The following is a 54,315-nucleotide window of genomic DNA, read 5'->3' as shown; positions in this document are numbered from 1 at the left end:
CCTTTCCCGGGCTTTCCCACCGACCTGCAGGCGCAGATGATGGCGCTGATGTGCACCGCCGAGGGCACCAGCGTGCTGGAGGAACGGATCTTTGAGAACCGGTTCATGCATGCACCGGAACTGATGCGGATGGGGGCGAAGATCGACGTGCAGGGCGGCACGGCGACGGTCACGGGCGTCGAGCGCCTCAAGGGGGCGCCGGTGATGGCCACGGATCTGCGCGCCAGCGTGTCGCTGATCCTTGCGGGGCTTGCCGCAGAGGGCGAAACGCAGGTCAACCGGGTTTACCACCTTGACCGCGGGTACGAGCGTGTTGAAGAGAAACTGTCGGGCGTGGGCGCCCGCATCGAACGGGTGCGCGAGACATGAGCGAAGACGCGCGTTTCGAAGACGGGGCCGAGCGCCCGATCAATCTGGGCGCGCTGGACCCGGAGGATCTCGACGTGATCTCGTCATTGGCGCAGGACGCGGTGTTTTCGGTCACCGATATGCAGTGGCGGCCCGGCGAACGGCGGCTGGCCTTTCTCCTCAACCGGTTCCGCTGGGAGGACGAGGGGCGCGACCGGCACGGGGCTGAGCGGGTGCGCGCCGTTCTGGTGATCGACAACGTGCTGGGCGTCGCCAGCAGCGGCATCGACCGGGACGACCGCGACCTGGTTCTGGCGCTGCTTTCGCTGGGCTTCGAGCCGGGCGAGGATGGCGAGGGCCACGTGATCCTGACGCTGGCGGGCGACGGCGCGATCCGCGCGCGGGTCGAGGCGCTTGAGGTGGCGTTGCGCGATGTGACGCGGCCCTATCGCGCGCCCGCGGGCAAGGCGCCCGATCATGGCGCCTGAGAGGCAGGGGCGCCGCGCGAAAGGACGGACCGGATGAAATTCTCGCTTTACGTCATCATTCCCGCCGGGATCGCGATCGCCTTTTTCGCGATGCAGTACCTGACCGCGACCGAAGACGGCGGCCCCGGGGGCATGACCCGGGCGGAAATCGAGAGCGAGCTGCAGGTGCAGGGCTATGCGCAGGTGCTGGACCTGATCGAGGACAGCTTTCCGGATCGCCACGAGGCCTATATGGACGACGTGGCGCAGGTCATCTCGGATCCGACTCTGCCGCAGGCGCGCAAGGGCCAGAGAGTCTTGACGATTACCCAAGACTTCACCGACGAGATGCGGCGCGAGAACGCGGTTTTCGTGGGCCGCGCCACCGAAGACGGGCTTCTGGAACTGCAGCGCGCCACGCTTGCGGTTCTGGTCGCGCTGGAGAGCACGCCCGAACTCTGTGTGCAGGCGGCGGTGGCCGGACCGAACGGCCTGGCCCGCTACGACAAGGCGCGGATCGATCCGGCGCTGACCGGGCGCGTGAGCCGGGCCGTCTTCGAGGCGATCGCCGAGGGCCGGGTGCAGCCGGCGCCGCGCGATGCGCCGAGCGAGGCGGACTGGGAGCTGTTCCTGAAGGACTGGCTGGCGACCGCCCCGGAGATGGCCGAGGTGATCCGGGTGTTCCTGGCCGGCGAGACCGAGGACAGCGCGCGTTATTGCGCCGGCGCGATCAGTTTTCTGCGCCAGCTCTTGCAGGACGGATCGCCCGAGGGGCTGCGCATCATGGCGGAATACAGCCAGACGGCCGCCGCGCGCTGAACGCGCGCGGGTCTTTGCCCGACGAGCCGGTCCAGTGCCGGGCCGTTATTCCTGGATCGACTCCAGATAATAGGCGATCGAGAGGACCTTGCCGCGCACGATCGTTTCAGCGGCCATAGGGCCGATATCGCCGGCCGAAGCCTTGAACCTGTCTCCCCAGATCGGCATCGGATAGCCATGGCCGCGCGTGCCTTGCCGACCGTCGATCGTCTGGATGACTTCAAGCATGGGGAACGTGCCGTCATTATTGGCCGAGAGCGTCGTGAGCGACGGCACCGTGACGGTCATCAGCTCGGCCAGCGGACCGTCGCCGACGCCGCTGGCGCCATGACAGCTTGCGCAGGCGTTCATGTATTCGGTCTTGCCAAGATCATCGGCCATGGCCGCGGTGGCGCAGAGCGTCATGGTGGCGAAACACGTGGTGAGCGACTTGAAAAACATACCGAATTCCTCCCTTTTGCCGGAACCCGGGTCCCATAGACGTGGCTCCGAGAGGTCAGGATGCCGGGGGCGGGCCGGCCTCGCCTTGATCCACGTCAAGTGCTTTTATGCCGCCCTTTAGGCGGGTTGAGACCGCCCGCGGGACGATTTATGGGACAGGCAAGCCAAGGAGTGTCCGAGATGCCCGTCTTTCTGAATGCCCGTGATGCCGAGTTCGAGGAGCGGTTCCGTGCCCTTCTGTCCGCCAAGCGCGAGGACAGCCCCGACGTGGACGACGCAGTGGCGGCGATCATCGCCGACGTGCGCGCGCGCGGCGACGCGGCACTTATCGAGCTGACGGCAAAATTCGACCGGCTGGAGCTTTCGCCCGAGACGCTGCGGTTCTCGACTAAGGAAATCGATGCGCTGGTGGCGCAGGTCCCCGAGCATGAGCGCGCGGCGCTGGAGCTGGCCGCCGCGCGGATCCGGGACTATCACGCGCGGCAATTGCCCGAGGATGCCAGCTGGACCGAGGACACCGGCGCCGTGTTGGGCTGGCGCTGGTCGGCGGTGAGTGCCGCGGGTCTTTACGTGCCGGGGGGGCTGGCTTCTTACCCGTCCTCTGTGTTGATGAACGCCATCCCTGCCAAGGTGGCCGGGGTAGAGCGGCTGGCGATCACGGTGCCGACGCCGGATGGGGTTGCGAACCCGCTGGTTCTGCTGGCGGCGCGCCTGTCGGGGGTCGACGAGATCTACCGCGTCGGCGGCGCGCAGGCCATCGCGGCGCTGGCCTATGGCACCGAGACCATCGCGCCTGTCGACAAGATCACCGGCCCGGGCAACGCCTTTGTGGCGGCGGCCAAGCGGCGGGTCTTTGGCCGGGTCGGGATCGACATGATCGCCGGGCCCTCGGAGATCCTGGTGATCGCGGACCGCGACAACGATCCCGAGTGGATCGCGCTCGATATGCTGAGCCAGGCCGAGCATGACGAAAGCGCGCAGGCGATCCTGATCACCGATGATCCGGCAATGGGCAAGGCGGTGCAAGTCGACATCGAGAGACATCTCACCTCGCTGGAACGGCGCGCCATCGCCGGGGCCAGCTGGCGCGACTTCGGCGCGGTGATCGAAGTGCCGGACCTCGACATGGCCGCCGAGCTTGCCAACCGGATCGCGCCCGAGCATCTGGAACTTTGCGTGGCTGAGGCCGAGGCGCTGGCCGCGAAGATCACCCATGCGGGGGCGATGTTTCTGGGGCATTGGACGCCCGAGGCCATCGGCGATTACGTGGGCGGGCCCAACCACGTGCTGCCCACCGCGCGGTCGGCGCGGTTTTCCAGCGGTCTGAACGTTCTGGATTTCATGAAGAAGACCACCATGGCGCGGATGACGCCCGAGGCCCTCAAGGCCATCGGGCCGGCAGCGGAGACGCTGGCGATTTCCGAAAGCCTTGAAGCGCATGGGCTGTCGGTGCGCGCGCGGCTCAACCGGTTGAACGAAGGCTGAGGGCAGGTCGGATGGGCCGTTTGCCCACCCGACTTTTCCGCACGCCCGCCGCGCACCGCATTGCCGGGCCTGTCGCTCTGCGCTAGGGAGGGGGACGACTTGCCGAAAGACGATCCCATGAGCCGCATTTGCCATATCGAACTTGACGACGCCAACCTGCCGCCGCCCACGCCAGAGATCGAGCAGGAGCGCAAGGTCGCGATGTTCGACCTGATCGAGGAAAATTCCTTTACCTTGCCGCCGCGCGACGACCGGGTTGCCCCCGAGGGCCCCTATCGTGTGGGGCTGTCCATCCGTGACAAGCGGCTTGTCTTCGACATCCGCACCGAGGACGATCAGCCCGCCGCCGAATTTCACCTGTCGCTGTCGCCTTTCCGGCAGGTGGTGAAGGATTACTGGGCCATCTGCGAGAGCTATTTCGACGCGGTAAAGAACCTGCCGCCGAGTCAGATCGAGACCATCGACATGGCCCGCCGGGGCATCCACAACGAGGGCGCGCGCGTGCTCGAAGAGCGGCTGGAAGGCAAGGCGTCGGTCGACAACGACACCGCGCGGCGACTTTTCACGCTGATCTGCGTGTTGCATTTCGGGAGCTGAGGCGCATGGCCGAGCCGCTGCCTCAATCGGTGCTTTTTTGCTGCGACCACAATGCCGTGCGGTCGCCCATGGCCGAGGGGATCATGAAGAAGCTCTATGGCACCGACACCTATGTGCAATCAGCGGGCGTCATGGGGGACATGGACATCGACGGCTTCTCCATCGCCGTCTGCCAGGAGATCGGCGTGGAACTGGCGCGGCACCGAACCCGCAGTTTCGATGAAATGGAGCAATGGGGCGATGACCTGTCGTCCTTCGACCTGGTGGTGGCGCTGAGCCCGGCAAGCCAGCGCCGGGCGCTGGAACTGACGCGTCTTTACCATCTCGACGTGGTCTACTGGCCGATCATGGACCCCACCGGGCTTGGCGAGACGCGCGAGGCCAAGCTCAATGCCTATCGCCAGACGCGCGATCAGATCATCACCCATCTGAAGACCAGGTGGGGCGAGCCCAAGGAGCCGACATGACCGCCACAGACACGATCCGCGCCTATTTCGACGCCTTCAACACCGGGGACATTCCCGGCATGCTGGCCTGTCTCGACGATGCCGTGGCGCATCACGTGAACGAGGGCCAGGTGCGCGAGGGCAAGGACGCGTTCCGCAGTTTCTGCGAGCACATGAGCCAGTGCTATCGCGAGGAACTGACCGACATGGTCCTGTTCGAGGCCGAAGGCGGCACGCGCGCGGCGGCGGAATATGTCGTCAACGGCACGTATCTCGAGACCGATGAGGGCCTGCCCGACGCCAAGGGGCAGACCTATCGCCTGCCCGCGGGGTCGTTCTTTTCGCTTGAGGACGGCAAGATCACCCGGGTGGTGACCTATTACAATCTCGCGGATTGGATGCGGCAGGTCTCGTGAGCGGCCCCGGTACCGGCATCGAGACGCGTGTTCTGCGCGGTGACGCGCTGGAAGCGGCGCTTGGGGACGTTGCGCGGCTGCGGATCGAGGTGTTCCGTGCCTTTCCCTATCTCTACGACGGCGATCTCGCCTATGAGCGCGAGTACCTGCAGACCTATCGGGACAGCGAGAACGCGATCCTAGTGGGCGCGTTCGACGGTGCCCGGCTGGTGGGCGCGTCGACCGGCACACCGATGGAAGAGCATGCCGAGGATTTCGGCGCGGCTTTCGCGGGGCAGGGGATTGCGCTGAACGAGATCTTCTATTGCGCTGAAAGCGTATTGTTGCCGGCCTATCGCGGGTTTGGCGTCGGCCATGCGTTCTTTGATGCGCGCGAGGCGCATGCGCGCGCGCTGGGCCGCCGGTATTGCACATTTTGCAGCGTGGTCCGGCCGGAGGACCACCCGCTTCGGCCGGGGGATTACCGCCCGCTCGACGGCTTCTGGCGCAAGCGTGGCTACGAGAAGGTGCCGGGCGCCATCGCGCAGTTTCGCTGGAAAGATCTCGATCAGGCGGAGGAAACCGACCACCCGCTGCAATTCTGGATGCGCGCGCTCTGAGGCGTGACCGTGCCGGAGGCCGCCGCAACCGGGCATCTGATCGCGCTGACCTCTCTGAAGTTCATCCGGCCACGACCTTGTCGGGGCTCTTGAGAGAGCCCGACTGCTACCTGACCTTGTTAGACGCAGCCGTGCCGCAGGATTACCGGCAGTAGGGGCCGTAGCCGTGCTCGGCGGTGTCGAAATGGAAATGGTCCTGATGGTGACGGTCGGATTCGGGGCCTAGCACCGTGCCGAAGGGCCCGCAGGCCGAGCCGTGCAACCGTTTCAGGATACGTCCGCGCGCGCCGCCGCCCCAGTGGTCCAGCACCGAGATTTCCGAGCCGTCGGCCAGCCGGAAGGCCGAGATGTCGATCGCCTTTCCCTTGGCGTGTTCCGACAGCCGCGCGCCGGGGCGGTTGTTGCGCGTGCGGCAGGCGTAATGCGCCGCGACCTCAAGCGTCGCAAGACCGCCGCCGGTCTCGCCGACCTCGGGAATGGCGGCGTATTTGACCCAGGCGTTGAGCGTGCGCGCGGTGTGGCAATCCATCTGCGCCGGGCGGCTGAGCGAGACACCGCTCACCGCGTTGACCGCCACCGCCTTCTCGATGCCGCAGGCCCCGTTGCCGGGCACGTCGCCGATGGACACACCCTGGATTTCGGGCATGCCGCAAACCGCGCCACGGGTTGCGACCGCGCGCTCTTCGCGCCCGCCGCCGATAAAGGAACAGCCCAGTAGAAACAGGGGGATCAGCCACAAAACCCGCATGCGCTCAGCCCTTTTTGACGCGCCCGAAATCCGGGGCGTCGGTATCTTGCCCGGCCTCGATAATACCACGGCGGATGGCGCGTGTCCGGGTGAAATACTCGAACAGCATATCGCCGTCGCCGGTCCGGATCGCGCGTTGCAGCGCGAAAAGCTCTTCGGTGAAGCGTCCGAGAATTTCGAGTGTCGCATCCTTGTTGGTCAGGAACACGTCGCGCCACATCGTCGGATCGCTGGCCGCGATGCGGGTGAAGTCACGGAAACCTGCGGCGGAATACTTGATCACCTCGCTGTCGGTCACGCGGCCCAGGTCATCGGCCACGCCCACCATCGTGTAGGCGATGAGATGCGGCGCGTGGCTGGTGACGGCGCAGACAAGATCATGGTGGTCGGCTTCCATTTCGTCGGTCGTCGCGCCCATCGCGGTCCAGAGCCGCTCCAGCCGCTTCACGGCGGCGCGGTCGCTGCCTTCAATCGGCACGATAAGCGTGTATTTCCCGTCGAAGAGCTCGGCGAAGCCGGACCGTGGCCCGGAGTGTTCTGTCCCGGCCATCGGGTGGGCGGGCACGAAATGCACGCCCTCGGGCAGGTGCGGGCCGACCGCCTCGATCACCGCGCGCTTGACGGAGCCCACGTCGCTGACCGTGGCCCCGCGCGCCAGCGCCGGCGCGATCTCTTTCGCCACGGCCCCCATTGCGCCCACGGGCACGCAGAGCACCACCAGATCGGCGCCTTGCACGGCCTCCTGTGCTGTTTCGCAGACCCGGTCGCAGAACCCCACCTCGCGCGCGACGTCGCGCGTTTCGGCGGAGCGTGCATAGCCGGTGATCTCACCCGCGAGCCCGCCGCGCCGCATCGCGTGGGCCATGGACGAGGCAATAAGGCCCAACCCGATCAGGGCCACACGTTCGTAAACCTGACTCATGCGACGTTACCCAGAAACTGCCCCACCGCATGCGCCACGCGCCGGCAGGCGGCCTCGTCCCCTACCGTGATGCGCAGGCAATGCGGCAGGTTGTAGCCCGCCACGCGTCGCACGATCAGCCCTTGCGACTTGAGATACTCGTCACAGGCCTCGGCCTGCGCCCGGTCGGCGAACCGCGCGAGGATGAAATTCGCGGTCGAGGTGTCCGACGGCACGCCATGCTCGGCCAGTGCTTCGGCCAGCCAGGCGCGCAGGCGGGTGTTGTCCTCGCGGCATTTCTCGGCCCAGGCGCGGTCGCGGATCGCGGCCTCGGCGGTGACCAGCGCGGCCTGGCTCAGATTGAACGGCCCGCGGATGCGGTTGAGCACGTCGATCACATGGGCCGGGCCATAGCCCCAGCCGACGCGCAGCCCGCCGAGCCCGTAGAGCTTGGAGAAGGTCCGTGTCATCACCACGTTCTCGCGCGCCTCGACAAGGGCCGCGCCGCCGTCGTAATTCTCGACATATTCGGCATAGGCCCCGTCGAGCACCAGAAGCGTCTGTTCGGGCAAACCTTCGGCCAGCCGCGCGATCTCTCCCTCGCCGATCATTGTGCCGGTGGGGTTGTTGGGATTGGCGATGAACACCAGCTTGGTGCGCTCGGTGCAGGCCGCAAGAATGGCGTCCACATCCGTCACCCGTTCACGCTCGGGCACCTCGACCGGCGTCGCGCCGTTCGTGAGCGCGCCGATGCGGTAGATGGCGAAGCCGTGTTCGGTATGGATCACCTCGTCGCCGGGCCCGGCATAGGCCTGACAGAGGAACGCGAGGATCTCGTCGCTGCCCACGCCGCAGATGATCCGGCCCGCATCCAGCCCGTGTACCTCGGCAATGGCCGCGCGCAGGGAGGCGTGATCGGTCGAGGGATAGCGGTGCAGCTCGTAGGCGGCCTTGCGAAAGGCCTCTTTCGCGGCCTCGCTTGGCCCAAAGGGATTTTCATTCGAGCTGAGCTTCACGGCATTCGAGATGCCCTCGACATGGCTGGCGCCCCCCACATAGGGGTCTATGTCCAGAATGCCGGGCTGGGGCGTGATCTTGGTCATTTGGGCTCTCCTCGCGTTCTTCTAGCGGCGGCCAATCGGCTTGACCATCCCCGGAAGGCGCACAAAGAAAAAAGGCCGCGGCGGTGTCCCGTCGCGGCCTCTTCGCATGTTCTGCAGAAGCTTTAGTTCTGCGCGTAGAATTCGATGACGAGGTTGGGTTCCATCATGACCGGATAGGGCACATCGCCGAGGCTGGGCGTGCGCACGAAGGTCGCGGTCAGCTTGGAATGGTCCACGTCGAGATAATCCGGCACGTCGCGCTCGGGCAGCTGCGTGGCTTCGAGGATCGACGCCATCTGCTTGGAGCGGTCGCGCACTTCGATCACGTCGCCTTCCTTCACGCGGTAGGAGGGGATGTTCACGATCTGGCCGTTCACGCGCACATGCTTGTGGTTCACGAACTGGCGCGCGGCAAAGATGGTCGGCACGAACTTGGCGCGGTAGACCACCGCGTCGAGGCGGCGCTCGAGCAGGCCAATGAGAAGCTCGCCGGTGTCGCCGCGCTGACGCTCGGCGTCACGATAGATGCGACGGAACTGCTTTTCGGTCAGGTCGCCGTAGTAGCCCTTCAGCTTCTGCTTGGCGCGGAGCTGCAGACCGAAGTCCGAGATCTTGCCCTTGCGGCGCTGGCCGTGCTGGCCGGGGCCGTATTCGCGGCGGTTGACGGGGGATTTTGCGCGGCCCCAGATGTTTTCGCCCATCCGGCGGTCGATTTTGTATTTGGCAGCAGTTCTTTTTGTCATCTGCTGATCTCCTTCGTTCAAGGTTTCGAAGGGCGTTGTCCTCTTCCCGGATTTTGCCGGGCCGACAGGGTTCCCCTTGCGGGGGCCACCAACACCAATGAAGCCGCGCTTATATCGGGGGCAGAGACAGAGTCAACCGCCCAGAGGGCCGGTATCGGGCTTTCTTTGACAGCGCTGCCCGTTCCGCTGTATCGGCGTGACAGGCGCCCGTTGCGGCGATCCGACAACGTGACCGATCAAGGACGTGCTTTTGCCTTTTGCCATGACAGTCCGGTTTTTGATTTTCTGGCTTGCGGCGGTCGGTGGGCTGATCCCGTCTGCCGCGACCGCGCAGGAGGACGGCGTGCACCGCACGGTCAGCCTTGTCGCCGGGCAGATGACGACGAACGGGGTCGACGACGTGTTCGTCCCCGGCAAGACCGATTTTACGGATGCCGGGTTCGCCGGGGTCATCGTCGCCTGGGAAACGCCGCTCGACTCGGCCCGCTGGCACACCGGGGTCGAGGTGCAGCTCAACCAGCATTTCGGGCAAAACGATCATCAGGAACTCGTGGTGCCGGTCACGATCCGCTATAGCCCGGCGCGGCCATGGCTGCCGGTGATCGACAGTTTCGCCTTCGGGATCGGCCTGTCCTACGCCACGAGCACGCCCACGGTCGAGATCAACCGGCGCGGCGCATCGCAGCGCACGCTGGCCTATTTCTCGCTCGAGACGGCCTTTGCGACCGGCCACGCGGATACAGACGTGTTTCTTCGCCTGCACCACCGCTCGGACGCTTACGGGCTTTTTGCGCGCGATTCCGGCTCCAACGCCTTCGCGATTGGCCTGCGCACGTCCTTTTGATCTTTCCGATGCCCGCCGCGCGGCCGGATCAGGCGGCCTCGTGCTTGAGGATCGCCGCCTCGGATGCGGTGAGGTTGCGCCGCGCGTAGTCGCCATAGACCTGCGGCTCCAGCTCAAGATACGGATTGATCTTCAGAAGCCTCTCGCGGTCCGTCGCATTCAGCGCGGTCAGAGACGCGCTTGCGGGATGGAAGCTTTCGGTTTCGACGCCGTTGGCCCAGAGGATCTGATGACGGGGCAGCAGCAGGTGAATATAGGTCACCTCGCGCACCGTCAGGTCGACGGCCACGGTGTTGCCGTTGATCAGGTCGCGCGCCGAGACCAGTACCTCGGACGTGTTGAACAGCGCCCGCGCCACATCGCCCTCGACCAGCATGCGGTGTTCGGGGCTGACCAGCAGTTCTTCGTCGGGCCGCTCGACACCGAGCGCGCCCGCGCGGATGCGCACGGGCCGCAGATGCGGCATGGCAAAGAGGCGCGCGCCGGACATCCGGCGGCTGCCGATCCACTGGATTTCCTCGTCGCCATTGTCCTTGGTGCGTACCCGGTCGCCTTCGAGCAGGTCTTCGACGCGCTTCGGCCCGTCAGGCGTGTCGATCCGCGTGCCGGGCGTGAAGCAGATGATGCCGCCGCTTTCCGGGCCGGTGGCCGTGCGGGTTTGGGCGGCCAGTGAATGATGGACCACCCACATGTCGGTGTCGCGCGGCGGGATATCGTCCACGAACATCAGCAGGGGCGGCGCGCCGGCGCCGACCTCGATGATGGTCACGGTATAGCTTTTGACACCGTTGGTGACGACGAAGCCGCAATCTCTCAGCGGTCCGCTGATGTCTATTGCGCCGAGATCTGTGGTGTTGGTTCTGGCGGCCCTGACCAGCCGCCTCACGAGTTTCGCCGCGCATTTGCGGCTGACTGTTTCGTGCTCGCCACGCTCGAGCCGCAGGACTTCGTTCGGGCCGTCGACCCGCACCAGATCTCCACGCCAGGACCATGCGGACCCAACGGTTAAAGACTGGACCGGGGCGGCTGCCAAGCCGTCCACTTCCGTCTGCGACCAGGAGATGACGAACGCGCCCCGAAAGCCCGTTCCCATTGCCTGTATACCTGCCTCTTTATTTTTTTATTAGCAAAAGGTTAACAAAACCGAATCGCCCTGGGAAGTCTCTCCAAACGAAAAGTTCAGAAATTCAGGCGAAGTCGCACGGATCCCACAACCTGACCCTTGCGCTGAGCCTTGAATTCCTTGTCGAGCCAGGTCAGCCCGTAGAACACGGATGTGCCGCGTTCGCCCTGCCAGTTGACGCCGGCGCGCACGCGGTTGCGCGCCTCGAGCTGGTAGCCACGTCCCGACCGCAGCAGTTCGCTTTCCGCGACATGGGCCATGTCCGCGCCGAAGACCACGCTTGTGCCCGGCTGCCAGCTTGGCACGGCCTCGTAGCGGTGGCCGCTGACCACGTCGCGCACCATCAGGCTTTTGGCGCCGAAAGCGCCGATGGTCACGTCGACGCCGGCGCGCACGAGCGTCTCCAGGCCCCAGCGCCCTTCGACGAACGGGCGCAGCCGCGCGCCGCCAAGATCGACGACATGGCCGATCTCGGCCACGGCTGTCGGATTGACGTCGTTGGACACCTGTCGCCGGCTGACCCGGTTCGACATGTCCCGCCCGCCCAGCACGTCGTGCAGCAGGCCCTGAAAATCATCGAGGCCGGTTTGCGGACCGGTCACCGCGATGTCCCCGCCAAGGGCGAATTGTGTCGCCCCCCGGGCGAAATGCGTGTGCAGGCCGAGCGACAGGACACCCGCGAAGGGGCGGTCGCCGGGCGTGGGGCGGGCGATGTTTTCGGGCGACACAATCTGACCGCCGAAGCGCAGTTCGAGAATGTCTCCGAACCCCTCGGGCAGCCGCCCCTGCCAGTCCGGACCCCAGACCCGGCTCGACGCGAAAGAGCCGGTCTGCCAGCGGTCATGGGTGTCGCCGAAAATATCGTTCGTCAGCATCCAGCCATAGCCGATCCGCGTACGCCCCTCGGCGTTCAGCGGAGCGGTCATGACGAAAAGCGCGGCCAGTGCGAAGCCCAAAAGGCGCGTCATGCGTATCTTCCCCAACATGTCGCCCCCCGGCACGTCAGACCGTAGCAAAGCCCCCGGCCCGGCGGCCACTGAAAAGTGTAGGACGACGCCCGGCGTGGGTTTCGCGCCACAGATCCTTTCGCTTGCCGCTATCATCCATGGATTGCCCGATCGCGCCGCGCTCTTTATCGTGACGCCAGACCTTCCGCCCCGCATCGGAGCCCGCCATGAAAGACGCCCCCGGATCCGCCGACCCGGCAAAGCTGTTGGCGCAACCGCGCTTTGACGCGGGCCGCAACGCACGGGGCAAGATCGGCTTCGTTCTTATTCCCAATGAACAGACCATCGAAGAGGACATGATCCGCCACATGCCCGCCGGGGTCGGCGCCTATTTCGCCCGTGCCCCCATGCCGCGCGAGATCTCGACCGAAAGTCTGGCGCAGGTGCGCGGTTCGCTCGCGGGGGCGGCGGCGCGGATCCTGCCCGATGACGGTCTGGACGTGATCTCTTTCGCTTGCACCTCGGGCACCGTGGCGGTCGGCGAGGCGGAGACTTGTGCCGAACTGACACGCGGCGCGCCGGGGGCCCGCGCCACCACGCTGGCGGGTAGCGTGCGCAAGGCGCTGACCGCGGTGGGCGCGCGGCGGCTGACGCTGATCAGCCCCTATACGGCGGAACTCAACGCCAATGTGGCCCGCTTCCTGCAACACGCCGGCTTCGAGATCGGGGCCGCCCATGGCATGGGGCTGCGCTATGACACCGAAATGATCCGCGTCGCGCCGGATTACATCGCTGAACTCGCCCTGGCGCTTGACCGTCCGGACGCCGACGCGGTGTTGATCAGTTGTGGTGCGCTGCGCACCATCGATGTGGTGGACGAGATCGAACAGACCCTCGGTAAGCCGGTGATCTGTTCTAACCAGGCGATGCTGTGGGATTGCCTGCGCCTGACCGGGATCGAGGACCGCCTGCCGGGCCTTGGCCGGCTGTTACGCGATCACTGAGCCGCCGCCGGATCACATGGTTTCGAGACAGTGCCGGCGGAAGGCGCGTTTGAGCAGGTCAAGCTCTTCGCGCAGAAGCGTTACCTCGGCGCGGATATCGTAGCTTAGCGCATCGCCCGACAGAAGCGCGAAGGATCCCAGCGTCTCGCCCGTGGTGCTTTCGGTAATGAGGAACGTCTGCACGCCATCGGCGATCCGGTCGGCTGGGATGGGCACGCGCAGGACCCACAGCTTTTCGTCGGGCTTCTCGATCAGCTCGACGCCCGGAACGGCCTCTTGCAGGTGGGTGACGGCAATCTCGGGTTTGCCGGACGGCATGTCGCCCTCGGGCGTGAGCACCCCCTCCCAAACGCCTTCGAAGAGCCGTGTCTTGGTCAATGTCCAGTTCTTCATCGCGTGCTCCGTCAGAATTCGGCGCGGGGCCTTCGGCTGAAGGTCAGGTCGCGCAGGACGACCTGGCTCATTTGCGGGTTCTCGAAGATAAGATCGACCCAGCCGCGTTCGATGCGTTTCTCGTTGAGCTTGGAATAGGCAAGGTCGAACTCGACCATGATCTCCTCTTCGTGCAGGGGCAGTTCCCGCACGATCTGTTCGGTATTCGGCCCGTGCTTGATGTTCAGCCGCACGAAGATCTCCAGCGGTTTTTCCATCTCGACGATGGTGTCCATGCGCACCAGGTGGCGTTTCTGCAGGCCGGTCATGGCCGCCTCGGGCAGGTCGAGCACGAGCGACAGGAAAGAACCGTCGAAACTGAACACGTCCATGCGCAGTCCGAAAGGTGCAAGATCGGCCTCGCGCGTGTTGCGGATCTGGCGCAAGGTCAGTTCGGAATGTTGACAGTCATGAAACAATGTCAGTTCCGAGCCCAGCTTGGTCTTGCTTTGGACTGAGGCCAGGCCCGGCGTGACCAAGGGTTCGCGCCACAGCGACGGGCGCCAGGACCAATCGGTGCCGTGCGGTTTGGGAAAGGCGTGGGACCCGATTATGGGCAAGGCCAGCCGGTTGTCCGCCTGCGAGATGACTTCGTTAAGATAATACCGTAGCTTGCGCGCCTGGGCCCGTTCCCTTCGCAAATGTCCGAAGCCCATTTCCGGGATCTTGCGCACCGCCTTGCGCCACCGCCGAAGGCCGCGCCGGTGGGCAATCCAGTCGAGCATCGAGGATCGGAATTCTATCATGCCTGTCCCATCGCCATCGCGTCCGCCCCAGTGTGGCCCGAGAGCTTTGCCATAGCATTAACCCGAATTCGGAAACAATCCACCCAAAAGGGCGCCGAGACCGCGCGGTTTTTTCTCTTGCGTGTAGGGGTCTTGGCGCGTGCCCTGCCGCGCACGGGCCGCACCGGGGGCGGGGGCCGAGACAGTGCTGGCGCGCCGGATCTCGGCCGCCAGCCCGCGCAGAAGCGCCCGTCCGCCCGGCCCGGCGATGCGGCTGCCGTCCGGGCCGTAGACGGCGAGACTGACCAAATGACCGTTGAGCGCCATGCCGCCGCGCCAGTAGCGTGGGTCGCCGCCGGGCAGGGCCCCGTCGCCGCCGGTGTTGAAATGCACGATCGCGAGGCCGTTTTCGTCGCTTTCACTCAGAGGTTGTTTCGGCGCCATGGCGCGGGCGATGCCGCGGGCCGTGGGCTGCTCCGTGCCCGGCCGGCGCGGCGTGACGGTGACCGTCATCAGGGCGGGATCCACCCGAAAGCCGCGTTGGCCGGTCAGCGCCTCGCAGGAGGCCAGAAACACGAGCGTGGCGCTTGATTGCCGACGACGGCTGGCCGGGTCGATGCAGTAGCCTTCCGGTCCGCGGACCACGATTCGGCCGCCATACAGCGGCATTTCGCGCATCGCCTTGGCCCCGCCGCCGGGGGCGAGGGCGCTGTTCATGCAGCCGGCCAGCGGCAGGAGCGCCGCCAGGAACAAGACCTTGAGCGCGCGCACCTGCGGCTCAGAGATCCATGTAAATATGACGCTCGGCCTGCGCGCCGGGATGGGTCACGGCCCCCTTGTAGGTCTCGCCGACAAGCTGCGCGTATTTCCAGAGCGCGCCGGAGGTGTAGATCGTCTCGCGCGGGCCGGCCCAGTCGGTTTTGCGCACGGCCAGTTCGTCGTCGGTAAGATCGACCGAAAGCTCGCCCTTGATGGCGTCGATGGTGATCATGTCGCCAGTTTTCAGCATCGCGATGGGGCCGCCATGGGCCGCCTCGGGGCCGACATGGCCCACGCAGAAACCGCGCGTCGCGCCGGAAAAGCGCCCGTCTGTAATGAGGGCGACCTTCTTGCCCATGCCCTGACCCGAGAGGGCGGCGGTGGTGGCCAGCATCTCGCGCATACCCGGCCCGCCTGCGGGGCCCTCATTGCGGATGACGATGACCTCGCCTTCCTCATACTCGCGCTTTTGCACGGCGGCGAAGGCGTCTTCCTCGCACTCGAAAACGCGGGCGGGGCCGATGAAAACCTGATGCTCGGGCGCGATACCGGCGACCTTCACGATCGCGCCCTGGGGCGCGAGGTTGCCTTTGAGGCCCACGACGCCGCCGGTCTTGGTGATCGGGGTCTCGATGGAATAAATCACCTTGCCGTCGGCCTCGCGCTCGATCAGGTTGAGCTCTTCACCGATGGAGCGTCCGGAGGCCGTGATGCAGTCCTCGTGGATGAGGCCGGCCTTGCGCAGTTCCTTCATCACGACCGGAATGCCGCCCGCGTCGAAGAGATCCTTGGCCACGTAACTTCCGCCGGGCTTGAGGTCGACGAAATAGGGGGTGTCGCGGAAGATTTCGCAGACATCGTCGAGGTAGAATTCGATCCCGGCCTCGTGCGCGATGGCCGGCAGGTGGAGGCCTGCGTTGGTGGAGCCACCGGTACAGGCGACGACGCGCGCGGCGTTTTCCATCGACTTGCGGGTGACCACGTCGCGGGCGCGGATGTTCTTTTCCAGCAGGTCCATCACGGCGCGGCCCGACGCCTCGGCGTATTGATCGCGGGATTCGTAGGGCGCGGGCATGCCGGAGGAGTTCATCAGCGCCAGACCGATCGCCTCGGACACGCAGGCCATGGTGTTGGCGGTGAACTGACCGCCGCAGGCGCCGGCTGAGGGGCAGGCGACGCGTTCGAGCGCGTCAAGCGCCTTGTCGGACATGGAGCCGTTTTGGTTCCAGCCCACGGCCTCAAACATGTCCTGCACGGTGAGGTCGCGGCTGCGGAATTCTTCGGGAATCTCATCGATCTGGGGTGCCTTGCCGGGCAGGATCGAACCGCCGTAGATGAAGACCGATGGCACGTTGAGGCGGACCATGGCCATCATCATGCCGGGCAGCGACTTGTCACAGCCAGCAAGGCCCACAATGGCGTCGTAGCAGTGGCCACGCATGGTGAGCTCGACCGTGTCCGCGATGGCCTCGCGCGAGGCCAGCGAGCTGCGCATGCCCTCGTGGCCCATGGCAATGCCGTCGGTGACGGTGATGGTGGTGAATTCGCGTGGGGAGCCCTTGGCCTCTTTCACGCCGCCCTTGACGGCTTGGGCCTGACGGTTGAGGGCGATGTTGCAGGGCGCGGCCTCGTTCCAGCAGGTGGCAACGCCGACAAGAGGCTGGTGGATCTCTTCTTCGGTCATGCCCATGGCATAGTAGTATGAGCGATGCGGGGCGCGTGCGGGCCCTTCGGTCACGTGGCGGCTGGGCAGTTTGCTCTTGTCGAATTTGGTCATGTGGGCCTCCCCTGAAATCGTCTGGACCGGTCTAGGACAGAGGGAAGGGTTGGGCAAGCGCGGGGCATGAAAAAAGCCTCGCGTCGTGGGGCGTCGAAATCAGGCGGACGGGCAGGGCGTTTGGTGTAGGCTTGTGGCACGATCCCCGTAATGGAGTGACGGCATGCCCGCCTATGTCATCGGTCAGCTCGATATTCACGACCCCGACGCCTATCAGGCCTATCTTGAAGGCTTTTTGCCCAGCTTCGAGCGCCATGGCGGCGAGCTTCTGGCGACATCGGCGGCGAAGACCGAGGTTCTGGAGGGCACGTGGGCGCTGCCGCGCACGGTCATTATGCGCTTTCCCTCTGTTGCGGCGGCCAAGGCGTGGCATTCCGATCCGGACTACGTGGAACTGGCGAAGATCCGTCACAGAACGGCCAGCGCAAACCTTGTCGTCGTGGAAGGTATCGCCTGAACCTTAATGCGCGCCGCGAGAGCTCAGCCCTGCGCCTGCTCGGCCTCTGCCTGCTCAGCGGCCCAAGTTCCCGCAGCCTCGACCGTTGCCGGGGCCGCGGTGGGCAGAACGCCAAGATAGCTGTCGGTGTCCTGTGGTGCGGGCGCGGCGCGCTGGGTCATGCGGTAGAGCGCGTAGAGCGCGATGGCGGCGAAGGTCGCGCCGAGCACAAGCCAGAAGGCGAAAGGCCCGATCACCTGCATCGCCCAGCCGGTGAGCATCGGCCCGGCGATAGCCCCGAGCCCGAACGTGAAGACAAGACCGCCGGACGCCGCCGGCATGTCTTCGGCCGACAGGAAGTCGTTGGTGTAGGCCAGAAAGAGCGCGTAGAGCGGGGTTGTGACGCCGCCGGCGAGAAACGCCGCGGACAGAAGCGTCGCCTGCGTCTGTCCCATGAGGTAGCCCACAGCGCAGGATACTGCACCGATCGTGGCGGCGCCGAAGATCAGCGTGCGGCGGTCCATCCGGTCCGAAAGCCACCCGATGGGGTATTGCAACAGAAGCGCGCCGGCAAAGAGCATTGCCACGAAAAGCGAGATCTGTACGGCCGACAGCCCGATCTGCGCCCCGAAGACCGCGCCCATACCCGATTGCGTGGCGTAAACGCTGCCCAGAAGAAAGATGCCCACCGTACCGAGGGGCGAGCAGACGAAAAGCTTGCGCAGCGACATCGGTTTCGCCACTTCGACGGCGGGCGCCGGCGTGACCGACAGAAGGATCGGCCCGAAGGAGATCGAGACGAGGATCGAGGCCCCGATGAAAAGCGAAGCGGTGGCGGCGTCGCCCAAGGTGAGCAGGCCCTGCGCACCGATGATCCCGAGGGTCTGCGCGATCATGTAGGCCGACAGAAGCTTGCCACGGTTTTCGTTGGTGGCGGCATTGTTGAGCCAGCTTTCGGCGGCCACGTAGATCCCTGACATGCAAAAGCCGATAAGGATGCGCAGAAGCGTCCAGGACCAAGGTTCGGCCAGAAGGGTAAAGGCGATGAGCGCGCCGGACATGAAGCTGCCCAAAGCCGCGAAGACACGCACGTGGCCGACACGCTGGATCAAAAGCGGGGTCAGGCGCGCGCCGGACAGGAAACCGATGAAGTAGCCGGACGTCACAACGGCGAGTTCGGAGGCGGAAAACCCTTCGAGATCGCCGCGCAGGCCGATGAGCGTGAAGTGCATGCCGTTGCCCAGCATGATCAGCACGATGCCCAGAAGCAGCGCCCAAACGCTGAAAAGAACCTTAAACATATCGCCTCTCTTGGCTGACGCGTGACGGGTGCGCCCATACCAGAGGCCCTGCCGGAGCGCGTCAATGCAAGATGGCCCAAGTGCGGCGGAATGTGCGGCACCTGCGACGACGTGCGGAATTTCTCATCATCTGGCGCGAAATGCGGGGCCGGAAAAGACAAACCCCCGAAGCGGCTGCCCGGGGGTCGTCATCGTTTTTCGTAGTTTCGCAAGAACCGAAGCGGGTCCCTTAGAGAAGACCTTCGCGTTGCGCCTTTTTCCGCGCCAGCTTGCGGGCACGGCGGATGGCCTCGGCCTTTTCGCGCGCACGCTTTTCGGACGGTTTCTCGAAATGCTGCCGAAGCTTCATTTCACGGAACACGCCCTCACGCTGCAGTTTCTTTTTCAGGGCACGAAGCGCCTGATCGACATTGTTGTCGCGAACACTGACCTGCATGTGGTTGTCACCACCTTTCTAAGTTTGAGTTGCGTCGAATTGCAGGAGGTGGCCGTATAGCAAAGCCGCCATAGTTTGTCTAGGGTAACACCGAACCGGTCAGGAGGCCTTTGGGAGATGACGGACACGGACGTAAAAGCGCAGCTTTTGGAGGCGATCAAGCCGCATGTGCCCTTCGATGGCTGGACAGACGCGGCACTGCGCGCGGCGATGGAGGATATTGGAATCAGCCGGGGACTGGCGCAGGCGGCCTGTCCGCGCGGCGCGGTCGACCTGGCGCTGGCGTTCCACGAAGAGGGCGATCAGGCGATGCTGTTGCGGCTCGACGAGGCGAATCTTGCGGATATGCGGTTCCGCGACCGTATCGCCGCCGCGGTTCGGTTCCGGCTTGAGGTGGTCGAGGACAAGGAGCTTGTGCGACGCGGTGCGACTCTTTTCGCGCTGCCGCATTACGCAATGGACGGGTCGAGGGCGATCTGGGGCACCTGCGACAGGATCTGGACCGCGCTGGGCGACACGTCGGACGACATCAATTGGTACACGAAACGCGCCACGCTGGCCGGGGTCTATTCCGCGACGGTCCTTTACTGGCTTGGTGACGAGAGCGAAGGCCACGCGCGCACTTGGGAATTCCTGGACCGTCGGATCGACAACGTGATGCAGATCGAGAAGATCAAGGCGCAGGTCAGGGAGAACAAGGTGCTGAGTTCCCTGATGGCCGGGCCGATGGCGGTGCTGGGCAAGGTGCGCCCGCCGCAAGGCCGCGGCGCCACCGGCATGCCGGGCCGCTGGAGCCGTTGACCCCATGACGGAGACGATGCGCGCGGTCGAAATCACGAAAGCGGGCGGGCCGGACGTTTTGCAGCCCTGCACGCGGGCGCGACCGGAGCCGCGCGCGGGCGAGGTGCTGATCAAGGTCGCCTATGCGGGCGTCAACCGGCCCGACGCTTTGCAGCGCGCGGGGCTTTACGACCCGCCGAAAGGCGCAAGCGATCTGCCGGGCCTCGAGGCTGCGGGCGAGATCGTGGCGCTGGGCGACGGTGTGGGTGGCTGGGCGGTCGGCGACGCGGTCTGCGCGCTTTTACCCGGCGGCGGGTATGCGGACTATGTGACCACGCCTGCCGCGCATTGCCTGCCGGTTCCGGACGGGCTCGACCTTCGGCAGGCGGCCTGCCTTCCGGAAACCTATTTCACTGTCTGGACAAACGTTTTTCAACGTGGCGCGCTGCGGGGCGGCGAACGGTTTCTGGTGCATGGCGGATCGAGCGGCATCGGCACCACGGCGATCCAGCTCGCCCGGGCCTTTGGCGCGCGGGTGTTCGCGACCGCCGGTTCAGGCGAGAAATGCCATGTCTGCGAGTCTCTTGGCGCGGAGCGGGCGATCAACTACCGCGAGGCGGATTTCGTGGCAGAGATGCGTGGCTATGGCGGCGCGGACCTGATCCTCGACATGGTGGGCGGGCCGTATCTTCCGCGCAATCTCCGGGCTTTGGCCGACGAGGGCCGACTTGTGCAGATCGCGTTTCTGCAGGGACCCGAGGACGAGATGAACTTTACCGAGGTTATGACCCGGCGGCTGACGATCACCGGTTCGACCCTGCGCCCGCAAAGCGTACTGGCCAAGGCGCGTATTGCCGAGGATTTGCGCGCCCGTGTCTGGCCGCTGCTTGCGTCCGGGCGCGTTGCGCCGGTGATGGACCAGGAGTTTCCGCTTGAGCGCGCCGCGGAGGCGCACGCGCGGATGGAGGCCGGGGATCACATCGGCAAAATCGTTCTGAAGGTGGGATAAGGACGCGATGGGGCTGGCACATATCGCGATTGCCGGGCTTGCCGGTCTGAGCGTGATCCTGAGCCTTTGGGCCCTGCGCCGCGACAGCCCGCCAGTCTGGCGGTTCGCCATGCCCGCACCCGTTGCGATGACGCCCGGTGCTGCGCGCATCGAGACCCTGTTCGACTATGCAATCGAGACCGGCCAGGCCCATTCCCCGACGATCGTGATGGGCGAGGGGGGTTTTGACGTCCTGTGGTTCGAAGGTTCTGCCGAGGCGCAGGCGGATGTCGATATTCATCATGCTGCGTTCCGGCAGTTTCCAGAGGGCTGGCAGACCGTGGCGCATGGGCCACGCATGACACGCGCGGGGCTGGGTAAAGCGATGGACCCGCACCAGCTTGTGGTGACGCTGGGCAACACGGTGGAAAACGAGGCGCGTCCGGGCGGTGTTTTTGCCACGGTCGTCTCGGTGGGCGGATGGGCGATGGCGTCGGTCGCCGATGTGACACTGGGCGAGGCGGGGCCGCAGGCGGCGCGCAAGCTGAACCTCTCGCCCTTTCTTAACCGGTCGCACCTTGTCAAATCGCCGATGGTGGCGTTCGAAGACGGTAGTTTCGGCCTGCCTGCCTATTTCGAGATGGGCGCGGCGCACGGCGTCCTGGTTCGTTTCGACGCCCGGGGCCGGGTGCGCGATACCGCACGGATGGCGGGTGCGGGCAAGCCGATCCAGCCGATGATCGTGCCGCTGGATCAGGGCCACGCGGTGGCGTTTCTGCGCGATTTCGAGCCCTCGGGACGGCTATTGGTCAGCCGGACGGCGGATGGCGGGCGGTACTGGAGCCCTGTTGCGCCCACGGACCTGCCCAACCCGAGCGCGCCGGTGGCGGCCTTGAATCTTGGGGACGGGCAGATCCTGATGGCGGCGAATGACGATCCGGCGGGCGGGGACCGGCTTAGCCTTCTGATGTCGCAGGACGGGGGCGAAAGCTGGCGCGTGCTGGAGGTGCTCGAAGAGAACGGGGCCGGTGCACGCTATCCGGTGCTGCGCGCGCAGCCAGGGGGCGGGCTGATCCTGGCGTATTCGGTCGGCAACAAGACCGGGCTTCGCGTGCGTCTTCTGCAAGGCGATTGGAGCCGGGCATGAGCGGGATCGGGGCCTCTGCCGCTTTGGCATTGGTGCTGGGCTGGGTCGTCTTTGCCCTGACGGGACTGGTCCTGGCGCCGTCGGTTGCGGCGGTGATCGGGGCCGTGATGGGCGTGTTGACCGTGGCGCTGGCGCGCGAGACCGTGGCCGTGTCGGGTCTCATTGCGGTGCTGGCACCTTTCGGCGTGATGCTGCCCGCGCTGGCGGCGCGGCATATGGCGGTGAGCCTTGGCGCCGAGGTGCCGGGCTTCGCCACGTGGGAGATCTTGGTTTTTCTCGCGCTCTATGTGGGTTTTCTCTGCTCGGCGTTCGGGGTGATCCCGGCCGATCTCTATCGCTACGGCTACGCGCCATGGCCCGTGGGGGGAATGGTGCTGGCGCTTTGCCTCTATGCGTTCCTGACTGGCAACTGGTTTCTGGCGGGCGTGGCCGTGCTGGGGCAGCTTTTCTGGGTGCTGGGCTGGGGCAGCAGCAACTGGTTCGACATGGTGCTGCATGTGGCTTTGGTGCCGGTGGCGGTTGTGGTTCTGCTGCTGCGGCTGCTTTGAGCCATCGGCAGGGCAAGGTCGTTTCGCAGTCGGGCATCTGACACGACAGGCAATGTCTGCTTGGGGCTTAATCCAGTCGTTACTTTGAAACGCAGCATTCGTTGAAAAGGGCGGGAGTGGTCGTTCGCTGCAGTCGTCAAGCAATTCAAGGGTGCTGGTCAAAACGGACATTCAGTTCCGGTTGCGATTTGGTGGCGAAGTTTTTCGCAACAGACGAATCTCATATGTCGAAAACCGTTCTCTACCGCCTCCACTCCTTGACTGATCTTATGGTTTTAGTGCGTTTTGTTAGGTATTTAGAGGCTATTTAATCGAGGGCTTTGGTCTTTCGAGCTTCTGAATGTCGTTGAGTTTGGCCTGCTTGCATTTCGCGGTCGCCCAGCCGACCAAAGACAGCAGACTGATCTGATTATGGCGGCCTGCGTCAAAGAACAATGTTGTTTTCTTCTGGTCAACTAGCAGCCTGTTCGCGCCGATTTCGATAATCGTTCGAACAGTTCCACATAGTTCTGGGGGTTCTTTCGAGCTTTTCTCGGGTGCCGCCTGGCAAGTGACATACATTGCTCAACGGTTTTTGCACCCGCCCGCGTGCAACGTATCCGACCGGACGTAGAATAGTGGCAGAACCCGATCTCATGCACCAGTTCGTGAATGATTGTGCGCGCCATCTCCGCGGGACTTTTCAGCAGGAACTTGTTGCATATATGCAGCTTCCTGACACCGCCGGCAGCACGCACATAGGCCGAACTGCCTTTCTTGCAGCGGCCGGTGTTTTCAAAGGCTTTCACAAACCGGATTCTGCGGCGTCTCAGCGACCGTTCAATGCGCTTGACCCGGCGGTGCATTCGCCGAATTTCGCCCTGCGTAACAGCCTTGCTTCCGAAAAACATATGGACGAAGGGCATCCTGAAATAAGCAGCGCGCCGACGTCTTGCACGTTTTAGCAATCCGCCGCGCTGGTTTGCGATGCGGTCAAACACACATTTCGCCCGCTTCGCCTGTTTCTCGGCAATGCGCAAGGCGGCGCGAATCCGGTCCTTGTCCGAGGAGCTGAAGAACCCTTTCCACACCGGCTCCCGCGCATCTTCATCATCGTCGGTCTCGATATCATCGAAATACTCAAAACCGCCTTCGTCAAAAGCATACTCATCATCGACTGCCTCGGTATCGTCGGTGGCGAAGTCCATATGCCGGCCTTCCTCCTCGAGGTCGTCAGCATCATCGATGTCGAAATCATCCTCGGCGATTACTTCGAAATCTTCGCCCCAGCCTTCACGATCTTCGAAGTCATCATCTTCTTGGGCATCTGCATGCGCATATGGATCTGCGAGGTCATCTTCATAATCGTCGTGGTCGTCCGCGCAGTCGTCGTCGAAATCCTCTGCCTCGTCATCGTCCATCAGGCATTGGGGGCAGCTACAAGGTGCATGTCCCCTCCGGCGGCGTTTCCGCCTTCGAATCCGCATGTCCGCGCCACCACGATGCTCGTGTTCGAAGTCTTTGGAACGGCAGTCCATAGTGTCGATATCTTCATCGTCAGACTCTGCGTCATCGAATTCGTTGTCCTCGTCCAAATCGTCGTCGCAGTCGTCCTCGTGCGCCCCTTCAAACATGTAGGCATCGTTTTCGAGATCCTCGTCGTCATCGTCCATCGAACATTGAGGGCAATTGCAGGGCGCATATCTGCGCCGACGTCGCCTGCGACCGCGCCGAGCCTCGTTTAGATCGTCGTCGAACTCGTCCCATCCGTCCAGCGCGAGACCTTCGTCATCGAAATCCGCATCGTCCTCATCCTGACCTCCGAAGTCTTCGTCGTCATCCTCTTCCAGGTCGTCGTCCTCGTCCACATCGTCGTCGAAGTCGTCCTCGTGCTCCCCTTCGAACGTGCGGGCCTCGTTTTCGAACTCCTCATCTTCATCGTCCATCGAACATTGAGGGCAATTGCAGGGCGCATATCTGCGCCGACGTCTTCTACGACCGCGCCGAGCCTCGTTCAGGTCGTCGTCGAAGTCGTCCCATCCGTCCAGCGCGAGACCTTCGTCATCGAAATCCGCATCGTCCTGGTCCTCTTCTCCGAAGTCCTCGTCGTCATCCTCTTCCAGGTCGTCGTCGTCTTCCAAATCGTGGTCGAAGTCGTCCTCGTGTTCCCCTTCGAACGTACGGGCCTCGTTTTCGAACTCCTCATCTTCATCGTCCATCGAACATTGAGGACAATTGCAGGGCGCATATCTGCGCCGTCTGTGGCGGCGTTTTCGGCGCCCCCGGTGGGCGTCCATCATCTCATCTGCATCGTCGAGACCGAAGATCTCGTTCATGTCTTTTGCCACAAGGGCATTCAACGCGTTGCGGTCCATGGCAACCTCTGAGCCAGATAAATTCCTCGTGCGAAGTAGACGTAGTTATCATTGTTGCGCAGGGCCTTGCTCAGTTTCCCGGCCTGCACTAGTTTGCGTGCGCCTTCACGGTAACAGCGCGCATCCGAGCCCCGATGACACGCGCGATCACGTTGATCGCCGATGTCGAGCCGCTGATGCAGCAACTCGTGAAGGATAACCATTGCGCCTTCGTTGAGTGGCTTGCGCAGCGTTCTGGGACACACACGGACCGTGCCGTAGATGGAAGCGTTCGCCAGCAGAGTGCTTCGGCATCCGCCCCAGTTCTCAGACAGGCATTCGAACCTGATGGGGCGGCTCTTGCCGGCAAAGTCATAGCCCTTTTCAAACCGCCTGATGACACGCTTGAAGGTTTTGCGAACAAACCGGAAATTTTTCCCGACATAGCTCCCGAACCAGTGACTTGGCGCACCGCTATACTCGTCGAACATACCCGCCGTTTTCGTCTCTCGCTGCTTGTTCCAAATGTGTTGACGATCAGGCGAGGGATAAGAGGCGAGCCGTTCCAGAAAAAGGTCAGCCGACTTAGCGTAGAGATAGCCGCAGGCATAGAAGCCTTCCAGCTTCTTGCGCGCGCGAGCCGAGCAGCTTTTCCATGTGATCGGTCGTCGGGGCAGAAAGCTCGGCCGATTTTCCGCTGAAATGTCAGAATAGTGACAGGACATAGCGTGCCTACCCGTTCACATTCCAGTTGGCCAGTTCGATCAACCCATCGTTGGTTTCCGATACGCAGGCGGCAAACAGGCGGGCCTGGTAGGCGCGGGTCGGGTCGGCCGAGTTGACCACGCCGGTAAAGCGGATGCCCGAAGGCCGCCACACAATGCGCCCACGCTTCTTGCCGCGCTTGAGGCGGACGCGTCTTCGGGGAATGATCCCGTAAACGCCATTCTGGCCACGTGTCAGAAAGAAAACGGATGTCGTGCCGTTGGTGGTAGTGGGGATATGGTCGCTCCGGCAGACGGGTACGCCGTTGTAGATCGCAATCCGCGATCCGCGCAGCTTCCGGCTTTGTCGGAGGATCGGTCGATAGCCGTCTTCGCGTTGCAACTGCAGCAATCGACGGATAGCGCGCGAATTCATCACGATTAGGTCGCACCGACCCGCGCGCGAGCGGATGTCGAACATCGCCTCATCCAGTGCTTCCAGCCCGTCTCCTGCCGAGGCGTTGATCTGCCGCCCCATGCCGATTTCAACAAGCCGACTTAGGCCGTCGAATTCTTCCGGATCGCTTAAGCTGTTGCCGTTTATCAGCGCGTTTTCCAAACGGTTGCAAATCGCAAAAGCACAGGCGCGTTTCATGAAACGCGTAAAGTTGATGTTACTCTGTAACAATTGCTGACTGATTAGCCTGACATCAAAATGGGTCGCGATTTCTTTGAGCGCGTATTCCTGCGACGGCGCTTCCGGAGGTGCTGCAAACTCGTAGCGCGTTTCAGGGACAGGGCCGACAGCCGAGCTTTCGTGGTCGTAGAATTCAGCATTCACGCCCGAGCTTGAACCTTGATGGCCCAATACGAGATATCGCTGGCCATAGCGAATTGGTTTCCAGGGAAGGAACATCCGCAACTGCCCAATGACACGATTGATATTTCCAGCATCTTGGCTGCTGTACCTGCGAGGATTTGCATTGAGCGTCGGATTCGCGATCAATGAAACTGATGAAAGATTCTCTGCCATATCAACCCATTCCACTATAGAATTTGAGGTCGGAAATCGTATTACTAATGAAGGGTATTATTCTTTCAATATAACATAATTCTCGTCCACAATCTAGAGATGTGTTGAGCAAGCAGGGTGGACTGCGTTGAAAGATGGTTTGCAGCCCGGCGCCGAAGCCTGATTTGCCGACGTTTTGTTGGCCACAGATAAAGCAGAGAACACAGCCGCCGTTGAGCGGCTTCACGACTCATACTGTGCTCGAACTCAGTCGACATTCCAAATTAGGCTGCAACGGTTCAATGATCTCGTTGATTATTGGGCTGATGATAGTAGCCTTCACAACCCACGTTCTTTTCGTCGAAGCAGTAGGGAACCAAGGCGCTTGACCTCCAATAATGCACGAAAAGAAAAATCTGATCCGCCGAAAAGTTTTGCTTCTCAGTCAGTAAGTTAGATCTTTTCCGAAATGCGCTTCTTCGATGAATGCCTGTAATGTGGGCTGCTTGCGCAGAAAACGCCACGTCAGTTCAAATTGCGGTTTAGGCCGCTTGAACCAAATTGAATGAATTGCACGTCCGACCGCTTTGCCCGCAAAGCAGCCTTGCGCGAGGTTTCAAAGCTTAAAGGCAAAGGTTGTTTGTAAGGCTTCATCGCACCGGGTCGAAAAGCGCGTCCTTGAGCGTGCAGTCGCGGATCACGTCGCGGCCGCAGGGGACGGGATCGAGAGATTTTGACAGGCACACGCGCGCCTCCTGAATACGGCCGGCACGGCAGGTGATGGTCAGCATGTCGCGGCTGAGGCCGGGATTGGCCTTGAGAAAGGCGTCCTCGACCACGGAGGCGGGCAACGTCACCGGGGTCTTGAGCTTGCGGAAGACCTCGGGCCGGGCGATGCGCCCGTAAGCCTCGCGCGAGAGGGCGTAATAGGCGGGCGCCGAGAGACCAGAGCAGGCGCCGTGTTTCTTCCACTGATACCAGGCGAGCCCGGCGCTGCCCATGATGTCGGCCATGTCGCGGGTCATGGACCGCGTGGGCGGGCGCGCGGCGGTCTGGCAGTGTTCGGGCCAGCCGCGATGGTATTGCGGCCAGAGCCCGTGCAGCACCCAGCCGTGGTCGTGGCGCGGCGCGCATTGATCGGCGCCGCGCGCGTCGCCTTCCAGTGCGCACCAGGTGGGTGACCAGCTCAGGCTGAGGACGTAATAGTCGAAGTCGCCGGGCCGCGCGTCGCCAGCGCGGGCGGCGAGGGCCGTCAGGCCCCAAAACACAAGAACGAGGGCGCGCATGGAATTCCGGCTTTCATTTTGATCGCGGGGTCAGTATATAGCGGCCAAGTTCCCCGACAACGGAAACCCGCCCCGGATCCTCCGAGGCTGCCCCTGACAGGGCGACGGGGAAGATTTGCGTGAAGGAGACGTAAGATATGGCGAAACCACTGATGGCGAAAGCCACCGCCGTCTGGCTGGTGGACAACACGACGCTGAGCTTCAAGCAGATTGCCGATTTCGTCGGCATGCACGAGCTTGAAATCCAAGGCATCGCGGATGGCGACGTGGCCGCCGGCGTGAAGGGCTTTGATCCGATTGCCAACAACCAGCTGACGCAGGAAGAGATCGACAAGGGCGAGGCGGATCCGCTGCACACGCTCAAGCTCAAGCATAATCCCGCCGCCGAGGGCGAGGAAAAACGGCGCGGGCCGCGCTACACGCCGCTTTCCAAGCGCCAGGACCGCCCGAACGCGATCCTGTGGTTGGTGAAATTCCATCCCGAACTGGCCGATGCGCAGATCGCCAAGCTGGTGGGCACGACGAAGCCCACGATCCAGTCGATTCGCGAGCGCACCCACTGGAATATCTCCAACATGCAGCCGATCGATCCGGTCGCGCTGGGCCTGTGCAAGCAGACCGAGCTGGACGCCGCCGTGCAAAAGGCCGCTTCCAAGAAGGCCAAGGATGGCGAAGCGATGGGTGACGACGAGCGCCGCAAGCTTCTGTCGACGGAACAGAGCCTCGGGGCCGAGGCCGAGCCGCGCATGCCCACCGCGATCGAGGGGCTGGAAACCTTCAGCCTGTCGTCGGACAGCGAGGAGAAGGAAAAGGAGTTCGACGCGGACAGCTTTTTCAACCTGCCCTCGGACGGCGAAACCGACGACGAGGACGAAAACGCCTGATCTGCGGAGCAGCCGCTGGATGGCTCAAGGCCCGGGCGGGATGCACCCGGGCTTTTTCGTGTCCGGACCCGCCCGGTTTTGCGTCGGCGGCCGCGAGATAATTTTTCAGAGAGCTTTGCGCGCGTTGAGCGCGGCGGTGATGGTGCCGTCGTCGAGATAGTCGAGTTCGCCGCCGATCGGCACGCCCTGGGCCAGCGATGTAAGCGTGACCCGGCCTTCGAGCTGATCGGCGATGTAATGCGCCGTGGTTTGTCCATCGACAGTGGCGTTCAGGGCGAGGATGACCTCGGTAATCGACTCGCGGTCGACACGGTCCACAAGGGTCGGGATTCGAAGCTGATCCGGACCGATCTGGTCGAGCGCGGAAAGAGTGCCACCCAAGACGTGGTAACGCCCCTTGAACACGCCGGAGCGTTCCATCGCCCAGAGATCGGCAACGTCCTCGACCACGCAGATCAGCCCGTTGGCGCGTTTTTCGGCCGCGCAGATGTCGCAGATGTCGGACGTGCCGATGTTGCCGCAATTCCGGCATTCGCGCGCGGTCTCCGCCACCCGGCGCATCTGGTCGGCGAGCGGCGACAGCAAGAGTTCGCGCTTTCGGATCAAGTGCAGCACCGCGCGCCGCGCCGAGCGCGGGCCGAGGCCGGGCAAGCGGGCCATCATGTCGATGAGTGCATCGATGTCGCGGTTGGCTGTCATGGATCCGTCTGCTCTGGTCTTGGTGGCTGATCCGGCCACGGGAGGCCTAGAATAGGTTTCTCATCGCGTAGTCTATGAGGCTGGGAAGAAATGACAAGAAGGTCACGATGCCTGCCGCCGAAACCGACACTTGCCCGCCCGGCGGCAGGGTGCGCACCGACAGGATCATGTCGCGCGCCCGGGTGAGCGTTTCGAGATCCGGCAGATCTTTGTCCGTGCGCAGGCAGTCCGGATCACCCGGATCAATCCTGCGCGGCGCCTGGTGCGTGTCGCGCCGCACCCGCGCGTCGATCAACCGCTCGATCTGGTCGAGTTCCTCGGCCTTGGCACGGGCAAGTCGGTTTGACAGCGGCACCATCGGCAGTGCGTAAGTCAGCAGCACCACGGCAAAGGCGAAAATCGCGAAGCCAAGACCGATGGAGTTCATGTTGTAGTCGGCCAGCACCAGCCCGAGGATCGCAACGCAGGTCACAGCGGCCGTGGTCATTACCACCTCTGCGTTGACGCGCACCAGTTCGAGGATGGGAGCGCGTGACAGGTTGAGGATGCGCACCGGAAAGGCCGGTATCGTCGCGCGTAACGCCAGCCAGAAGCGCAGGACCGCGAAAAGGCCCATGCCGATCATGATGTTCGCGGTTCCGATGAACCAGCTGAGCCACGGCCCGAGCGCGGCATCGCATGGCTCGGGCGGGGTTTCCCCGGTACAGGTCCAGGGTGCGAGATACGTCATGCCGAACCAGAACAACACCCCGTAGCCCAGACCGAAGAGCGGCATCAACGGATGACCGAGAATGTCTTCGGTCAGTTCGCCCCCGTCGGGCGGTCGGGCCTCTGCGCCCTTGGGCGGCAGGACCCGCGCCAGATCGTACAGCTTGGACACGATATGCAGGCCGAAGCGATAGACGATCACGGTGTTCAGCGTGACGAGACCGATGAGCCACCCATCGGCGAGCCGCCCTGTCAGCTCGTATTCGATCCAGCCATAGACCAGCGCCATGACCACCGCTGCGGCGACCGCCGCCGCGCCCGCGCCACGCCAGAGCAGCGGGGCGGAGGGAGGCCGGGCGGGATCGATTTGGGTCATGTCACGTCAGAACGGCAGTTTCATGTCCTTGGGCAGACCCAGGCCCTCGGTCAGCTTGCCCATTTCCTCCTGCGCCTTCTCATTTGCCTTGGTCTGCGCATCCTTGATCGCGGCGAGGATCAGGTCCTCGACCACTTCCTTGTCATCGGAATTGAAGATCGACGGGTCGATGTCGAGGCTCTTCAGCTCGCCCTTGCAGGAGCAGACGGCCTTGACCAGACCCGCGCCGCTTTCGCCGGTCACGGTCATGTTGTGCATTTCTTCCTGCAACTCGGCCATCTTGGTCTGCATTTCCTGCGCGGCCTTCATCATCTTGCCCATATCGCCGAGCTGGCCCAATCCCTTGAACATCCGTGTCTCCGATCCTAAAAAGGTGTCTGATATTGGAACCCTAGATACGGGTGCACCGGCGCCGCGGCAAGGGTGCGGTTCGATCAGCCTCCGAGCGTGAGCGCACCGATCAGGACAGAGGCGAGGAGGAAACCCGCGACTTTCTGGAAATGGAAGAAGCTGCGGACAGAGGGTTCTGCATGCGTGACCTTGTGATCTTCGGAGGGCTCGATCAGCGGAATGGCGTTTTCCAGACTATACCAGAAGCAATCCATGCGGCTCGAGCCGTAGAATTTGTGAGCCTTGCGCGCGACTATGGCGCCGAGGATGACAAGGCCGAAGAACCAGTAGAATGCGCGTGCGGGGTAAACGCCGAAGCCGACAGTGAACTGAAGAAACCGGTCGAAGAGAAAGGTGGCGCTTTGGCGTAGCCATTTCATAAAATCGGTCTGGGGGGTTGCGGAGATTCGGGTTGCCGCGCGGTGTTTCAGGCGCGCATAGGCAACCTCTCTGGCGGCGGCCTCTGCCCCCATGTCGCTCAGGGCGGTTTCGAGGGCGCGATAGGGTTGCGGGCGGTAGCCGTCGTTCCTGCCCATGCCCGCTGGGTGGCTATTGGCGACCCAGTCGATCAGGCTGTCGGAATCGACCTGGGCCAGATCGTTTTCCACGCCGGATGAGAGACCGCCCAAACGCTCGTAGGTCAGGCCGTTTAAATCAACAGGCAGGCGGGATCCGTCGGCGAGATGCCAGCTATCTGTGATCATTGACGCCACCTGCGCCATAAGTGCTTGTAGAGAGCCCAATTCTGCATTTCGAAGAGTAAGGGTGGCATTCTTTTCCCAACGGACATGACTTGGTGTTGGATCGTTTCTGCCAAAGCGCCAAAGTAAAAGTGATTGAGCCTTAGTTTCGGTTAAGTCAACTGAATCAGTGAAAGTACTCCCGTGCAATTGAAGTTGCCCACCGATATTCGCACTGATCAAATCAACTTTTTGGAAGCTAGCTCCATTGCGTAGATAAACGCTATCTTTGATATTGATTTGACTGGCATTGAATAGACCTTGAAAGTTGGAGCCATCTGCTTCCAGTGTTCCGCCTATGTCTGCGCCAATTAGATTGACACTCTGAAATTGCGCGCCTTTCCGCAAATAGATACTTTCAGAGATATTGATGCGGTTGGCATCGAACAGCCCTTGAAAAGTCGAGCCATCGGCTTCCAGTGTTCCGCCAATGTTCGCGCCGATCAGGACAACGCCCTGAAAGTGCGCTCCATTGCGCAAATAAGTACTGCCTGAGACATTGATGCGGTTGGCATTGAACAGTCCTTGAAAAGTCGATCCATCGGCTTCCAATGCTCCGCCAATGTCCGCACCGAGCAGATCAACGCCCTGAAATTGCCCTCCATTTCTAAGATAGACACTTTCGTCAACATTGATCCTGTTGGCGTTAAAAAGCCCGTTAAAAGTCGATCCATCGGCTTCGAGTGCTCCCTCGACTTGCGCAGCAATGAGATTCGCACCTTGGTGAAAAACGCCGTCACGCATAAAGAGGCTACTGCTTATCTTGACACCTGCCAAGTTTAGTCGTCCAGTCGTGACGGCGTTGTTAAGCACTAGGTCTATTTCAATCCGTGCGTCGCTGAGATCGACATCTTTAAAATGACTATACGCATCCAGAAAAAGAGAATTTCGAACCCAAGCTCGCTCCAACTTAAGTTCACCCGAAATGATTGCATCACGGAAGTTAGCAAGTCCTTGAATTTCGGCATCCTGGAAAAAGGCGTTGCCTTCGATGTTTGAATCAACTGGCCCTATTTGAATGCTGTTCAGTCGTAACGCACCATCTACACGAATTCGCCAGGCATTCACTGAGTTCAGAACGTGGCTGCGTCGCAGGTCAAGCGTTCCGTCAATCCGGGCATCTGTGAGATTTACCTTTCCAAGAACGCTTGAGGAAAGAATCAAAGAACCCGGAAACCTTTGGTCGCGTAGCCTAATATCTGGAATATACGCGCAATAAAGGGCTGCAGAGGTGCTTGGGCGTGCCTCAGTATATCGGGGGTCCGTCAGGATCAAGGTCATGAACCGTCGGGACAGAGCCCATGGCTGCAGGTGCATAATGTCGGGATTATCGTCGGCACAGGTGTCGCCGGCCCAAGACGACAGATCGGACCATCCATAATTGCAGATGTCGCCCCAGACTGCGCGCTCAACGGCACTTGCCCAGCCCGGAAGTTCAACAACACAAGGTTCCGCCTGCAGATCGACATCTTCCGGGGACATTATCCGGTTTTCTGGTCCCTCGATGATCACAACTTGTGGCGTGTCACCTGCTATCTGTGCGCGCGCCTCCAAGGCGAGGAGGACGAGGCACGCGACTTGCGACAAAATCAAAGCAACAATCTTAATCCGCAACAAAAGCCCCCAAGACATCAGGCAAATCCGATGTTGGGGAAATTGCCTAATACAGTCTAGTAAAAGTTGTGTGCCGTTGGCGTGGAAGATTTGTCTTTGATTTTTTCAGAGGGGGTGTCTGCGTCGCAAAGAAAAAGGGCGGGGACTTCCCCGCCCTAAATTTTTCGTTTTCAGGCGATTACTCGGCCGCCATCGGTTCCTGCGCGAGGTTGCGCAGCACGTAGTGCAGCACGCCGCCGTGTTCGACATATTCGATCTCGATCGCCGTATCGATCCGACACTTGAGTGTGATCTCTTTCTTGTTGCCGTTCTTGTAGGTGATCGTGCAGGGGACTTCGGCCTGCGGCTTGATGTCGTCGAGCCCGTGAATCGCGATCTCTTCGTCGCCGGTCAACTCAAGCGTCTTGCGGGTGTCGTCGCCGGTGAATTCGAACGGAATGACGCCCATACCGACGAGGTTCGAGCGGTGGATGCGCTCGAAATTCTCGGCGATGACCGCCTTCACGCCCAAAAGCGCCGTACCCTTGGCCGCCCAGTCGCGCGACGAACCCGCGCCGTACTGTTCGCCACCGATCACCACCAGGGGCGTGCCCTGATCCTGATAGGCCATGGCGGCCTCGAAGATCGAGGTTTCCTTACCATCGGGCCCTTTGGTGTAGCCACCCTCGACGCCCGAGAGCATTTCGTTGCGGATGCGGATATTGGCGAATGTGCCGCGCATCATCACCTCGTGATTGCCGCGCCGCGAACCGTAGGAGTTGAACTCGCGCACCGGCACCTGACGTTCGATCAGGTACTTGCCGGCGGGCGTGGTTTCCTTGAACGAGCCTGCGGGCGAGATGTGATCGGTGGTGACCATGTCCCCCAGAAGCGCCAGGATACGCGCGCCGTCGATATTGGTGATCTCGCCCGGTTCTTTGCCCATGCCCTGGAAATAGGGCGGGTTTTGCACGTAGGTCGAGGTTGCAGGCCAGTCGTAGGTCTCGGCGTCCGAGGTCTCGACGTCTTGCCACTTTTCGTCGCCTTTGAAAACGTCGGCGTACTTCGACTGGAACGCCTCGCGGGTCACGGTCTGCTCGACCAGCTCGGCGATCTCCTTCTGGCTTGGCCAGATATCCTTGAGATACACATCCTTGCCATCAGGCGTCTGCGCGATGGGATCGTTGGCAAGATCGATATCCATCGTGCCGGCCAGCGCGTACGCCACCACGAGCGGCGGCGAGGCGAGGTAATTGGCGCGCACGTCGGGGCTGATGCGGCCTTCGAAGTTGCGATTACCCGACAGGACCGAGACCGCCACCAGATCGCCCTCGGCGATGGCCTCGCTTAGCTCTTTCTGAATCGGGCCGGAGTTGCCAATGCAGGTGGTGCAGCCGTAGCCCACGAGGTTGAAGCCGATCTTGTCGAGATCTTCCTGAAGCCCTGCGGCTTCGAGATAGTACGACACGACCTGGCTGCCCGGGGCGAGCGAGGTTTTGACCCAAGGCTTGCGGTCAAGGCCAAGAGCGGCGGCCTTGCGCGCCACGAGGCCCGCGCCGATCATCACGTAGGGGTTCGAGGTGTTGGTGCAGGAGGTAATTGAGGCGATCACCACCGCACCGTCGCGCAGCTCGTAATCCTCGCCTTCGACCGGGTAGGTCTTGAACGGGTCAACGAGCGTGTCGGGCGCAGGGGCCTCGGCCAGCATGTCGGTCGACTCCGCACTTTCGTCGACGCCGCGATATTCGGCCATGACGTTGAAGAACGCCTCCTTGGCGCGGTCGAGCGCCACGTGATCCTGCGGACGCTTCGGGCCGGAGATGGCCGGAACCACGGTGCTCATGTCCAGTTCCAGCGTGTCGGTATAGATCGGTTCGTAGCCCGGATGGCGCCAGAAACCGTTTTCCTTGGCATAGGCCTCGACCAGCGCGATGCGGTCTTTGGCACGGCCCGTCTGTTCAAGGTAACGCAGGGTTTCCGCGTCGATCGGGAAAAAGCCGCAGGTGGCGCCGTATTCGGGGGCCATGTTGCCTATCGTGGCGCGGTCGGCGAGCGGCACATTATCCAGCCCGTCGCCGTAGAATTCCACGAATTTGCCCACGACGCCCTTTTCGCGCAGCATCTGCACGACCTTCAGCACGAGGTCTGTGGCGGTGGTCCCTTCAGTCATGGCGCCGGTCAGTTTGAAGCCGACGACCTCGGGGATAAGCATCGAAATCGGTTGGCCCAGCATGGCGGCCTCGGCCTCGATTCCGCCCACGCCCCATCCGAGGACCGCAGCGCCGTTCACCATCGTTGTGTGGCTGTCGGTACCGACGAGCGTGTCGGGATAGGCCACGGTTTCGCCGTTCTGATCCTCGTCGGTCCAGACGGTTTGCGCGAGATACTCGAGGTTCACCTGGTGGCAGATGCCGGTGCCCGGCGGCACCACCCGGAAATTGTTGAAGGCGCCCTGACCCCATTTGAGGAACTGGTAGCGCTCCATGTTGCGCTCGTACTCGCGGTCCACGTTCATCTGGAAAGCGCGGGGATTGCCGAACTCGTCGATCATCACCGAGTGGTCGATCACGAGGTCAACGGGGTTGAGCGGATTGATCTTCTGCGGATCGCCGCCGAGCGCCTTGATCCCGTCGCGCATCGCGGCGAGGTCCACGACCGCCGGCACACCGGTGAAGTCCTGCATCAGGACCCGGGCCGGACGATAGGAAAGCTCTCGCGTGCCCTTGCCACCGTTTTCGGCCCACTCGGAAAACGCCTTGATGTCGTCATGCGTGACGGTCTTGCCGTCCTCGAAACGCAGCATGTTCTCCAGCACGACCTTGAGCGCGGCGGGCAACTTGGAGAAGTCGCCAAGACCTGCCTCCTCGGCGGCGGCGATGGAGTAATAGGCGACGCTTTGATCGCCGACGGTCAGCGTCTTGCGGGTGTTGGCCGAATCGTGGCCGACGGTGATGGGCATGGAAGAATCCTTTCACAATCGAGGCAGGAGTGTCTGTTCTGGTTCTGAACCAAAAGGGGTGGGCGTTCAAGGGTTGCAGCGTATTTTTTGTATACGACGGCACACAATTGATCGAATGTTTCAGATTTCACGCCTCTCTCTCGAAACCTTGATTGGGCTTTCGTGTCGGGAATGCATAGTCAGGATAAAAGCAAAAGGCTGGGAAGCCAGCAGCAATTTGGGGAACACGATGCACGGATTGACGTGGGCGATTGCCGCGATGATTTTGGCCGCGCTTCCCGCGCGCTCTGACGAGACGCGCCCGGTCGTGGTGGAACTTTTCACGTCGCAGGGCTGCTCGTCCTGTCCGCCGGCGGACAAGCTGCTGCATAGTCTTGCGGAGCAGGAAGACATCATCGCGCTGGCGCTGCACGTGGATTACTGGGACTACATCGGCTGGGCCGACAGTTTCGCCGATCCGGCCTTTTCCACCCGGCAGAGGCTTTATGCCAAGACGAGTGGACGCAAGATGGTCTACACGCCGCAGATCGTGGTGAACGGTCGTGACGGCGTGGTGGCAAATCGACCGATCGACGTTGCCGACCTGATCGATCGGTATCGCAACGCGCCGCAACGCGTCGATCTGAACCTGTCCCGCCAGGGTGATCAGGTGATGATCGAGGCCACACCTCTTTCGGGTCTGAAGGGGCCTCTGCTGGTACAGCTCGTGCGCTACATGCCCGAAAAAACCGTTGAAATCACGCGGGGTGAGAACGCCGGCAAAACCCTGAGCTATGCAAATATCGTGACCGATCTTACGCGGCTGCACACCTGGGATGGACGTGGCCCGCTCAGGCTGAGCGCCGAGGCGTCCGGGGATGCACCCCTTGTCGTGCTGATCCAGCGGGGTGAGGGCCTGGGCGGCATAGAGGCAGCTGCACGGCTCGACTGACGCGGCCCGAAAGGCCCTTCCAGAACGGTATCGACGGTTGCGCTCGGCTGCCGAGTGCCAGATCGGCTTTTGCGGTCGCCCGAAATTTCCGCATATTCCGGGCATTCGCCGCGCGCTGGCCCCTTTTCACGCCCCGAGGCAAGGTTATATACGTGTCGGGCAACCTGCCACGCCAAATACGACGCACGAGACGCTATGCAACATCTGGTGATCATGTCGGGATCGGATGACGGCAAGGACGACGGGGACGCCTCGGTCATTGTCGACACCAAGCCCAAGACAAAGCGGCCGCCGCTTTACAAGGTGCTGCTGCTGAATGACGATTATACCCCGATGGAATTCGTGGTGGCCGTTCTCGAGCGGTTCTTCGGCATGTCCCACGCTCAGGCGTTTGAAATCATGCTGACGGTCCACAAGAAAGGGGTCGCTGTCGTGGGCGTGTTCAGCCATGAGATCGCCGAGACGAAAGTGGCGCAGGTGATGGATTTTGCACGGCGTCATCAGCATCCGCTGCAATGCACCATGGAAAAAGAATAGCGTGAGCGAGACTTCGCGCCTGTCGCTGGCCGTCGGCAACGGCGAGTTGCCTTTGCCTGAGGCGGGACGCATCGCGGTGTTCGGCCCGGCGGCGGGCATGGATCTGTCAACGCTGCCGCAGGCTTTATGCCATATCATCACCGGCTTTCGTCCGGATTACGACCATTTCGCAAGCCTTGGATTTGCCTGCGCGACGGCTCCGGAGGGTCGCTATGGCGCGTCTCTCGTCTGTGCCGCGCGCGCCAAGCCGCTGAGTTTCGCCCGGATCGCCGAAGCGGCGGCTGTTACCGACGGGCCGGTCATCGTGGATGGGTTGAAGACCGATGGTATAGAGTCTCTGCTCAAGGCGTGCCGCAAACGGACCGAAGTGCCCGCGCCGCTGTCGAAATCGCACGGCAAGCTGTTCTGGTTTCCCGCAAGCGACACTTTCAGCGACTGGGTGCAGGATGAGATGCACGAGATCGAAGGCGGGTTCGTCACCTCGCCAGGCGTCTTCTCGGCGGATGCGGTAGATCCGGCGTCAAGGCTTCTGGCTGATCATCTGCCCGAAAAGCTGGGCGCGCGGGTGGCCGATCTTGGGGCCGGCTGGGGTTATCTGAGCGCGCGTGTGCTGAAGCGCGAAAGCGTCGCGCATCTCGATCTTGTCGAAGCCGATCATGCCGCCTTGACCTGCGCGCGGCGTAACGTCCCCGATTCGCGCGCCGCATTTCACTGGGAGGACGCCTTGCGCTGGAGGCCCGCGACGCAGGTCGATTGCGTGGTGATGAACCCGCCCTTCCACACCGGGCGCAAGGGGGATCCCGATCTTGGACGCAGCTTTATCCGGGCCGGGGCGGACATTCTGGCACCGAGCGGCCAGCTCTGGCTTGTGGCCAATCGCCATTTGCCCTACGAGGCCGAACTCGCCGCCGCCTTTGGCGAGGTCAGCGAGGCCGGTGGCGACGCAAGGTTCAAGATCCTGCACGCGACAAGACCGTCTCGAAAACGGCGGTGAAACGGTCTACGCTGGCCGGGCGTGTCCGTGCCGCGCATCAGAAGGGAGAGCGCCCGCGATGTCATTTTCCATCACCGGCAAGACAGTAATCGTCACCGGCGGAGCAAACGGCGTGGGTCTCGCCGTGGGCCGGCATTTCGTCGACAAGGGGGCGAACGTGATGTTCGCGGACATGGACGAAAAGCAACTGGCCCACGAGCTGGGCGAGAACGAGGACGGCAGCAACAAGCGCTATTTCGCGGGCGATTTGCGCGAAAAGCTGACATTGGCCAACCTGTTGTCGGCCACGATCGACGCGTTCGAACAGATCGATGTTCTCGTCAACGCGTCACGGCAGGTTTTGCCCTCGGATCCGCTCAATCCAGATGACGACGCGGTCGAACAGCTATTGCAGCAAAATCTCATCACCCCGCTGCGCCTGAGCCAGCTGGTGGCGAAGCGCATGATCAAACAGGCCGAGGACAACGAGACGCGCATGGCGGGCACCATCGTCAACTTGTCATCCATCGCTGCTCGGCGCACTCATCCCGAGCTTCTCGGCTATTCGGTGTCCTGTGCCGCGCTGGATCAGCTGACCCGCAGCCTTGCTGTGGCTCTGGCGCCGCACCGGATACGGGTCAATTCTGTAGCCTTCGGCTCGGTCATGTCGGCGTCACTCAAGGATACGTTGCGCGACAACCGCGATTTCCGAGCCGACATCGAAGAGCACACGCCACTGGGCCGGATTGCCTCGGCCACGGAACTGGCGGAAACGGTGCAGTACTTGGCCAGCGAAGGATCCGGTTTCATGACCGGGCAGATCATGACGGTCGATGGTGGGCGAACCCTGCTTGACCCGGTGGCCGCCCCGGCGCATTGATTGTGCCATGACTGAGATGCATGAAGAAAAAGCCCGCGCCGCCGCATGGTTCCGGCAGCTTCGGGACGAGATCGTCGCCGCCTTCGAGGGGTTGGAAGACAGCCATGACACCGGCCCACTTAGCGAGGCCGATGCGGGGCGTTTCGAGGTGACCGAGACGCGTCGCGCGAGCGAGGACGGCTCTGACGCTGGCGGTGGCCTGATGAGCGTGATGCGCGGCGGGCGCGTCTTCGAGAAAGTGGGCGTCAACGTCTCCGAAGTTTTCGGCGAACTGGGCGAGGCGGCGCAAAAGGCGATGGCCGCACGCGGCGTGCCGGGCATGGATCGCGATCCGCGCTTCTGGGCCTCCGGCATCAGTCTTGTGGCGCATATGCAGAACCCGCATGTGCCGGCGGTGCACATGAACACGCGGATGTTCTGGACGCCCGGCGCGTGGTGGTTCGGCGGCGGCTCCGACCTTAATCCCTGCATCGAATATGACGAAGACACCGCGCATTTCCACGCGCAGCAGAAAGCTCATCTCGATCCGCATGGGCCGGACTTGTACCCGTCACTCAAGGCGTGGGCCGACGAGTACTTCTACGTCCCGCATCGTCACCGCGCCCGTGGGGTCGGCGGAATCTTCATGGACGACCGGAATTCCGGCGATTGGGAGGCGGATTTCGCCCTGACGCAGGATATCGGCCGGGCCTTTCTGAAGGCCTATCAGCCATTGGTGGAAAAGCGGCGCGTGGAGGGCTGGGATGATGCGGACAAGGAAGTGCAGCTTGTCCATCGCGGGCTATATGCCGAGTACAATCTAGTCTACGACCGCGGCACCAAGTTCGGTCTTGCCACCGGGCATGATGCCAATGCGGTCCTCATGAGCCTTCCGCCGATCGCAAAGTGGACCTGAGTGCGCGCGTTAGGCATGTCGCGTGAGAGTACTTCCATCAAGAAGAAGATCAGGTCTTTTCTTCCAGTGACCTGAGATAGGCCGCGCCCTTTTCGGCCAGTGGCCCGGTGCCGTCTTTCCATCGCCGGTGAATCCAGAACCATTGATCCATATGGGCGCGCACCTGCGCCTCGAGCCGGTCGTTGAACTCCTGGGTCATGGTTACGGGATCGCTATGTGCGATCGGCTCTTCCACAAGGATCACAAAATGAATCCCGTCTTCGGCGCGGCGGCCCCAGACCGGCAGAAGCGGCGCGTCGAACTTGAGCGCCATCTCGGCCGTGGCCAGAGACGTAAGCGCGGGCTTGCCGAAGAAGTCGAGCGGAACGCCGTCATGGGCGTTCAGGTCGTTGAGAATGGCGAGAACGCCGCCGCTGCGCAGGTGCTTGACCATCTGCATCATGCCGCGCCGGCCCTGTTCGAACATCGGCTTGGAAATTGCGGCCATGGCGGCCACGTAATGGGCGTTGAAAGGGCGGTTCGCCATCGGGCGGTAAAAGACGCCCATGTCAAACCCCTGTTCGATCATCGCCAGTCGCGCGGCGTTGAACGACCCGAAATGCCCGGTGACGAAGATCACGGGTTTGCCTGCGTCACGCGCCGCGCGCAAGATCGGCAGACCGGGACCGGTGACCGGTGCCGCGCGCCCCACCGCGCCGAATTCGGGCGAGTAGAGTTCCATCATGTTGCGGCCCGCATTGTCGGTGACGCGGCGCATCAGGCGGCGCACCTCGGCTTCGGGCAGGTCCGGTCGCGCAAAGGCGAGGTTTTCGCGCACCCGTCTGCCATACCCTGCAAGCGGCGCAAGAACGCGCGACGTCAGCCAGCCCGCGACAGGTACGCGCCAGCGATAGGGCAAAAGCCGCGCGGCGCGGATTGGCGCGACGAGCGCCGCGCCGATGAGGCGCTCGCGAAAGGGAATTGCGGTTGAATTGTCTGGCTCACTCATGCGGCGTGCGGGGTCCGTTGCGTCTGGGCCGTTCTACGCAGGCGCAGTCGCGACCACAAGCATTGCGGACCTGTCTCAAGGCTGCCGCGGCAGGCCCGTGCCAATCATCGAATCGCGTGTGACAAGCGCGGCCAGCGCGGCCTCGTCCATTCCATCTGTACCTGCAGGTCGCGCAGGCAGCACGAGATAACGCATATCCGCGGTGCTGTCGTGAACGCGGACGGTGACGTGGTCGGGCAGATCGAGGCCGAATTCACGCAGAACCTTGCGTGGTTCTATCACAGCGCGCGAACGGTAGGCACGGGTCTTGTACCAGTCCGGCGGCAGGCCGAGCAGCGTGCGCGGATAGCATGAGCAAAGCGTGCAGACGATGAGATTGTGCACCGCCTCGGTGTTTTCGACCACCACCAGATGCAGCGCGCCCACGTCGAAGCCCATCTCGCGGCAGGCGTCGGAGCCATTGGCGAGAAGGCGGTCTTTGAAGGCCGGATCGGTCCAGGCGCGCGCCACGACAGCGGCGCCGTTGGCCGGGCTGCGAGCATCCATCGCGTCGATCTGCGCGGCGACCTCGGCCGGGGTGACGATGCCTTTTTCGATAAGAAGCTCTCGGGCGGCGATTTCCATGCGCTGCCAGTAGGTCAGCGCCTCGTCATTGTCGGAGCGGAACGGGTGGCCGGATGCGCTCAGCCCATCGTGATGATGGTCATGGTGATCGTGCGGCATGTCTCAGAGCCTTTCCAGCCAGTGCTCGTAAAGCTCGGCATCAAGTGTGTCGTCGGGCCGTTCGGCGCGTTCGCCCCAGACCTCGGCCATGGTGAAGCGCACGCGGAACAGCGCCTTTTTCTCGGCATCGAGACCGTAGGCCAGTTGTTCGGGATTCTTGAAGGCGCCGAGCGGGCGCTCGATTTCGCCCACCTTGCCGCGCAGGTAGTAAGGCGCGCGGACGTGGCCCGGGGGCGCCATGGTCCTGACGCGCACGCGCTCAGACATCCTGCGCCTCGCCATAGCTGTCCCCGCGCGCGGCGATCTCTTCCATTTTGGTGCCGAGCTCTTCCAGTGAGTAGACGCCCTGTTCAATCAGATTCTGGTTCACGGCGGCCATCCAGCGCTCGTAATAGGTCATGGTCTCAAAAGCCTCTTCGCCCATATCCTCAAGCACGCGGCGTAGGCCGTCGACCGTAAAGAACCCCTTGTCAGAACACAGCATCATAAGTGCATCGACGCGTTTTTCCCAAAGCGCGAAATCGTGCTCGTCCTGCGGTACGGGCCCTGCGTCCCGTCCCCCCATGTCATGCCAGCGGCGTCCGTCGGTGTCACTCATGCCGACAGGGTAGAAAGCGGCGGAGACTCTGTCCATGGTTTTTGCGCGGTCTACTGCTCATTCGGCTTGGTGGGCGGCCCGGTATAGATCACCGCGCCTATGGCAAGTGCGGCGGCTGCCAGGATGAAAAGTGCGGGCGAGCCGATGCAGCCTTCGGCGCGGGCGGCCTCGGACGGCAGTACAAAAGTGACAAGCCAGACCTGAAGACTCCAACCGACGGCAAGCGCGAGGGCCCCCCAATTGCTGCGAAAGCGCAGGACGAGGGTCGTGGCGAGGATCAGGAACAGCGAAAGGGGGGTGGAGAAAAGAAGAAGGGCTTCTGAAAGCGCGGAGACCGGAGCGCCGTCCCATCCCGGGCGCAGATCAGCGCAGCTTTGCGCGAAGGCTGGGCCTGGAAGCAAGACGAGGCCGACCGATCCGACCCTTTGGGCCGGTTTCAATCTTCCTCGAACGGATCCCATTCGTCCTCCACCTCAGGCAGCGCCTCGGCCATCGCAGAGGCGGCCTGCTCTTCGGGGGTGCGGATCGCCGCGATCTTGGCCTCGGGAAATGCCTCGAAGACCGCCTGCACCATCGGATGGGCGCGCGCCTCGTTTTCCAGTGCGTGTTGGGCAGCATCGCGCGTCTCGGCGATGGTCTCGCCGCCGCCCTTGTTTACGAGGCTCACAGCCCAGCGATTTCCGGTCCAGCGCTGCAAAGCACTTCCAAGACGCTGAGCGAGGTCGGTCGGCGCGCTTTCTGTGGGCTCGAACTCGATGCGGCCCGGCTGATAGGCGGCAAGGCGGATACAGGTTTCCACCTCGACCAGAAGTTTCACGTCGCGCCGGGCACGTATCAACTCGACCACATGCTCGAAGGTCGGGTAGTGCGCCAGGGCGATGTCCGTCTGGGGCGCAAGCGCTGTGGTGACGCCCGGCCCGCGCTGTGCGTTGCGGGACTCTGTCCTGGGTGCGGCAGTCTCGGTGCTCGAGGATGCGGACTGTGCGCCGGCGCCCGGACCGCCACTGCCACCGCCGCCGCCGGGCGGTGGCGGGGACTCTCGCAGTTTTCTCACAAGGTCCTCTGGCGTGGGCAACTCGGCCACATGGGTCAGCCGGATCACCGCCATCTCGGCGGCCATCATGGCATTCGGGGCGGCGGCCACCTCTTCCAAGGCTTTCAACAGCATTTGCCACATGCGGGTCAGCACGCGCATCGGTAGGTCTGCCGACATCTGTTGTCCCCGGCTGCGCTCGTCCGGCCCGATGGTCGGGTCCTCGGCGGCCTCGGGAGTGATCTTGACCACGCTGATCCAGTGGGTCACCTCGGCCAGATCCCGCAGAACGGCCATTGGATCGGCCCCTTCGGCATATTGCGAGGACAGCTCGGACAGCGCGCCGGCGGCATCGCCTTTCATGATCAGCTTGAAGAGGTCAAGAACGCGACCCCGGTCCGCCAACCCAAGCATCGCGCGGACCTGATCGGCGGTCGTTTCACCGGCGCCGTGGCTGATTGCCTGGTCGAGAAGCGAAGTTGCGTCGCGGGCCGAACCTTCGGCCGCGCGGGTGATGAGGGCCAGGGCATCCTCGGCGATTTGCGCCTTTTCCGCTTCGGCGATCCGGCGGAGCATGGCGATCATGACCTCGGGCTCGATCCGGCGCAGATCGAAGCGTTGGCAGCGCGACAGGACGGTGACCGGCACCTTGCGGATCTCGGTCGTGGCGAAGATGAATTTCACATGCGCGGGCGGTTCTTCCAGCGTCTTGAGAAGTGCGTTAAACGCATTGTTCGACAGCATGTGCACTTCGTCAATAATATAGATCTTGTAGCGCGCCGAAGCCGCGCGGTAATGGACGCTTTCGATGATTTCGCGGATATCGCCCACACCGGTACGCGAGGCCGCGTCCATTTCCAGCACGTCGACATGACGGCCTTCCATGATTGCACGGCAATGCTCGCATTCGCCACAGGGATCTGTTGTCGGCCCGCCCGCGCCATCCGGGCCGATGCAATTCATGCCCTTGGCGATGATCCGGGCGGTCGTTGTTTTGCCGGTTCCGCGAATACCCGTCATTATAAAGGCCTGGGCGATGCGGTCGGCCGCGAATGCGTTCTTCAGCGTGCGCACCATCGCGTCCTGACCGACAAGATCGGCAAAGGTTTCCGGGCGGTATTTCCGCGCCAGTACCTGATAGCCGCTCTCGATGGTTTCGCTCATGAAAAATGTCCCGGATTCGCCTGTCCGCGCAGGGTAGTTCGGGGGGCAAGGGGCGTCCAGCTTGCTTTTGGCTTGCGATGACGCAACAGTCTTTAAGGAGGCTCGTGGGAGTGCATACGATGCGATTGAAGGGGATACGGCGTAGCCGGAACGTGGAGGACCGCCGCCGGTCAGGCGGTGTGGGCAAGGCCGGGATCGGCGGTGTGGGTATGCTTGTCCTCGTCGTGATCGCCTATTTCGCGGGTGTCGATATCACGCCGCTTTTGCAGAACGCCCCACAACAAACGAGTGGTCAAACAAGCGAATTGTCCGCCGAGGAAGAGCGCGCCGCGGAATTCACGCTGCGGGTGCTTGCGACGACAGAGGACGTCTGGACGAACGTGTTTGAGGCCCAGCTTGGTCGGACCTACACAGCGCCGGTCCTGGTGCTTTATTCCGGCGTGACGCAAAGCCCCTGCGGCGGAGCGTCGGGCGCTACCGGACCCTTCTATTGCCCTGCGGACGAAAAAGCGTATCTGGACACGGAGTTCTTCCTGACCCTGTCGCGTGAACTGGGCGCCAGGGGAGATTTCGCGGCCGCTTACGTGGTGGCGCACGAAGTTGCGCACCATGTGCAGAACGAGCTCGGCATTCTGCCAGAGGTGAACCGCATGCGGCAGGCGGTTGGGCTGACGCAGGCCAACGCGCTGACCGTGCGGCTGGAGTTACAGGCCGATTGCCTTTCGGGTGTCTGGGCTCAAAAGGTTGGCGGTTTGCTCGAACCCGGTGATCTTGAGGAAGCGCTGAACGCCGCGCGCAAGATCGGGGATGATCACCTTCAGAAACGTGCAGGACGCGTGCCACAGCCGCATACATTTACCCACGGAACATCGGAACAGCGCGCGCGCTGGTTTGCGGCTGGATATCGCGATGGGCAGGTCGGGGCCTGTGACACGTTTGCCGCCGACAGGCTGTGAGACGCGCTCGTGTCGGGCTTCATCATCTTCGCGCTGCCCGTTGCCGATGGGATCCTCGCGCTTTCGCCTCTGCCTGGCCGTGGCGGGCACTACAAGGAGGATCTGGCTCATCTGCGAGACTGGAAGCCGGCGCTTGTGCTCACCATGGTCACCGAACCGGAACTGGTTGGATATGGGGCATCAGATCTTGGCAGCGATATCCAGGATAGCGGTGCGCGGTGGATCCACATGCCGGTCAAGGACATGGAGGTACCCGACACGGATCAAATAGAGGCGTGGCATACCGCGAGCAAGGCTGCGCTGGCAGCGTTACAGGGTGGAGGCCGCGTTCTGATCCACTGTCTGGGGGGGTGCGGGCGATCGGGCATGGCGGCGCTGCGGCTTATGGTCGAGGCCGGCGAGTCGCCCGAGGCGGCGCTTCACCGGCTGCGCGGCGTGCGCGCCTGCGCGGTCGAGACAGAGGCGCAAAAAGCCTGGGCCATTTCCGTCTGACGTGGATCGCAGAAAAAAGCAATCGTCACGATAATGCCCTAAACGCGCCCCAAGTCTTTCGTTTTCCTGAATTACACCTCCTTCCATGCCGGTTGGCATCCCTCCAGCACGGGTAATACCTTTTAGCAAATCAAACGAGGCTAACATGATCAAGTTCATCAAAAAATTCCGCAAGGAAGAAGACGGCGCCGTGACGGTTGACTGGGTCGTTCTGACCGCAGCAGTCGTGGGCCTTGGCGTTGCCGGCGTTTCGACCGTTCAGGGCGGTGTTGACACCCTGGCCGGCACGATCAAGTCGGGCGTGGCGACCAAGACGGTCAACAACGGCGACTAAGCAGCCGCAACCACGATCCAAGACACTCTAACGGCCGCAATTCCTTGCGGCCGTTTTCTTTTGCGCCGTCTTGTCTTTGGTCGCATGCCTTCCCATCTGCACTGCGCCGGCGCGAAGCCCGGCTTCGCAGGGCGTGATTTGGACACGCGCGCCCTTGCCTGTTAGGCAAACCCGATGCTTTTGATCTTTCTGAATCTCATCGCCGGTTTCACGCTGTTGATAGTGGGCGGCGAATTGCTGGTGCGCGGGGCCGTGCGGGTGGCGGCCGCTCTTGGCGTCTCACCGCTGGTCATCGGGTTGACCCTCGTCGGCTTCGGCACGTCGGCTCCGGAACTGGTGACGTCTGTTCAGGCGGCGCTCTCGGGATCGCCGGGCATTGCCTATGGCAATATCGTTGGTTCCAACATTGCCAACCTCTTGCTCATCGGCGGAGTCTCCGCGCTGCTTTTTCCCATCGCGGTCGCCTCGGCGTCGCTTGCGCGGGATGGGCTGATCATGCTGGGGGCTGCTGCGGTCTTCGCGGCATTGGCGGCGTGGATGCCGATAGGACGCGGGGCCGGTGCGGTGTTCGTGGCCTTGCTGGTCGTCTACATCTACACGACCTTTCGATCCGAGAGATCCGGCGCCGTGGATGGCCATGGTGCTCTGACGGACAAGAGCCTCGCCCCGCAGGAAGCCGATCCGGGCTTGGCGCCTCCGGCGGGCCCGCCGGAAAGGGTTATTGGCTCGCTTCTGCTTGCGTCGCTCGGCCTGTTACTGGTCGTGCTTGGCGGCGCGCGTTTGGTTGAAGGCGCGGTTGCGCTGGCACGCGAGGCTGGAATCACCGAGACGGTTATCGGCCTCACTATTGTCGCGGTTGGAACCTCGATGCCGGAACTGGTGACGTCTGTCATGGCCGCGCTCCGTCGGCAAAGCGACGTCGCATTCGGAAATATCGTAGGGTCGAACATTTACAACATCTTGGGCATTGGCGGGGTCACGGCCTTGATTGCCCCGTCCGAGGTGCCGGCGGCGATTGTGGGTTTTGACAATCTGGTGATGATCGCCGTGTCGGGCCTTTTTGTCATCATGGCCTGGACTGGTCTGCGTATCGCAAGGTGGGAAGGGGCGACGCTTCTGGCCGGATATGGCGCTTATGTCTGGGCGATCTGGCCGGTCTGACCTAACAAAAAGCGAAAAAGCCCGGCACTGCCGGGCTTTTCAAAGGTGAGAGGCTGGACAACGACCCAAGCGGGGCTCGTTACGGCTGCTTCCTTCCGGACCTGACCGGGTTGGCGAGGTGCTTGCCCGCACCAACCTCTCAATTCAATATTTAGGCTTTGGAGCACGGATTCGCAAGGGGCTGCCGGGCGCATTGCCGCTGCCGACCAGCATGTACTGAACCGATCCATACCACGTCAAAACGTCAGGCGAAGGACCAGAAACCCGTTTTCATCCATGCCAAGGTCCTCTGCCCCGAGTTTTTCCAGCTCTGCTGGGTGGTCCCGCAGACCCGGCCCGGTTTTAAGAATGGCGGAGGTGTCTGGCAGGGCGCAAAACGTCCAGGGTGGCGTGCTGCGCAGGGTTGCGGAAAGGCCGTTGGTCTCCAAATCAGTTGCAAGAATGGTCCGAACCAGCCTGCGGCTTCGATAGAGAAGCTGCGCTTCGGACGCCGCCGGCACGGGTCCGCCGCCAAAGGCGCGAAAGCTGTTCAGCGCCAAAGCAAAGTTTGCTTCGGGATCCACTGGCTTTCCGTCAAAGCACAGATCGCGGATGCGCCGGGCGCTTTGATCAACGCATGTGCCATCGGCGTCGAAACGCGCGGGAGAACTCAGATCGATGCGGTAGGTCAAGCCGAAGACGCTGTCGAAACTGTGGCCGGGAAAGGTGTCGTTCCATAGCGGCTGATCTTTTTCGCCCAGTTCCAGGCGCGCAAAAGCACTGGCCGCCCGTTCCAGCCGGTCCTCGATCTCGTGCCCGGTGACCTGCAAGCCGATCAACGTGTTGGGAAAGGGATAGAACTCTGCGATGGATTTCAGGCTCAGAGGGCCGGCGGGAATGTCGGTGAAGTAGTCCGGCCCACCAAGACCGCCGGTCATAAAAGGGGCGCTTGCTGCGAGTACCGGCAGATCCTCATTCTCGGTCCCGCGCAAAGCGTCGCGCAGCCTGCGCGCCATGCCGGTCAGGACCACCCGCTGGAGAAGGTCGCACCGGGCCAGCGCGAGGTAGCTGTGCAAGGGGCGCGGGGTGTGGGTCAGAATCCGGCTGGCAAGTCGTGTGAACTGCGCGCGAGCGGGATGCAACTGTCGAAGGATGGCGGGATCGGCGGGCGCGGCGGGGCTATCTCTATCCGGTTTGACCGGGCGCGTTTGGCTATGGTGGGCCAACACGGTGCGCGAACCGTCCCGTGCTTCGTCAAGGCAGAGGTCCATCACGCCGAGATGAGAGCCGCGAAATCCGGCCATGACGGCGGGGATGCCGCGCAATGCTCCGGCTGCGTGATCAACGCCGGAGGCGGCATCGTCCGGAGGTCGTTTCGAATGCGGAAAAACCTCGTGGCTGTGGCCGGCGACGATGGCGTCGATCCCGTCGACGGCGGTCAGATCCAGAGCGGCGTTCTCGGCCTCGGGGTCGTTTTTGCCCGTGCCGATTCCGGTATGCGCAAGGACGATAACGACCTCGGCTCCGGCCGCGCGCAATAGGGGAACCTGCAGGCGCGCGGCATCGACGATGGGCTGGCTGGCGATCCGACCTTTCAGGTGATTGTGATCCCACGTGGAGACCTGCGGGGGCAAAAGTCCGAGCAGGCCCACCCGGATTTCCTGGGGGGCGCCGGTACTATCGATTGCCGGCACGCGCAACACCTTGAAGGGCGGCAACAAGGGTGTGCCAGCCGCGCACCCCGCAACGGCCTCGCCAAGGATGGCATTTGCACAGATGACAGGAAAGCGGGCCTGCGTCAGGGTCGATTGGAGGATTTCAAGCCCGAAATTGAACTCATGATTGCCGAGCGTGGCGGCATCGTAACCCAGCGCGTTCATTGCGGCGATGATCGGATTTGGACCCGTCCATCCGCTATCCGGCTGGGCGGCCAAGTCGCTCAGGGCGGTTCCCTGGAGGAAATCACCGTTGTCGCACAGAAGCGTGTTCGCGGCCTCGTCTCGTGCCATTCTCACGAGCGTGGCCACCCGCGCGAGGCCGAAATCGAGTTGCGTCCGACACGCATCCAGCGCTGTCGGCAGAACATTTCCGTGCAGATCCGTGGTGCATAAGACGCGCAGCCATACATGCCGACCGGACGCAGGACGCGTCGAAAGCGGGTGAGGCCATTCGAACTTCGGTGTCACGCTGGCTCCGTTCGTTTGCGATGCGCCGCCGACGCGAGCCGGCCTTGTCGCCGGATGAGATCATGTTTTCAGGAAACCGAGCGCAGGGCAATCGCCTTCTGGTTGAAAAACAATTTTTAATAATCATTTGCCTGTTCTTTCCGACGGGTTCTCCGGCGCAATGTCGGTCTCCAACTGCGGTGCCTGCCCTTGTCCCTTCGCACGCTTCGTGGCAAGGCTCGCCGCCAAGGGGAAACGACATGGATCATGCAGAGACGGTAACTTTCGGGGGCTCCGGTCTTGACCGCGCGGCCGAACTGCGTGGAGATCCGGAGGAAATTGTCACCCGGATCTCAGAGGGGCGCGCCGAAACGGTGGTTCTGTGGCAAGGAAAGCCGCTGGTTACCGGAGCAGCACGCGACAGCCTTGTGCGACTCGCACCGGATCATCCGGTCGTAATTGAGGCCGGTGGAGCGCCGCTTTTGCTGGGACGCGGGGAAGCCGGCAAGATAATCCTAGCGGTCGAGCTTGAGGCATGGTCGCCTCCCGATCTTGATCAGACACAACTCAACGCGTTTTCGGATCCTACCGAACAATGGTATCCGGGCTTGCCCGAGGATTATGTCTTTGCAGAGCTTCGTCGCATCATGACGCGGCTGAGCCCACGCGATGCGGAACTTGCCGCGACGGCCCGCGCGCTTTTTACCTGGCACAGCACGCATGGGTATTGTTCGCGCTGCGGAGAGAAAAGCGAGATTGTGCAGGCCGGCTGGCAAAGCCGTTGCCCGGCTTGCGGGGGCAATCACTTTCCGCGGACAGATCCGGTGGTGATCATGCTCATCACCCGTGCCAACAAGGTACTTCTGGGCCGCAGTCCGGGCTGGCCTGACGGCATGTACTCGTTACTGGCGGGCTTTGTGGAGCCCGGCGAAACAATCGAGGCGGCGGTGCGCCGCGAAGTTTGGGAAGAGGCCGGTATCAAGGTGGGACAGGTGGGCTATCTTGCCAGCCAACCGTGGGCTTTCCCCGCGTCGCTCATGTTGGGTTGTCACGGCGTGGCGCTGAGCGAGGAGATTACCATCGATCCCGCCGAGATCGAACACGCGGCGTGGTTTTCACGAGATGAGATCATGCAGGCGTTCGCCGGCCAGCACCCGTTACTCAATCCCGCCCGAAAGGGTGCCATCGCGCAATTTCTCTTGCGTAACTGGCTTGCGGATACACTTGATTAACCTACAATCGCAGGATGCTGCGGCAAACGGCGGCACACTCAGGGGCAAGCAGATGAAGTTCACCGCAAGAGAGGATATCGAAGCGCCGATCGACGTCGTTTTCGGGCATGTCAGCGATTTCGCGACCCTTGAACGTTCTGCCCTGCGCAGGGGGGCCGAAGTCCAGCGTATCGACGATCTTGCAGAGACGGGTCCTGGCATGATGTGGGATACTGCGTTCATGCTGCGCGGCAAACGCCGCGAGATGAAGGTGGAACTGACCGAGTTCGATCCGCCAAACGGCATGATCATGCTGTCGCGCTCGGCGAATATTTCCGGTCGCATGGTTCTTGATCTCGTCGCGTTGTCGCGGGCGCGCACACGGCTTAACCTCGATATTGAGATCGAGCCCAAGACGCTGGCCGCGCGTCTGATGGTGCAGTCGTTAAAGCTCGCGCAGGGCAATCTGAACAAACGGTTGAGGATGAGAGTCGCCGAATTCGGCCGCGATCTTGAAGAGCGTAGCAAAACAGTCGGCTGACGGGGCAATCTTTCGTTCTTCGGTCACGGCCGCCGTTCCTAAATTCAGGATTTCGTGCTACCCTGTGGTTGTTTCGTCGTGAATTGACCAACAACTGATTGCGCTGGCATGTCCGACTCCCGACTTCAGTCCGCCCGTGCGGCCCGGGCCGCACGCCGCCGCGCCGCCAAAGGTGCCTCTGGGGCCTATGCACCGTCGTCCAAGGGTAGACGCTATCGGGATATCATCATCACGACGATGATCACGCTATTGGTGACGGGTCTGTTTGGCGATTTCGTCATCAAGCGGAACATACAGGCCTACACCGCCGAAAGTGCGGCGTTCGCCGCTGCCCCTGCTGAGGCCGATCAGGCTTTTGCGAACGCACGCGCGACCTATAACGAACGGCTCAAGGATCGTCGCCGCGCGTCCCAGCAGATCATCAAGTATATTAAGGACAACAATATCTCGACCTTCGCGGCGGCTTACCCGGATTACGCGCGTACTGTCGAGGCGTGGAATGAAAATCTGAGCCTGATGGCGGATACGATCCTCAAGACGACCGGGTGTGATGAGGTTTTTCGCGAGGCCGACGCCGAGACCCGAGCTGCGGCTTTCGCGCCGGTTTTTGCCTTTCACACCGGGCTGGCCGGGCACGCGCCCTTCCTGACCAGATTTCCCGACACGCCGGAAAAGGCGCGGGTGGAATTTCTAGGCCAAAGCCGGTTTTGTCCGACGTTTTTCCTGACGCTGAATGGCCCGTTTTCGGTGCACCGCCAGTTTCGCGAGATACACAAAAACATCTACAACTATCTCGAACATGGCCATTCGGAGTGCCGGTTGCGCCACATCCGCAATCTGCCGGACTATCACCGTGCTTGCGCCGCGAAGGTCTCGTTCGAACCGGTGGCGGCCTGCATGCAACGCTTCGACCGTCAAGTGGCCAGCGGCTCGTTTTGCCCGGACACAGGCTTCGACCTCGAGGACTACAAGGTACGCGACATCAGCTTTAACACGCTCGATTTCTGGTGGGGCCTCGGCGACGGTTTCTTCCGTAGTTTCCGAGAGAGCTACCTTTTACGTGAATGCCGGGCGCGACAGGGCTTCTGGGGGCGGCTTATGGCGTGGGACTGCGATATGGCGGTGCGCGATTACCTCGACAGACGCGGCTGAAAAACGCGCAAGATCAATGCCGGCGCGGATCGGCGGGATAGACGCCAAGGATTTCCAGCTTCGAGGTGAAATACTCCAACTCGTCCAGCGCGCGCTTGACCGGCGGATCCTCCGGATGCCCCTCGATATCGGCATAGAATTGCGTCGCCGTGAAAGACCCGCCGACCATGTAACTCTCTAGCTTAGTCATGTTTACGCCGTTGGTGGCGAACCCGCCCATCGCCTTGTAGAGCGCGGCCGGAATGTTTCGGACCTGGAACACGAATGTTGTCATCATCCCTTCGTCGCCCCGCCGGCTGCGGTCCGGCTCGCGCGACATGACAAGGAAACGGGTGGTATTGTTACGCTCGTCCTCGATATGGCGGGCAAGCACATCCAGGCCGTAGATTTCGCCGGCGAGTTCAGACGCTAGCGCGCCGAGCTTCGGATCGCCCATCTGAGCCACTTCGCGCGCTGACCCGGCCGTGTCTGCACCGGTGACACGATGGATGCCATGCCGCGTCAGGAATTCGCGGCACTGGCCCAAGAGCATCGTGTGACTCATCGCGCGCTCGATCTGCTCCAGCGGGACGCCGGGCAGGGCCAGAAGATTGATATGCACCCGGACGAAGGCCTCGGCAACGATATGCAGGTCCGAGGACGGCAGCAGGTGATGGATATCGGCCACTCGCCCGAAGGTCGAGTTTTCAACCGGCAACATCGCCAGTTCGGCTTCACCCGCACGTACGGTCTCGATCGCGTCCTCGAAGGTGCGGCAGGCCATTGGCGTCATGTCTGGGTAGGTATCTCGGCAGGCCTGGTGTGAATAGGCGCCCGGCTCGCCCTGGAAGGCGATGCGCTTGGTCATTTCAGTATCCGTCATGCAACTTATGCCCCAAGTCGGGCGTTTGGTCGCGGAAACTACACCTTGCACCCTACAAGGGGAAGCGGATAGATACCCGCCGAGAGATTCAGAGGAAACGGGCCAATGTTCGACACGATGACCTTCACCAAGATCATGGGCGGCTTTTGCGGCGCGCTCCTGGTTTTCCTTCTGGGCAAATGGGCGGCGGAGGAGATCTACGCCATGGGCGGCCATGGGGACGATCACGGTCCGGCATATGTCATCGACACCGGAGATGATGATGCAGCCGCCGAGGAAGAGGAAGAGGTCGTGACGCTGGCCTCGCTTTACGGCGATGCCGATCCGGAGGCCGGTGCCCGCGTTTTCAACAAGTGCAGCGCCTGTCACAAAGTGGAAGACGGTGCAAACGGTGTTGGGCCGCATCTCTACGGCGTCGTGGGCCGCGACATCGGTTCGGTTGACGGCTACGGCGCCTATTCCGGCGCCCTGAGCGAAGTCGCCGATGTCTGGACCGCAGAAAATCTTTACGCGTTCCTCGAAAACCCGCAGGGCTGGGCGCCGGGTACGTCCATGGGATATTCGGGTCTGAAGAAGCCGGAAGACCGCGCCAATGTGATTGCGTATCTCGACATGACTGATGGCGACATGACAGAGATCGCAGCACCGGCGGCGGAAGAACCCGTCGCGGATGCCGCGGCATCGGAGGACGCTACG

The 54,315-nt window shown here is 62.6% G+C and carries 59 protein-coding genes, 1 other RNA gene and 1 pseudogene (2 of these 61 only partly in view); 30 read left to right on the top strand and 31 right to left on the bottom strand.

Translation table 11 applies throughout. The features are described from left to right. The 3 genes in view from murA to EZV60_RS12835 are tightly spaced (at most 33 nt apart) and all read left to right on the top strand, a layout consistent with a single transcriptional unit that may run on beyond the window. Positions 1-369: the 3' portion of a UDP-N-acetylglucosamine 1-carboxyvinyltransferase gene (murA, locus tag EZV60_RS12845; protein WP_135505991.1), read on the top strand. It extends 900 nt beyond the left edge of the window; the window shows 369 of its 1,269 coding nt (coding positions 901-1,269); its start codon lies off the left edge, out of view; the stop codon is at positions 367-369. Further along, on the top strand, positions 366-836 hold the full coding sequence (locus tag EZV60_RS12840; RefSeq protein WP_135505990.1) for a DUF2948 family protein: 471 nt from the start codon (positions 366-368) through the stop codon (positions 834-836). Before murA ends, EZV60_RS12840 begins: the two co-directional genes overlap by 4 nt. 33 nt (positions 837-869) lie before the next feature. Further along, complete coding sequence (locus EZV60_RS12835) at positions 870-1,634, top strand: hypothetical protein (protein ID WP_135505989.1); 765 nt, start codon at positions 870-872, stop codon at positions 1,632-1,634. Positions 1,635-1,679: 45 nt separating this feature from the next. Here EZV60_RS12835 and EZV60_RS12830 read toward each other — a convergent pair whose 3' ends face one another. After that, positions 1,680-2,075, bottom strand: coding sequence for a c-type cytochrome (locus EZV60_RS12830; protein ID WP_135505988.1), 396 nt, complete (start codon positions 2,073-2,075; stop codon positions 1,680-1,682). Positions 2,076-2,255: 180 nt separating this feature from the next. Here EZV60_RS12830 and hisD point away from each other — a divergent pair, with 180 nt between their 5' ends. The 5 genes from hisD (at position 2,256) to EZV60_RS12805 (ending at position 5,618) form a co-directional block, all read left to right on the top strand. Then, a complete protein-coding gene (gene hisD / locus EZV60_RS12825; protein ID WP_135505987.1) occupies positions 2,256-3,560 on the top strand; it encodes a histidinol dehydrogenase in 1,305 nt (434 codons plus the stop codon). Between the two features lie 117 nt (positions 3,561-3,677). Further along, positions 3,678-4,157, top strand: a complete 480-nt coding sequence (locus EZV60_RS12820; RefSeq protein WP_135505986.1) for a UPF0262 family protein — start codon at positions 3,678-3,680, stop codon at positions 4,155-4,157. Between the two features lie 5 nt (positions 4,158-4,162). Next, positions 4,163-4,624: an arsenate-mycothiol transferase ArsC gene (locus EZV60_RS12815; protein WP_135505985.1), complete on the top strand. Its 462-nt coding sequence runs from the start codon at positions 4,163-4,165 to the stop codon at positions 4,622-4,624. Continuing rightward, positions 4,621-5,019: a ketosteroid isomerase-related protein gene (locus EZV60_RS12810; protein WP_135505984.1), complete on the top strand. Its 399-nt coding sequence runs from the start codon at positions 4,621-4,623 to the stop codon at positions 5,017-5,019. The genes EZV60_RS12815 and EZV60_RS12810 overlap by 4 nt, the downstream gene beginning before the upstream one ends. After that, a complete protein-coding gene (locus tag EZV60_RS12805; protein WP_245306295.1) occupies positions 5,016-5,618 on the top strand; it encodes a GNAT family N-acetyltransferase in 603 nt (200 codons plus the stop codon). Before EZV60_RS12810 ends, EZV60_RS12805 begins: the two co-directional genes overlap by 4 nt. A 142-nt stretch (positions 5,619-5,760) precedes the next feature. Here EZV60_RS12805 and EZV60_RS12800 read toward each other — a convergent pair whose 3' ends face one another. From EZV60_RS12800 to rpsD, 4 genes are all read right to left on the bottom strand, one after another. Then, a complete protein-coding gene (locus EZV60_RS12800; protein ID WP_135505983.1) occupies positions 5,761-6,366 on the bottom strand; it encodes an extensin-like domain-containing protein in 606 nt (201 codons plus the stop codon). A gap of 4 nt (positions 6,367-6,370) precedes the next feature. Further along, positions 6,371-7,288 carry a prephenate/arogenate dehydrogenase family protein gene (locus EZV60_RS12795; RefSeq protein ID WP_135505982.1) on the bottom strand — a complete coding sequence of 306 codons (918 nt, stop codon included), beginning with the start codon at positions 7,286-7,288 and terminating at the stop codon, positions 6,371-6,373. After that, positions 7,285-8,370, bottom strand: a complete 1,086-nt coding sequence (gene hisC / locus EZV60_RS12790; protein ID WP_135505981.1) for a histidinol-phosphate transaminase — start codon at positions 8,368-8,370, stop codon at positions 7,285-7,287. Before hisC ends, EZV60_RS12795 begins: the two co-directional genes overlap by 4 nt. 122 nt (positions 8,371-8,492) lie before the next feature. Continuing rightward, positions 8,493-9,113: a 30S ribosomal protein S4 gene (gene rpsD, locus EZV60_RS12785; RefSeq protein WP_135505980.1), complete on the bottom strand. Its 621-nt coding sequence runs from the start codon at positions 9,111-9,113 to the stop codon at positions 8,493-8,495. Between the two features lie 262 nt (positions 9,114-9,375). Between rpsD and EZV60_RS12780 the strand changes: the two genes are divergently transcribed. Further along, positions 9,376-9,957: a hypothetical protein gene (locus EZV60_RS12780; protein ID WP_135505979.1), complete on the top strand. Its 582-nt coding sequence runs from the start codon at positions 9,376-9,378 to the stop codon at positions 9,955-9,957. 28 nt (positions 9,958-9,985) lie between these two features. Here the strand turns inward: EZV60_RS12780 and EZV60_RS12775 are convergent, their stop codons facing one another. Together EZV60_RS12775 and EZV60_RS12770 are read right to left on the bottom strand one after the other, a co-directional pair. Next, positions 9,986-11,050, bottom strand: coding sequence for a Hint domain-containing protein (locus EZV60_RS12775; protein WP_135505978.1), 1,065 nt, complete (start codon positions 11,048-11,050; stop codon positions 9,986-9,988). 86 nt (positions 11,051-11,136) lie between these two features. Continuing rightward, positions 11,137-12,048: a lipid A-modifier LpxR family protein gene (locus EZV60_RS12770; protein ID WP_135505977.1), complete on the bottom strand. Its 912-nt coding sequence runs from the start codon at positions 12,046-12,048 to the stop codon at positions 11,137-11,139. Positions 12,049-12,254: 206 nt separating this feature from the next. Here EZV60_RS12770 and EZV60_RS12765 point away from each other — a divergent pair, with 206 nt between their 5' ends. Next, on the top strand, positions 12,255-13,031 hold the full coding sequence (locus tag EZV60_RS12765; RefSeq protein WP_210115090.1) for a maleate cis-trans isomerase family protein: 777 nt from the start codon (positions 12,255-12,257) through the stop codon (positions 13,029-13,031). Between the two features lie 12 nt (positions 13,032-13,043). Here EZV60_RS12765 and EZV60_RS12760 read toward each other — a convergent pair whose 3' ends face one another. The 4 genes from EZV60_RS12760 to ilvD are packed head-to-tail and all read right to left on the bottom strand — an operon-like array spanning position 13,044 to position 16,724. Beyond that, positions 13,044-13,424, bottom strand: coding sequence for a hypothetical protein (locus EZV60_RS12760; protein WP_135505976.1), 381 nt, complete (start codon positions 13,422-13,424; stop codon positions 13,044-13,046). 11 nt (positions 13,425-13,435) lie between these two features. Continuing rightward, a complete protein-coding gene (locus tag EZV60_RS12755) occupies positions 13,436-14,209 on the bottom strand; it encodes a DUF6478 family protein (protein ID WP_135505975.1) in 774 nt (257 codons plus the stop codon). Positions 14,210-14,266: 57 nt separating this feature from the next. Next, positions 14,267-14,959 (bottom strand): hypothetical protein, encoded by a 693-nt coding sequence (locus EZV60_RS12750; RefSeq protein WP_135505974.1) that lies wholly within the window; start codon positions 14,957-14,959, stop codon positions 14,267-14,269. 7 nt (positions 14,960-14,966) lie between these two features. Beyond that, positions 14,967-16,724, bottom strand: a complete 1,758-nt coding sequence (gene ilvD / locus EZV60_RS12745) for a dihydroxy-acid dehydratase (protein WP_135505973.1) — start codon at positions 16,722-16,724, stop codon at positions 14,967-14,969. A 163-nt stretch (positions 16,725-16,887) separates the two neighbouring features. Here ilvD and EZV60_RS12740 point away from each other — a divergent pair, with 163 nt between their 5' ends. Further along, positions 16,888-17,181: a DUF1330 domain-containing protein gene (locus tag EZV60_RS12740; protein ID WP_135505972.1), complete on the top strand. Its 294-nt coding sequence runs from the start codon at positions 16,888-16,890 to the stop codon at positions 17,179-17,181. A gap of 23 nt (positions 17,182-17,204) precedes the next feature. On the opposite strand, the gene EZV60_RS12735 is transcribed toward EZV60_RS12740, so the two are convergent. Further along, positions 17,205-18,461, bottom strand: coding sequence for an MFS transporter (locus EZV60_RS12735; RefSeq protein ID WP_135505971.1), 1,257 nt, complete (start codon positions 18,459-18,461; stop codon positions 17,205-17,207). A 229-nt stretch (positions 18,462-18,690) separates the two neighbouring features. Then, positions 18,691-18,897, bottom strand: coding sequence for a 30S ribosomal protein S21 (gene rpsU, locus EZV60_RS12730; RefSeq protein WP_057812606.1), 207 nt, complete (start codon positions 18,895-18,897; stop codon positions 18,691-18,693). Between the two features lie 117 nt (positions 18,898-19,014). Between rpsU and EZV60_RS12725 the strand changes: the two genes are divergently transcribed. From EZV60_RS12725 to EZV60_RS12710, 4 genes are read left to right on the top strand one after another with little or no spacing between them, the layout of a single operon-like run. Further along, positions 19,015-19,698 (top strand): COQ9 family protein, encoded by a 684-nt coding sequence (locus EZV60_RS12725; protein ID WP_135505970.1) that lies wholly within the window; start codon positions 19,015-19,017, stop codon positions 19,696-19,698. A 4-nt stretch (positions 19,699-19,702) separates the two neighbouring features. Continuing rightward, the gene (locus EZV60_RS12720) at positions 19,703-20,686 is read left to right on the top strand and encodes an NAD(P)H-quinone oxidoreductase (protein WP_135505969.1); all 984 of its coding nucleotides are present in this window, start codon (positions 19,703-19,705) and stop codon (positions 20,684-20,686) included. A 7-nt stretch (positions 20,687-20,693) separates the two neighbouring features. Further along, positions 20,694-21,812: an exo-alpha-sialidase gene (locus EZV60_RS12715; protein ID WP_135505968.1), complete on the top strand. Its 1,119-nt coding sequence runs from the start codon at positions 20,694-20,696 to the stop codon at positions 21,810-21,812. Beyond that, entirely contained in the window at positions 21,809-22,360 is a 552-nt protein-coding gene (locus EZV60_RS12710) for a hypothetical protein (protein ID WP_135505967.1), read from the top strand. Before EZV60_RS12715 ends, EZV60_RS12710 begins: the two co-directional genes overlap by 4 nt. 455 nt (positions 22,361-22,815) lie before the next feature. On the opposite strand, the gene EZV60_RS19120 is transcribed toward EZV60_RS12710, so the two are convergent. The 4 genes from EZV60_RS19120 to EZV60_RS12685 all read right to left on the bottom strand — a co-directional run bounded on the left by EZV60_RS19120 (position 22,816) and on the right by EZV60_RS12685 (position 27,695). After that, positions 22,816-24,714, bottom strand: a complete 1,899-nt coding sequence (locus tag EZV60_RS19120) for a M35 family metalloendopeptidase (protein WP_167853525.1) — start codon at positions 24,712-24,714, stop codon at positions 22,816-22,818. Next, positions 24,696-25,418 carry a M35 family metalloendopeptidase gene (locus EZV60_RS12695; protein WP_135505964.1) on the bottom strand — a complete coding sequence of 241 codons (723 nt, stop codon included), beginning with the start codon at positions 25,416-25,418 and terminating at the stop codon, positions 24,696-24,698. Before EZV60_RS12695 ends, EZV60_RS19120 begins: the two co-directional genes overlap by 19 nt. A 7-nt stretch (positions 25,419-25,425) precedes the next feature. Next, entirely contained in the window at positions 25,426-26,430 is a 1,005-nt protein-coding gene (locus EZV60_RS12690; RefSeq protein WP_135505963.1) for a phage major capsid protein, read from the bottom strand. Positions 26,431-27,059: 629 nt separating this feature from the next. After that, on the bottom strand, positions 27,060-27,695 hold the full coding sequence (locus tag EZV60_RS12685; protein WP_135505962.1) for a ribonuclease T2 family protein: 636 nt from the start codon (positions 27,693-27,695) through the stop codon (positions 27,060-27,062). A 137-nt stretch (positions 27,696-27,832) separates the two neighbouring features. Between EZV60_RS12685 and EZV60_RS12680 the strand changes: the two genes are divergently transcribed. Further along, positions 27,833-28,579, top strand: coding sequence for a DUF1013 domain-containing protein (locus EZV60_RS12680; RefSeq protein ID WP_135505961.1), 747 nt, complete (start codon positions 27,833-27,835; stop codon positions 28,577-28,579). 105 nt (positions 28,580-28,684) lie between these two features. Here EZV60_RS12680 and recR read toward each other — a convergent pair whose 3' ends face one another. The 5 genes from recR to acnA form a co-directional block, all read right to left on the bottom strand. Beyond that, a complete protein-coding gene (recR, locus tag EZV60_RS12675; protein ID WP_135505960.1) occupies positions 28,685-29,278 on the bottom strand; it encodes a recombination mediator RecR in 594 nt (197 codons plus the stop codon). A gap of 46 nt (positions 29,279-29,324) precedes the next feature. Next, the gene (locus EZV60_RS12670) at positions 29,325-30,362 is read right to left on the bottom strand and encodes a hypothetical protein (protein WP_135505959.1); all 1,038 of its coding nucleotides are present in this window, start codon (positions 30,360-30,362) and stop codon (positions 29,325-29,327) included. A gap of 6 nt (positions 30,363-30,368) precedes the next feature. Continuing rightward, on the bottom strand, positions 30,369-30,713 hold the full coding sequence (locus tag EZV60_RS12665) for a YbaB/EbfC family nucleoid-associated protein (protein WP_135505958.1): 345 nt from the start codon (positions 30,711-30,713) through the stop codon (positions 30,369-30,371). A gap of 83 nt (positions 30,714-30,796) precedes the next feature. Next, complete coding sequence (locus EZV60_RS12660) at positions 30,797-33,124, bottom strand: pentapeptide repeat-containing protein (RefSeq protein WP_135505957.1); 2,328 nt, start codon at positions 33,122-33,124, stop codon at positions 30,797-30,799. A 160-nt stretch (positions 33,125-33,284) separates the two neighbouring features. Further along, positions 33,285-36,044: an aconitate hydratase AcnA gene (gene acnA, locus EZV60_RS12655; RefSeq protein ID WP_135505956.1), complete on the bottom strand. Its 2,760-nt coding sequence runs from the start codon at positions 36,042-36,044 to the stop codon at positions 33,285-33,287. 229 nt (positions 36,045-36,273) lie between these two features. Between acnA and EZV60_RS12650 the strand changes: the two genes are divergently transcribed. From EZV60_RS12650 to hemF, 5 genes are all read left to right on the top strand, one after another. Continuing rightward, positions 36,274-36,975, top strand: a complete 702-nt coding sequence (locus EZV60_RS12650; RefSeq protein WP_135505955.1) for a DUF1223 domain-containing protein — start codon at positions 36,274-36,276, stop codon at positions 36,973-36,975. A gap of 195 nt (positions 36,976-37,170) precedes the next feature. Beyond that, complete coding sequence (clpS, locus tag EZV60_RS12645) at positions 37,171-37,512, top strand: ATP-dependent Clp protease adapter ClpS (RefSeq protein ID WP_135505954.1); 342 nt, start codon at positions 37,171-37,173, stop codon at positions 37,510-37,512. Position 37,513: 1 nt separating this feature from the next. Beyond that, the gene (locus EZV60_RS12640; protein ID WP_245306294.1) at positions 37,514-38,506 is read left to right on the top strand and encodes a class I SAM-dependent methyltransferase; all 993 of its coding nucleotides are present in this window, start codon (positions 37,514-37,516) and stop codon (positions 38,504-38,506) included. Between the two features lie 58 nt (positions 38,507-38,564). Beyond that, a complete protein-coding gene (locus EZV60_RS12635) occupies positions 38,565-39,365 on the top strand; it encodes an SDR family NAD(P)-dependent oxidoreductase (RefSeq protein ID WP_135505953.1) in 801 nt (266 codons plus the stop codon). A 7-nt stretch (positions 39,366-39,372) separates the two neighbouring features. Further along, a complete protein-coding gene (gene hemF, locus EZV60_RS12630) occupies positions 39,373-40,260 on the top strand; it encodes an oxygen-dependent coproporphyrinogen oxidase (RefSeq protein WP_135505952.1) in 888 nt (295 codons plus the stop codon). Between the two features lie 49 nt (positions 40,261-40,309). On the opposite strand, the gene EZV60_RS12625 is transcribed toward hemF, so the two are convergent. From EZV60_RS12625 to EZV60_RS12600, 6 genes are all read right to left on the bottom strand, one after another. Further along, entirely contained in the window at positions 40,310-41,248 is a 939-nt protein-coding gene (locus tag EZV60_RS12625; RefSeq protein ID WP_135505951.1) for a lysophospholipid acyltransferase family protein, read from the bottom strand. A 75-nt stretch (positions 41,249-41,323) separates the two neighbouring features. After that, positions 41,324-41,971: a nitrile hydratase subunit alpha gene (gene nthA, locus EZV60_RS12620; protein WP_135505950.1), complete on the bottom strand. Its 648-nt coding sequence runs from the start codon at positions 41,969-41,971 to the stop codon at positions 41,324-41,326. A 3-nt stretch (positions 41,972-41,974) separates the two neighbouring features. Continuing rightward, entirely contained in the window at positions 41,975-42,238 is a 264-nt protein-coding gene (locus EZV60_RS19520) for an SH3-like domain-containing protein (protein ID WP_342588798.1), read from the bottom strand. After that, complete coding sequence (locus EZV60_RS19515) at positions 42,231-42,536, bottom strand: SH3-like domain-containing protein (protein ID WP_135506095.1); 306 nt, start codon at positions 42,534-42,536, stop codon at positions 42,231-42,233. Before EZV60_RS19515 ends, EZV60_RS19520 begins: the two co-directional genes overlap by 8 nt. Positions 42,537-42,619: 83 nt before the next feature. Next, a complete protein-coding gene (locus EZV60_RS12605; RefSeq protein ID WP_135505948.1) occupies positions 42,620-43,030 on the bottom strand; it encodes a hypothetical protein in 411 nt (136 codons plus the stop codon). After that, on the bottom strand, positions 43,006-44,766 hold the full coding sequence (locus EZV60_RS12600) for a DNA polymerase III subunit gamma/tau (protein ID WP_135505947.1): 1,761 nt from the start codon (positions 44,764-44,766) through the stop codon (positions 43,006-43,008). The genes EZV60_RS12605 and EZV60_RS12600 overlap by 25 nt, the downstream gene beginning before the upstream one ends. A gap of 119 nt (positions 44,767-44,885) precedes the next feature. Between EZV60_RS12600 and ypfJ the strand changes: the two genes are divergently transcribed. The 4 genes from ypfJ to EZV60_RS12580 all read left to right on the top strand — a co-directional run bounded on the left by ypfJ (position 44,886) and on the right by EZV60_RS12580 (position 47,709). Beyond that, positions 44,886-45,722 carry a KPN_02809 family neutral zinc metallopeptidase gene (gene ypfJ / locus EZV60_RS12595; RefSeq protein ID WP_135506094.1) on the top strand — a complete coding sequence of 279 codons (837 nt, stop codon included), beginning with the start codon at positions 44,886-44,888 and terminating at the stop codon, positions 45,720-45,722. 9 nt (positions 45,723-45,731) lie between these two features. Beyond that, positions 45,732-46,214, top strand: a complete 483-nt coding sequence (locus EZV60_RS12590) for a protein-tyrosine phosphatase family protein (protein WP_135505946.1) — start codon at positions 45,732-45,734, stop codon at positions 46,212-46,214. 145 nt (positions 46,215-46,359) lie between these two features. After that, the gene (locus EZV60_RS12585) at positions 46,360-46,548 is read left to right on the top strand and encodes a Flp family type IVb pilin (RefSeq protein ID WP_135505945.1); all 189 of its coding nucleotides are present in this window, start codon (positions 46,360-46,362) and stop codon (positions 46,546-46,548) included. 174 nt (positions 46,549-46,722) lie between these two features. Continuing rightward, entirely contained in the window at positions 46,723-47,709 is a 987-nt protein-coding gene (locus EZV60_RS12580; RefSeq protein ID WP_135505944.1) for a calcium/sodium antiporter, read from the top strand. 44 nt (positions 47,710-47,753) lie between these two features. On the opposite strand, the gene ffs is transcribed toward EZV60_RS12580, so the two are convergent. Further along, positions 47,754-47,850, bottom strand: an RNA gene (ffs, locus tag EZV60_RS12575) — signal recognition particle sRNA small type. Between the two features lie 95 nt (positions 47,851-47,945). Further along, a complete protein-coding gene (locus EZV60_RS12570) occupies positions 47,946-49,874 on the bottom strand; it encodes a bifunctional 2',3'-cyclic-nucleotide 2'-phosphodiesterase/3'-nucleotidase (protein ID WP_135505943.1) in 1,929 nt (642 codons plus the stop codon). A gap of 239 nt (positions 49,875-50,113) precedes the next feature. Between EZV60_RS12570 and nudC the strand changes: the two genes are divergently transcribed. The 3 genes from nudC (at position 50,114) to EZV60_RS12555 (ending at position 52,757) form a co-directional block, all read left to right on the top strand. Next, positions 50,114-51,085 carry an NAD(+) diphosphatase gene (gene nudC / locus EZV60_RS12565; protein ID WP_135505942.1) on the top strand — a complete coding sequence of 324 codons (972 nt, stop codon included), beginning with the start codon at positions 50,114-50,116 and terminating at the stop codon, positions 51,083-51,085. Positions 51,086-51,137: 52 nt separating this feature from the next. Beyond that, entirely contained in the window at positions 51,138-51,605 is a 468-nt protein-coding gene (locus EZV60_RS12560; RefSeq protein ID WP_135505941.1) for an SRPBCC family protein, read from the top strand. Positions 51,606-51,713: 108 nt separating this feature from the next. After that, a complete protein-coding gene (locus EZV60_RS12555; RefSeq protein WP_135505940.1) occupies positions 51,714-52,757 on the top strand; it encodes a hypothetical protein in 1,044 nt (347 codons plus the stop codon). A 13-nt stretch (positions 52,758-52,770) separates the two neighbouring features. Here the strand turns inward: EZV60_RS12555 and EZV60_RS12550 are convergent, their stop codons facing one another. Then, positions 52,771-53,604 carry a prephenate dehydratase gene (locus EZV60_RS12550; protein WP_135505939.1) on the bottom strand — a complete coding sequence of 278 codons (834 nt, stop codon included), beginning with the start codon at positions 53,602-53,604 and terminating at the stop codon, positions 52,771-52,773. A 120-nt stretch (positions 53,605-53,724) separates the two neighbouring features. On the opposite strand from EZV60_RS12550, the pseudogene EZV60_RS19570 reads away from it, so the two are divergent. Continuing rightward, a pseudogene (locus EZV60_RS19570) lies at positions 53,725-54,228 on the top strand (c-type cytochrome); the annotation flags it as partial. A gap of 3 nt (positions 54,229-54,231) precedes the next feature. Beyond that, positions 54,232-54,315: the 5' end (the start) of a c-type cytochrome gene (locus EZV60_RS19565; RefSeq protein WP_425353571.1), read on the top strand. 471 nt of this gene lie beyond the right edge of the window; the window shows 84 of its 555 coding nt (coding positions 1-84); the start codon lies at positions 54,232-54,234; its stop codon lies off the right edge, out of view.

It is taken from the genome of Roseovarius aestuariivivens (assembly GCF_004761875.1).
Taxonomy (GTDB): domain Bacteria; phylum Pseudomonadota; class Alphaproteobacteria; order Rhodobacterales; family Rhodobacteraceae; genus Roseovarius; species Roseovarius aestuariivivens.
Note: the sequence above shows the minus strand (reverse complement) of the source record. Positions and strands in the feature narration are given on the sequence as shown.

Excerpts from the sequence above, each read along its gene's own strand:
- EZV60_RS12840 (WP_135505990.1), top strand. The coding sequence starts at position 366 with ATGAGCGAAGACGCGCGTTTCGAAGACGGGGCCGAGCGCCCGATCAAT.
- EZV60_RS12835 (WP_135505989.1), top strand. The coding sequence starts at position 870 with ATGAAATTCTCGCTTTACGTCATCATTCCCGCCGGGATCGCGATCGCC.
- EZV60_RS12830 (WP_135505988.1), bottom strand. The coding sequence starts at position 2,075 with ATGTTTTTCAAGTCGCTCACCACGTGTTTCGCCACCATGACGCTCTGC.
- hisD (WP_135505987.1), top strand. The coding sequence starts at position 2,256 with ATGCCCGTCTTTCTGAATGCCCGTGATGCCGAGTTCGAGGAGCGGTTC.
- EZV60_RS12820 (WP_135505986.1), top strand. The coding sequence starts at position 3,678 with ATGAGCCGCATTTGCCATATCGAACTTGACGACGCCAACCTGCCGCCG.
- EZV60_RS12815 (WP_135505985.1), top strand. The coding sequence starts at position 4,163 with ATGGCCGAGCCGCTGCCTCAATCGGTGCTTTTTTGCTGCGACCACAAT.
- EZV60_RS12810 (WP_135505984.1), top strand. The coding sequence starts at position 4,621 with ATGACCGCCACAGACACGATCCGCGCCTATTTCGACGCCTTCAACACC.
- EZV60_RS12800 (WP_135505983.1), bottom strand. The coding sequence starts at position 6,366 with ATGCGGGTTTTGTGGCTGATCCCCCTGTTTCTACTGGGCTGTTCCTTT.
- EZV60_RS12795 (WP_135505982.1), bottom strand. The coding sequence starts at position 7,288 with ATGAGTCAGGTTTACGAACGTGTGGCCCTGATCGGGTTGGGCCTTATT.
- hisC (WP_135505981.1), bottom strand. The coding sequence starts at position 8,370 with ATGACCAAGATCACGCCCCAGCCCGGCATTCTGGACATAGACCCCTAT.
- rpsD (WP_135505980.1), bottom strand. The coding sequence starts at position 9,113 with ATGACAAAAAGAACTGCTGCCAAATACAAAATCGACCGCCGGATGGGC.
- EZV60_RS12780 (WP_135505979.1), top strand. The coding sequence starts at position 9,376 with ATGACAGTCCGGTTTTTGATTTTCTGGCTTGCGGCGGTCGGTGGGCTG.
- EZV60_RS12775 (WP_135505978.1), bottom strand. The coding sequence starts at position 11,050 with ATGGGAACGGGCTTTCGGGGCGCGTTCGTCATCTCCTGGTCGCAGACG.
- EZV60_RS12770 (WP_135505977.1), bottom strand. The coding sequence starts at position 12,048 with ATGACGCGCCTTTTGGGCTTCGCACTGGCCGCGCTTTTCGTCATGACC.
- EZV60_RS12765 (WP_210115090.1), top strand. The coding sequence starts at position 12,255 with ATGAAAGACGCCCCCGGATCCGCCGACCCGGCAAAGCTGTTGGCGCAA.
- EZV60_RS12760 (WP_135505976.1), bottom strand. The coding sequence starts at position 13,424 with ATGAAGAACTGGACATTGACCAAGACACGGCTCTTCGAAGGCGTTTGG.
- EZV60_RS12755 (WP_135505975.1), bottom strand. The coding sequence starts at position 14,209 with ATGATAGAATTCCGATCCTCGATGCTCGACTGGATTGCCCACCGGCGC.
- ilvD (WP_135505973.1), bottom strand. The coding sequence starts at position 16,724 with ATGACCAAATTCGACAAGAGCAAACTGCCCAGCCGCCACGTGACCGAA.
- EZV60_RS12740 (WP_135505972.1), top strand. The coding sequence starts at position 16,888 with ATGCCCGCCTATGTCATCGGTCAGCTCGATATTCACGACCCCGACGCC.
- EZV60_RS12735 (WP_135505971.1), bottom strand. The coding sequence starts at position 18,461 with ATGTTTAAGGTTCTTTTCAGCGTTTGGGCGCTGCTTCTGGGCATCGTG.
- rpsU (WP_057812606.1), bottom strand. The coding sequence starts at position 18,897 with ATGCAGGTCAGTGTTCGCGACAACAATGTCGATCAGGCGCTTCGTGCC.
- EZV60_RS12725 (WP_135505970.1), top strand. The coding sequence starts at position 19,015 with ATGACGGACACGGACGTAAAAGCGCAGCTTTTGGAGGCGATCAAGCCG.
- EZV60_RS12720 (WP_135505969.1), top strand. The coding sequence starts at position 19,703 with ATGACGGAGACGATGCGCGCGGTCGAAATCACGAAAGCGGGCGGGCCG.
- EZV60_RS12715 (WP_135505968.1), top strand. The coding sequence starts at position 20,694 with ATGGGGCTGGCACATATCGCGATTGCCGGGCTTGCCGGTCTGAGCGTG.
- EZV60_RS12710 (WP_135505967.1), top strand. The coding sequence starts at position 21,809 with ATGAGCGGGATCGGGGCCTCTGCCGCTTTGGCATTGGTGCTGGGCTGG.
- EZV60_RS19120 (WP_167853525.1), bottom strand. The coding sequence starts at position 24,714 with ATGGACCGCAACGCGTTGAATGCCCTTGTGGCAAAAGACATGAACGAG.
- EZV60_RS12695 (WP_135505964.1), bottom strand. The coding sequence starts at position 25,418 with ATGTCCTGTCACTATTCTGACATTTCAGCGGAAAATCGGCCGAGCTTT.
- EZV60_RS12690 (WP_135505963.1), bottom strand. The coding sequence starts at position 26,430 with ATGGCAGAGAATCTTTCATCAGTTTCATTGATCGCGAATCCGACGCTC.
- EZV60_RS12685 (WP_135505962.1), bottom strand. The coding sequence starts at position 27,695 with ATGCGCGCCCTCGTTCTTGTGTTTTGGGGCCTGACGGCCCTCGCCGCC.
- EZV60_RS12680 (WP_135505961.1), top strand. The coding sequence starts at position 27,833 with ATGGCGAAACCACTGATGGCGAAAGCCACCGCCGTCTGGCTGGTGGAC.
- recR (WP_135505960.1), bottom strand. The coding sequence starts at position 29,278 with ATGACAGCCAACCGCGACATCGATGCACTCATCGACATGATGGCCCGC.
- EZV60_RS12670 (WP_135505959.1), bottom strand. The coding sequence starts at position 30,362 with ATGACCCAAATCGATCCCGCCCGGCCTCCCTCCGCCCCGCTGCTCTGG.
- EZV60_RS12665 (WP_135505958.1), bottom strand. The coding sequence starts at position 30,713 with ATGTTCAAGGGATTGGGCCAGCTCGGCGATATGGGCAAGATGATGAAG.
- EZV60_RS12660 (WP_135505957.1), bottom strand. The coding sequence starts at position 33,124 with ATGTCTTGGGGGCTTTTGTTGCGGATTAAGATTGTTGCTTTGATTTTG.
- acnA (WP_135505956.1), bottom strand. The coding sequence starts at position 36,044 with ATGCCCATCACCGTCGGCCACGATTCGGCCAACACCCGCAAGACGCTG.
- EZV60_RS12650 (WP_135505955.1), top strand. The coding sequence starts at position 36,274 with ATGCACGGATTGACGTGGGCGATTGCCGCGATGATTTTGGCCGCGCTT.
- clpS (WP_135505954.1), top strand. The coding sequence starts at position 37,171 with ATGCAACATCTGGTGATCATGTCGGGATCGGATGACGGCAAGGACGAC.
- EZV60_RS12635 (WP_135505953.1), top strand. The coding sequence starts at position 38,565 with ATGTCATTTTCCATCACCGGCAAGACAGTAATCGTCACCGGCGGAGCA.
- hemF (WP_135505952.1), top strand. The coding sequence starts at position 39,373 with ATGACTGAGATGCATGAAGAAAAAGCCCGCGCCGCCGCATGGTTCCGG.
- EZV60_RS12625 (WP_135505951.1), bottom strand. The coding sequence starts at position 41,248 with ATGAGTGAGCCAGACAATTCAACCGCAATTCCCTTTCGCGAGCGCCTC.
- nthA (WP_135505950.1), bottom strand. The coding sequence starts at position 41,971 with ATGCCGCACGATCACCATGACCATCATCACGATGGGCTGAGCGCATCC.
- EZV60_RS19520 (WP_342588798.1), bottom strand. The coding sequence starts at position 42,238 with ATGTCTGAGCGCGTGCGCGTCAGGACCATGGCGCCCCCGGGCCACGTC.
- EZV60_RS19515 (WP_135506095.1), bottom strand. The coding sequence starts at position 42,536 with ATGGGGGGACGGGACGCAGGGCCCGTACCGCAGGACGAGCACGATTTC.
- EZV60_RS12605 (WP_135505948.1), bottom strand. The coding sequence starts at position 43,030 with ATGGGATCCGTTCGAGGAAGATTGAAACCGGCCCAAAGGGTCGGATCG.
- EZV60_RS12600 (WP_135505947.1), bottom strand. The coding sequence starts at position 44,766 with ATGAGCGAAACCATCGAGAGCGGCTATCAGGTACTGGCGCGGAAATAC.
- ypfJ (WP_135506094.1), top strand. The coding sequence starts at position 44,886 with ATGCGATTGAAGGGGATACGGCGTAGCCGGAACGTGGAGGACCGCCGC.
- EZV60_RS12585 (WP_135505945.1), top strand. The coding sequence starts at position 46,360 with ATGATCAAGTTCATCAAAAAATTCCGCAAGGAAGAAGACGGCGCCGTG.
- EZV60_RS12580 (WP_135505944.1), top strand. The coding sequence starts at position 46,723 with ATGCTTTTGATCTTTCTGAATCTCATCGCCGGTTTCACGCTGTTGATA.
- nudC (WP_135505942.1), top strand. The coding sequence starts at position 50,114 with ATGGATCATGCAGAGACGGTAACTTTCGGGGGCTCCGGTCTTGACCGC.
- EZV60_RS12560 (WP_135505941.1), top strand. The coding sequence starts at position 51,138 with ATGAAGTTCACCGCAAGAGAGGATATCGAAGCGCCGATCGACGTCGTT.
- EZV60_RS12555 (WP_135505940.1), top strand. The coding sequence starts at position 51,714 with ATGTCCGACTCCCGACTTCAGTCCGCCCGTGCGGCCCGGGCCGCACGC.
- EZV60_RS12550 (WP_135505939.1), bottom strand. The coding sequence starts at position 53,604 with ATGACCAAGCGCATCGCCTTCCAGGGCGAGCCGGGCGCCTATTCACAC.